Source organism: Paenibacillus mesophilus (assembly GCF_005938385.1).
Classification (GTDB): Bacteria; Bacillota; Bacilli; order Paenibacillales; family NBRC-103111; genus Paenibacillus_AB; species Paenibacillus_AB mesophilus.
In genome coordinates, this window is sequence record NZ_VCRA01000014.1 from 115343 (window position 1) to 173013 (window position 57671).

At 53.9% G+C, this 57671-nt stretch carries 48 protein-coding genes (2 of these 48 running past the window's edge); 35 read left to right on the top strand and 13 right to left on the bottom strand.

Going from position 1 to position 57671, the window contains the following annotated elements; genetic code table 11:
- The 24 genes from fliW to FE783_RS23435 form a co-directional block, all read left to right on the top strand.
- Nucleotides 1-430: the 3' portion of a flagellar assembly protein FliW gene (gene fliW / locus FE783_RS23315; RefSeq protein WP_158301989.1), read on the top strand. Its footprint begins 41 nt before the window's first position; only the last 430 of its 471 coding nucleotides appear in the window; its start codon lies beyond the left edge, outside the window; its stop codon occupies nucleotides 428-430.
- Between the two features lie 4 nt (nucleotides 431-434).
- Nucleotides 435-665, top strand: coding sequence for a carbon storage regulator CsrA (gene csrA, locus FE783_RS23320; protein ID WP_138881800.1), 231 nt, complete (start codon nucleotides 435-437; stop codon nucleotides 663-665).
- Between the two features lie 213 nt (nucleotides 666-878).
- The gene (locus tag FE783_RS39020) at nucleotides 879-3953 is read left to right on the top strand and encodes a flagellin N-terminal helical domain-containing protein (RefSeq protein ID WP_420799762.1); all 3075 of its coding nucleotides are present in this window, start codon (nucleotides 879-881) and stop codon (nucleotides 3951-3953) included.
- An 80-nt stretch (nucleotides 3954-4033) separates the two neighbouring features.
- Nucleotides 4034-4408, top strand: coding sequence for a DUF8042 domain-containing protein (locus FE783_RS23335; protein WP_138881801.1), 375 nt, complete (start codon nucleotides 4034-4036; stop codon nucleotides 4406-4408).
- A 12-nt stretch (nucleotides 4409-4420) separates the two neighbouring features.
- A complete protein-coding gene (fliB, locus tag FE783_RS23340; protein WP_138881802.1) occupies nucleotides 4421-5668 on the top strand; it encodes a flagellin lysine-N-methylase in 1248 nt (415 codons plus the stop codon).
- Nucleotides 5669-5739: 71 nt separating this feature from the next.
- Nucleotides 5740-6138, top strand: coding sequence for a flagellar protein FlaG (locus FE783_RS23345; protein WP_238403220.1), 399 nt, complete (start codon nucleotides 5740-5742; stop codon nucleotides 6136-6138).
- Nucleotides 6139-6197: 59 nt separating this feature from the next.
- The gene (fliD, locus tag FE783_RS23350; RefSeq protein WP_138881803.1) at nucleotides 6198-8096 is read left to right on the top strand and encodes a flagellar filament capping protein FliD; all 1899 of its coding nucleotides are present in this window, start codon (nucleotides 6198-6200) and stop codon (nucleotides 8094-8096) included.
- A gap of 14 nt (nucleotides 8097-8110) precedes the next feature.
- Entirely contained in the window at nucleotides 8111-8683 is a 573-nt protein-coding gene (fliS, locus tag FE783_RS23355; protein ID WP_238403221.1) for a flagellar export chaperone FliS, read from the top strand.
- Complete coding sequence (locus FE783_RS23360) at nucleotides 8676-9014, top strand: hypothetical protein (RefSeq protein WP_138881804.1); 339 nt, start codon at nucleotides 8676-8678, stop codon at nucleotides 9012-9014. The genes fliS and FE783_RS23360 overlap by 8 nt, the downstream gene beginning before the upstream one ends.
- A gap of 415 nt (nucleotides 9015-9429) precedes the next feature.
- The gene (locus FE783_RS23365; RefSeq protein ID WP_138881805.1) at nucleotides 9430-9627 is read left to right on the top strand and encodes a cold shock domain-containing protein; all 198 of its coding nucleotides are present in this window, start codon (nucleotides 9430-9432) and stop codon (nucleotides 9625-9627) included.
- A gap of 338 nt (nucleotides 9628-9965) precedes the next feature.
- Entirely contained in the window at nucleotides 9966-10520 is a 555-nt protein-coding gene (hpf, locus tag FE783_RS23370) for a ribosome hibernation-promoting factor, HPF/YfiA family (protein WP_138881806.1), read from the top strand.
- A gap of 127 nt (nucleotides 10521-10647) precedes the next feature.
- A complete protein-coding gene (locus tag FE783_RS23375) occupies nucleotides 10648-11736 on the top strand; it encodes a site-2 protease family protein (protein WP_138881807.1) in 1089 nt (362 codons plus the stop codon).
- A gap of 150 nt (nucleotides 11737-11886) precedes the next feature.
- Nucleotides 11887-14391, top strand: coding sequence for a preprotein translocase subunit SecA (gene secA / locus FE783_RS23380; RefSeq protein WP_138881808.1), 2505 nt, complete (start codon nucleotides 11887-11889; stop codon nucleotides 14389-14391).
- A gap of 118 nt (nucleotides 14392-14509) precedes the next feature.
- Nucleotides 14510-15617, top strand: a protein-coding gene (gene prfB, locus FE783_RS23385; RefSeq protein WP_138881809.1) for a peptide chain release factor 2 whose coding sequence is annotated in 2 segments (ribosomal slippage) — nucleotides 14510-14581 and nucleotides 14583-15617 — 1107 coding nt in all. Because the reading frame shifts where the segments join, the coding sequence is not laid out codon by codon here.
- Nucleotides 15618-15712: 95 nt separating this feature from the next.
- The gene (locus FE783_RS23390; protein ID WP_138881810.1) at nucleotides 15713-16582 is read left to right on the top strand and encodes a YitT family protein; all 870 of its coding nucleotides are present in this window, start codon (nucleotides 15713-15715) and stop codon (nucleotides 16580-16582) included.
- Between the two features lie 163 nt (nucleotides 16583-16745).
- Nucleotides 16746-17795 carry an N-acetyl-gamma-glutamyl-phosphate reductase gene (gene argC / locus FE783_RS23395; protein WP_138881811.1) on the top strand — a complete coding sequence of 350 codons (1050 nt, stop codon included), beginning with the start codon at nucleotides 16746-16748 and terminating at the stop codon, nucleotides 17793-17795.
- Between the two features lie 141 nt (nucleotides 17796-17936).
- On the top strand, nucleotides 17937-19169 hold the full coding sequence (argJ, locus tag FE783_RS23400; RefSeq protein WP_138881812.1) for a bifunctional glutamate N-acetyltransferase/amino-acid acetyltransferase ArgJ: 1233 nt from the start codon (nucleotides 17937-17939) through the stop codon (nucleotides 19167-19169).
- A gap of 72 nt (nucleotides 19170-19241) precedes the next feature.
- A complete protein-coding gene (argB, locus tag FE783_RS23405) occupies nucleotides 19242-20030 on the top strand; it encodes an acetylglutamate kinase (protein ID WP_138881813.1) in 789 nt (262 codons plus the stop codon).
- A 49-nt stretch (nucleotides 20031-20079) separates the two neighbouring features.
- Entirely contained in the window at nucleotides 20080-21270 is a 1191-nt protein-coding gene (locus tag FE783_RS23410; RefSeq protein ID WP_138881814.1) for an acetylornithine transaminase, read from the top strand.
- A gap of 90 nt (nucleotides 21271-21360) precedes the next feature.
- Nucleotides 21361-22320, top strand: coding sequence for an ornithine carbamoyltransferase (argF, locus tag FE783_RS23415; RefSeq protein WP_138881815.1), 960 nt, complete (start codon nucleotides 21361-21363; stop codon nucleotides 22318-22320).
- A gap of 89 nt (nucleotides 22321-22409) precedes the next feature.
- Complete coding sequence (locus FE783_RS23420) at nucleotides 22410-23648, top strand: argininosuccinate synthase (RefSeq protein WP_138881816.1); 1239 nt, start codon at nucleotides 22410-22412, stop codon at nucleotides 23646-23648.
- Between the two features lie 133 nt (nucleotides 23649-23781).
- The gene (argH, locus tag FE783_RS23425; protein WP_138881817.1) at nucleotides 23782-25197 is read left to right on the top strand and encodes an argininosuccinate lyase; all 1416 of its coding nucleotides are present in this window, start codon (nucleotides 23782-23784) and stop codon (nucleotides 25195-25197) included.
- A 112-nt stretch (nucleotides 25198-25309) separates the two neighbouring features.
- Entirely contained in the window at nucleotides 25310-26167 is an 858-nt protein-coding gene (locus FE783_RS23430; protein WP_138881818.1) for a phytanoyl-CoA dioxygenase family protein, read from the top strand.
- A 91-nt stretch (nucleotides 26168-26258) separates the two neighbouring features.
- On the top strand, nucleotides 26259-27107 hold the full coding sequence (locus FE783_RS23435; protein ID WP_158301990.1) for an AraC family transcriptional regulator: 849 nt from the start codon (nucleotides 26259-26261) through the stop codon (nucleotides 27105-27107).
- Here FE783_RS23435 and FE783_RS23440 read toward each other — a convergent pair whose 3' ends face one another.
- Nucleotides 27108-28577 (bottom strand): VanW family protein, encoded by a 1470-nt coding sequence (locus tag FE783_RS23440; protein ID WP_138881820.1) that lies wholly within the window; start codon nucleotides 28575-28577, stop codon nucleotides 27108-27110.
- Between the two features lie 353 nt (nucleotides 28578-28930).
- Between FE783_RS23440 and ftsE the strand changes: the two genes are divergently transcribed.
- The 5 genes from ftsE (at nucleotide 28931) to FE783_RS23465 (ending at nucleotide 34788) form a co-directional block, all read left to right on the top strand.
- Nucleotides 28931-29617: a cell division ATP-binding protein FtsE gene (gene ftsE / locus FE783_RS23445; RefSeq protein WP_138881821.1), complete on the top strand. Its 687-nt coding sequence runs from the start codon at nucleotides 28931-28933 to the stop codon at nucleotides 29615-29617.
- A complete protein-coding gene (gene ftsX, locus FE783_RS23450) occupies nucleotides 29607-30524 on the top strand; it encodes a permease-like cell division protein FtsX (RefSeq protein WP_138881822.1) in 918 nt (305 codons plus the stop codon). The genes ftsE and ftsX overlap by 11 nt, the downstream gene beginning before the upstream one ends.
- Nucleotides 30525-30597: 73 nt before the next feature.
- Entirely contained in the window at nucleotides 30598-31767 is a 1170-nt protein-coding gene (locus tag FE783_RS23455; RefSeq protein ID WP_238403228.1) for a murein hydrolase activator EnvC family protein, read from the top strand.
- A gap of 75 nt (nucleotides 31768-31842) precedes the next feature.
- On the top strand, nucleotides 31843-33297 hold the full coding sequence (locus FE783_RS23460) for a S41 family peptidase (RefSeq protein WP_138881824.1): 1455 nt from the start codon (nucleotides 31843-31845) through the stop codon (nucleotides 33295-33297).
- Between the two features lie 198 nt (nucleotides 33298-33495).
- Nucleotides 33496-34788 (top strand): PDZ domain-containing protein, encoded by a 1293-nt coding sequence (locus FE783_RS23465; protein ID WP_138881825.1) that lies wholly within the window; start codon nucleotides 33496-33498, stop codon nucleotides 34786-34788.
- Nucleotides 34789-34938: 150 nt separating this feature from the next.
- On the opposite strand, the gene trpB is transcribed toward FE783_RS23465, so the two are convergent.
- The 3 genes from trpB to FE783_RS23480 all read right to left on the bottom strand — a co-directional run bounded on the left by trpB (nucleotide 34939) and on the right by FE783_RS23480 (nucleotide 37758).
- Nucleotides 34939-36099 (bottom strand): tryptophan synthase subunit beta, encoded by a 1161-nt coding sequence (gene trpB / locus FE783_RS23470; protein ID WP_420799763.1) that lies wholly within the window; start codon nucleotides 36097-36099, stop codon nucleotides 34939-34941.
- A 110-nt stretch (nucleotides 36100-36209) separates the two neighbouring features.
- Complete coding sequence (locus FE783_RS23475; protein WP_138881827.1) at nucleotides 36210-36980, bottom strand: OmpA/MotB family protein; 771 nt, start codon at nucleotides 36978-36980, stop codon at nucleotides 36210-36212.
- On the bottom strand, nucleotides 36964-37758 hold the full coding sequence (locus FE783_RS23480; protein WP_138881828.1) for a flagellar motor protein: 795 nt from the start codon (nucleotides 37756-37758) through the stop codon (nucleotides 36964-36966). Before FE783_RS23480 ends, FE783_RS23475 begins: the two co-directional genes overlap by 17 nt.
- A gap of 156 nt (nucleotides 37759-37914) precedes the next feature.
- Here FE783_RS23480 and uvrB point away from each other — a divergent pair, with 156 nt between their 5' ends.
- Entirely contained in the window at nucleotides 37915-39909 is a 1995-nt protein-coding gene (uvrB, locus tag FE783_RS23485; RefSeq protein WP_138881829.1) for an excinuclease ABC subunit UvrB, read from the top strand.
- 111 nt (nucleotides 39910-40020) lie between these two features.
- Nucleotides 40021-42900, top strand: coding sequence for an excinuclease ABC subunit UvrA (gene uvrA / locus FE783_RS23490; RefSeq protein WP_138881830.1), 2880 nt, complete (start codon nucleotides 40021-40023; stop codon nucleotides 42898-42900).
- A 62-nt stretch (nucleotides 42901-42962) separates the two neighbouring features.
- Here the strand turns inward: uvrA and FE783_RS23495 are convergent, their stop codons facing one another.
- The 4 genes from FE783_RS23495 to FE783_RS23510 all read right to left on the bottom strand — a co-directional run bounded on the left by FE783_RS23495 (nucleotide 42963) and on the right by FE783_RS23510 (nucleotide 48109).
- Nucleotides 42963-44270 carry an ABC transporter substrate-binding protein gene (locus FE783_RS23495; protein ID WP_138881831.1) on the bottom strand — a complete coding sequence of 436 codons (1308 nt, stop codon included), beginning with the start codon at nucleotides 44268-44270 and terminating at the stop codon, nucleotides 42963-42965.
- A gap of 15 nt (nucleotides 44271-44285) precedes the next feature.
- On the bottom strand, nucleotides 44286-45203 hold the full coding sequence (locus FE783_RS23500; RefSeq protein WP_138881832.1) for an AraC family transcriptional regulator: 918 nt from the start codon (nucleotides 45201-45203) through the stop codon (nucleotides 44286-44288).
- A 111-nt stretch (nucleotides 45204-45314) separates the two neighbouring features.
- Nucleotides 45315-46196, bottom strand: a complete 882-nt coding sequence (locus tag FE783_RS23505; RefSeq protein ID WP_138881833.1) for a helix-turn-helix transcriptional regulator — start codon at nucleotides 46194-46196, stop codon at nucleotides 45315-45317.
- Between the two features lie 302 nt (nucleotides 46197-46498).
- Nucleotides 46499-48109 carry a nitrite/sulfite reductase gene (locus tag FE783_RS23510; protein WP_138881834.1) on the bottom strand — a complete coding sequence of 537 codons (1611 nt, stop codon included), beginning with the start codon at nucleotides 48107-48109 and terminating at the stop codon, nucleotides 46499-46501.
- A gap of 413 nt (nucleotides 48110-48522) precedes the next feature.
- Here FE783_RS23510 and FE783_RS23515 point away from each other — a divergent pair, with 413 nt between their 5' ends.
- A complete protein-coding gene (locus FE783_RS23515) occupies nucleotides 48523-48735 on the top strand; it encodes a hypothetical protein (protein WP_138881835.1) in 213 nt (70 codons plus the stop codon).
- Nucleotides 48736-48833: 98 nt separating this feature from the next.
- On the opposite strand, the gene FE783_RS23520 is transcribed toward FE783_RS23515, so the two are convergent.
- The 5 genes from FE783_RS23520 to FE783_RS23540 form a co-directional block, all read right to left on the bottom strand.
- Nucleotides 48834-49982, bottom strand: coding sequence for an MBOAT family O-acyltransferase (locus tag FE783_RS23520; RefSeq protein WP_138881836.1), 1149 nt, complete (start codon nucleotides 49980-49982; stop codon nucleotides 48834-48836).
- Between the two features lie 108 nt (nucleotides 49983-50090).
- The gene (locus FE783_RS23525) at nucleotides 50091-51017 is read right to left on the bottom strand and encodes a hypothetical protein (RefSeq protein ID WP_238403222.1); all 927 of its coding nucleotides are present in this window, start codon (nucleotides 51015-51017) and stop codon (nucleotides 50091-50093) included.
- Nucleotides 51018-51029: 12 nt separating this feature from the next.
- A complete protein-coding gene (locus tag FE783_RS23530) occupies nucleotides 51030-52241 on the bottom strand; it encodes a hypothetical protein (protein ID WP_238403223.1) in 1212 nt (403 codons plus the stop codon).
- Nucleotides 52242-52245: 4 nt separating this feature from the next.
- The gene (locus tag FE783_RS23535; protein WP_138881837.1) at nucleotides 52246-52497 is read right to left on the bottom strand and encodes an acyl carrier protein; all 252 of its coding nucleotides are present in this window, start codon (nucleotides 52495-52497) and stop codon (nucleotides 52246-52248) included.
- 32 nt (nucleotides 52498-52529) lie between these two features.
- A complete protein-coding gene (locus FE783_RS23540) occupies nucleotides 52530-55709 on the bottom strand; it encodes an FG-GAP repeat domain-containing protein (RefSeq protein ID WP_238403224.1) in 3180 nt (1059 codons plus the stop codon).
- A 212-nt stretch (nucleotides 55710-55921) separates the two neighbouring features.
- Here FE783_RS23540 and FE783_RS23545 point away from each other — a divergent pair, with 212 nt between their 5' ends.
- The 3 genes from FE783_RS23545 to FE783_RS23555 all read left to right on the top strand — a co-directional run.
- Nucleotides 55922-56905, top strand: coding sequence for a PfkB family carbohydrate kinase (locus tag FE783_RS23545; protein ID WP_202916245.1), 984 nt, complete (start codon nucleotides 55922-55924; stop codon nucleotides 56903-56905).
- Nucleotides 56906-56908: 3 nt separating this feature from the next.
- The gene (locus FE783_RS23550; protein ID WP_138881838.1) at nucleotides 56909-57418 is read left to right on the top strand and encodes a metallophosphoesterase; all 510 of its coding nucleotides are present in this window, start codon (nucleotides 56909-56911) and stop codon (nucleotides 57416-57418) included.
- Between the two features lie 120 nt (nucleotides 57419-57538).
- Nucleotides 57539-57671, top strand: the 5' portion of a protein-coding gene (locus tag FE783_RS23555; protein WP_138881839.1) for a U32 family peptidase. Its footprint extends 2402 nt past the window's final position; only the first 133 of its 2535 coding nucleotides appear in the window; its start codon is at nucleotides 57539-57541; its stop codon lies off the right edge, out of view.

Sequence of the window (57671 nt, forward strand, 5' to 3'; positions counted from 1 at the left end):
GGAACAAGATATTTATCGGTTTGCCGGGGGGATTCCCGGATTCGAGGATAGAACGGCCTTTATTTTGCTTCAAGCCGGGGAGGAGAGTTCCTTCTACTACTTGCAGTCCGTTGAGGAGGAGAAGCTGTCTTTTGTTTTGACCGACCCGTTCTTTTTCTTTCCGGACTATGAAGTGGAGTTGTCCGATACAGTCAAGGAAGAGTTGGAGATAGGAGACCGGGCGGAGGTGGTCGTGCTCGCCGTTGTTTCCGTTCGGGAGCGAATCTCGGATGCCACGGTCAACTTGCTTGCTCCCGTCGTGTTTAACAAAAGCAAGAGAAGCGGCAAACAGATCATCCTCGCCGGCTCCGGATATACGACGAAGCATAGGCTGATGCCGGACACGGGGAATGCGGCTCCGGCCGCTGCCGCCTTGAGCGAGGAGGAGTGAGCGTATGCTGGTGTTGACGAGGAAAAAGGGCGAATCGATTATGATCGGAGATTCCATAGAATTGGTCGTGATCGGAGTTGAGGGCGATTTGGTGAAATTGGGGATACGCGCCCCGAAATCTGTCGAAGTGTACCGGAAAGAATTGTACGATTCGATTCAATCATCGAATAAAGAAGCGACGGAGCGATCGGTTTTGGCACAGGATTTATCCGCATTTTTCAAGAAAGATAAGTAAATTGTGGCAATGTAGAGATATAAGCGGTTTTTGACGGGAAAATGGTCGAAAATCGCTTTATGCTATCCGCCTTGCTTAAAAATTGCTCTTATATTTTTGTCGTGAAAATTCGATATAAGTAGTAGGACTTTTCTATCGGGACCGGCCGGCCTGATAGAAATGCCTGACCCACAAGGATGTGGGAATTAGTTACTTCAGGGAGGAAGAAAAGGCATGAGAATTAATCACAATATCGCGGCATTGAACACGTACCGTCAGCTGACCACGAACTCTTCGGCAGGCGGCAAATCGATCGAGAAATTGTCTTCCGGTCTGCGCATTAACCGTGCAGGCGACGACGCAGCAGGTCTTGCAATCTCCGAGAAAATGCGGGCGCAAATCCGTGGTCTCGACCAAGCTCAACGCAACTCGCAAGACGGCATCTCGATGATCCAAACGACCGAGGGCGCTCTTAACGAGACTCACTCGATCCTGCAGCGTATGCGCGAGCTGGCTGCCCAAGCGGCGAACGACACGAACGTATCCGTCGACCGCGAAGAAATCCAAAAAGAAATCAACCAGCTGACTTCCGAGATCAACCGGATCGGCAATACGACCGAGTTCAATACGCAGTCGCTGTTGAAAGGTAAGAATGTTCCGGTTGTGGAGACGGCTGCTACAGTTGGTACGATTAAAGATGGTGTTGCTGGGGTAGCCGCAGGAGCGGTTTCGTCAATTACGACTAACCATAATAGCGTGAAGGCCTCTACATCTTCCTTGACGGTACAAGCCTCCTCTAGCCAATCGACAGCAACAACCGCAAACTTCACTGTAACAACAAGTAGTATTGAGGGGCAAAAAGCCACGGCCAACTTATCCAATGGTATGAATTTTACAGCTGCTGCTAGTGGAACAGCGTTAAATAATATTACCATTGAGATGAAGCAGGCTACAGCGGGAACGACTGCGACGTCGATGTCAAAGACAGGGAATATTTGGACGATTGAAGTCGGAACAAATGCTGACGGTACTTCTGTAGTAGCGAACAGAGGAGAACTGTATAACGCGATTATTAATTCTACCGATTATGCTGCTGGCAATAACTTCTCAGCGGACTTTACCTTGGCAGTACCGGACAATACTTCAGCCGCTTTAGCGCCATTTAGTACGGGCGTATCTAGCGGTGGTGTTGCTGAAGTGGTGGGTGAATATCAGTTTGATTTAGCAACTCAATTCAAGGAAGCTGGAGATACGATTACCTTTGGCGGAAAAACATTCACCGCAGTAATTGGTACAGCCGATGTAACCAAAGGTGAATTTTCCATTGGTGCGAGTGCTAGTGCTATTGATGTTCTAAACACACAAGCGGCAAGTTTAAAAGCTACAATTCTCCACGCAACACAGCTTGGAGGCAGATTCCAGGATGACACTTCAGTTGGGGCTACTATTAAGCTACAAGAAATAGCTGGACAGGCAACTGGTGTCGACGTTAGTTCACCTGTAGTCGCGGGCTCTGGTACTGACGATATACTACAGATATCAGATGCAAGCGGTAGAAACCTGAAAACGGTAACCATTGTACAAGCTGCTGCGGGTGGTGCGGCTGCGACAGCAAGTACAGCTGCTATCGCTGGTTTCGATCTAACAGCCGGTGCAAATGGTACAGATTTGAATGGTGTAAAAGTTAAATTTGACATCTCTGCCTCAACAATGGCGACGGATCTAACAACGAGCTGGGATTCCGAAAATGGCGTACTTACAGTTTCGGGGAATGTTAATAGTGCCGGCACGGTAAATGCTGCATTGCTATCTACAATTGAAACAGGAATAAAAGCAGCAGGTTTTGCCGCAGGAACAGGTTTGGCTGCCGCATCAGCTGGTCTTACCACTGACACGGGTGCCTCCGCAGCAACAAATCTGGCTGGTCAAACATTGACTTTCGCAGGTGGCGGTAAAGCGATTGTTGCCAACCAACTGCAAGTCGTAAATGAAAATGGCAATTTAACAATTCATCTTGCAGCTGATTCTGCGAGCAAGAACACAGCAGAAAAAATTCAAGAAGCGGTTAGAGCTTTGGGCGTTGAGGGCCAAGACTTCACTCAGTATACCGTTACATCTTCGGGCAATTGGGATACGCAAACGCTTGGTAACCGTTTAACAGATGACTCTTCTACATTTGTTGGCGGAACATTCGGCGTAGAAGGCGAGTACCAATTTGAAGTTACGACACCTTTCAAAGCTGGCGATATTGTCGATATCAAAGGACAAAAGTTTGTAGCTGTGGAAAGCGGTGCTCAAGCCACTAAGGGTCAGTTTAATGTTTCCGGCGGCGATGCAGCTGCACAAGCCCTAGCTCTAAGAGATGCCATTAGTTTGAATGATGCTCTTAAAGATTCATATCGTGTTTCTGGCACGGGAACAACTATTACTTTGAAAGAAACAACGGCTTCTGGTGTTGATCTTAAACAAACTGATCTCGCAGTACGTGGTACGGGTACTCAAGGCGAGTATGTTATTGAATCCGACGAACTGCTTGCAAGCGGATCGAGATTCAGCGTTGACGGGGAAGAAATTCTCGTAACGAATAAAAACCAACATGTTGGCTTCGACAACGGTACTGCTGTGAAAGTAGCTCAAACAGCTGCGGATCAATCCAAAGCTCTTGCTGACGCTATCAATACGAACGCCAAACTGAAAGACAAATACGAAGCTTCTGTCAACGACAAAGGCCAGCTCGTATTGAAACAAACGGATACTAACGCATCGGCTACAGCTCCTGCTGTTTCGACCAAAAACTCGTCCGAAGGCGACTTCCAAGCTACGTTCCAAATCGGCGCGAACAGCGGTCAAAGCATGACGATCACTGTAGGCGATATGCGTTCCGGAGCTTTGGGCATCAGCGGCGACGGCTCGGTTGGTACGGTGAAAGCGAACAACGGCTCCGTTGCTTCTTACACAAAAGTATCGAACGTAAACAGTGGCTCCGACAACAAAAACGTCGAGTTCGCCCTGGACGTAACGACGAGCGAAAAAGCTTCGGCTGCTCTGAGCGTAATCAACGACGCTATTGAGAAGGTCTCGTCCCAGCGTTCCCAATTGGGTGCGTTCCAAAACCGTTTGGAGCACACGATCAACAACTTGGGCACATCGTCCGAAAACCTGGTAGCTTCCGAGTCCCGTATCCGCGACGTAGATATGGCGAAAGAAATGATGGAGTTCACGAAGAACAACATCCTTTCCCAAGCCGCTCAAGCGATGCTGGCTCAAGCGAACCAACAACCGCAAGGCGTACTGCAATTGCTCCGTTAATCCGGTCCAATCTCCGGGGGACTCTAGTTGGACTAGAGTCCCTTTCTTTCTAATATGAACAACGAAGGCGAGGTTTCCACGTGTCCCCCGATTACGAAATCCGCGAACGGACCTTGGTCCTGGCCGATACTTGTCTGGAAGGCTTGACGCACATGCAATGGCAAATGCAGCAGGGCTATTATGAATCTTCCTTGACGTTGTATTGCGATGTGCTCGATGCTATCCATCATATTGAACGATCGGTTCATCTGTCTATCGAGGTCGATTACAGTGACCGAACCGACGGCTGGTTTGCGGTTCAGGAGCAGCTATGCGAGCGGTTGGACGAAATGGCCGAGGCTTTCCGGGCCCGTCGGTTTCACCTATTGCCTCCGCTTCTTGCCCGACTTGTTCCTGTCTATCGCTTATGGCATAACACCGTGCATCTTTACCTGAATCCAAATTACGTCGTGTGAGGGGAATCGCTGATGACCGTAAAAACAAAAACTAGACTTGCCCTAGTTCCGCAATATATGCGGAAATTCCAATGCATCGGCCCCAGCTGCGAGGACAGCTGTTGTGTCGGATGGCGCGTCAACATTGACGAATCTACCTATCGCAAATACCAGGATGTGGATCATGCCGATCTGCAGACTGATCTTGATAAATATGTGACCCGCAACCGCTCGAATCCGTCGGCAGCCAACTATGCCAAGATCAAAATGAAGGCCGGCGGAGCCTGTCCGTTTCTGGACGGAGAGAAGTTGTGCGGCATTCAGAAAAACTTGGGCGAATCGTATTTGTCCAACACATGCTCGCAATACCCTAGATCCAACAATATGACCAATGGACAATGGGAGCGGTCCGCGACCGTATCTTGTCCTGAAATTGCCCGGCTCGCTCTGCTGAACCCGGAGCCTATGGAGTTCGACCAAATTGAAGAAGATGCCGATGCACGGTTTGCCACGAACAAGGAGCTGCATACCGGCGACGTCAAATATTTGAATAAGCCTCAACGTTTCTTTTGGGAACTACGCATATTTACGATTCAAGTCTTGCAGCACCGCGCTTTCTCCTTGTCCAGCCGACTCATTTTACTTGGCTTGTTCTATCAGAAAGCACAGGAAAAGGCCCAGGCCGGAGAGGTTCAGAAGATTCCGGAGCTGATCGAAGAATTCATGGTCATGCTGTTCCAAGACTCCGTTAAGCGGCAGTTGGACGAAGTTCCGGTACAGACGGCGCTTCAGATGAAGCTGGCCAAAGAAATTATGGATCAACGGTTCGCCAGCGGGGTTAACAGCTCCCGCTATATGGAAGTCATTACTCATTTCCTGCACGGCATTCAGTTCACCAAGGAAACACCGGTCGAACAAATTGCCCAGCGTTACGCAGACGCCTACGAAAATGATTACTCGCCTTTTATGGCCGAGCATGAATATATACTTGAAAACTATTTGGTCAACTACGTATACAAGAACATGTTTCCTTTCACAGGCAGCAAGGAACTGTTCGATGCCTATGTCATGATGATCATCCACTATTCCATGATCAAGCTTCTTCTGATCGGAAACGCGGGTTTCCATAAAGGGCTCGATACGGATCGGGTTCTTCTCGTGATTCAGTCGTTCGCCAAAACGATCGAGCATAGCGACGTATATTTGAGGAAAATGGAAAAACTTCTGAAAGAAAACGGCTATACGACGATGGCTTATATGAGCATCCTGATCAAAAATTAACGTTTCACCCTAAACTATCGTCGGAATTGATCCGATGAATGTAGTAACGGAACTCGAAAGGGGAAGGAACCATGGACTCATCGCTTGGTTCAGTCAAAGGGGTTTCGGGTACGCCAATGTCGCCACCGCCGCATCAGTCTCAACCATCTGCAGGTGTTCCCGATTTACCGAAACAACCCGCTCCTCACACCATGACCCAAGAGGACGCCAAAAGAGCGGAAATGCAAGGCAAGCCGGTTTCCATGAGCGAGGAGCAATGGATTCGCGCGGTCGAGAAGGCGCTGAAGCTCGTGCAAGGCCCGATTACCTACTTGGATTTTTCTGTACACAAGTCGACGAAGGAAGTCATGGTTAAGGTAATGAACAGAGAAACCGGGGAAGTCATTCGCGAAATTCCCCCGGAAAAGCATCTCGATCTTGTAGCCGATCTGATGAAGATGGCCGGTGTACTGGTGGATAAGAGAGTTTAAGCAAAGCACGCTTCAAGACGGAATGGCAAGACCCGGTCTGAAAAGGAGTGAAAAGCAGGATGGTATTTCGAATTGGCGGGTTAGCTACCGGTATGGATACCGATTCCTTGGTCAAGCAGATGCTTCAGGCATACCAAACGCCGATAGACAAAGTCAAGCAGCAAAAGCAACTGATCGAATGGAAGCGGGACGATTATCGGGCGGTTAATACGAAGGTGCTCGCTTTTCGCGATGCGGCTTTCGATATGAAGCTGAAAGGCGCTTATACGACGAAAAAGGCCGAGTCCGAGAATGAGCAAGCCGTTAAGGTGTCGGCTACGAACCAAGCGATCGAAGGCGTATACACGATTAAAGTAAAAGAGCTTGCCACCTCCGCTACTCTGACATCGTCCGCAATCGGTAAAAAAAATAATCAGGCCAAAATGTCCGAGCTCGGCGTAACGGACCCGACATCCATTACGTTATCCGGCGATAAAGGCAGCGTAACCGTCATGATCAAGCCCACGGACACAATCTCCGACGTAATGGGCAATATCAATAACAAAACTCGTCTGACCGGAGTCAATGCGAGCTACGATGCGAGCCTGGACCGGTTTTATTTCACCAACCCGGCGACGGGGGAAGCGGCCAAGTTCGAGCTGAAAAGCACGAATGCGGATTTATTGGGCAACGTATTCAAGCTGTCCGGCTCCGCCGTATCGACGGTAAAGGGCGAGACGATTACGACAACGGTCAAGTTCGACAGCGTGCTGCTTCCCGTCATTTCCGCCGAGTTGACGAAAGACAAGTCGATCGACACACAATTTTTCCGCATAACCCGGGACGGCAAAGACTACGATTTCTCCATCAAGGCGGATACGTCGATAGGTAACCTTATTGACCAGATCAACGGTTCCGAGCTAGGTAAGACCGGCGTCTCGGCCTATTTGAACGGTGACGGGAAGCTGGCGTTTTTTAACGCCGACCAGTCCAAACAGCTGGAATTCGCCGAGGTTTCCGAAAGCACGACTCAGGACGAGATCAAAATTCTGGAACAGCTTGGCCTTCAAAACGCTTCGGGAACGAATGTTTTCACTAAAACGTCCGATCAAGACTATACAAAGTTGGAAACCAAAGGGAAAGATGCCGTCATCGAGTATAACGGCATTGAAGCCAAATATGCGACCAACAGCTTTGTCGTGAACGGCCTCAATGTAACCGCCAAGAAAGTAACGACCGATGCGGTCTCGGTTTCCATATCCGGGGATACGGATGCCATTTACGATAAAATCAAATCGTTCGTGGACAAATATAACACGCTGGTTGACGATATTACCGCGAAAACGAGCGAGGCCCGGGACCGGGATTATACACCGCTGACCGACGAGCAGAAGGAAGCGATGAGCGAGGAACAAATCAAGGCATGGGAAGCTAAAGCGAAGAGCGGGATGCTGCGGAGGGACGATGTGTTGAGAAACGCCCTGTCCTCGTTCCGAAACTCCTTAGCAAGCGTGGTTGGCGGGATGACCGGAAGCGAGCTGAAGCAGTTGACCCAGATCGGGATTACGACCGGGTCGTCGTATACGGAGAACGGAAAGCTAAGCATAAACGAAGAGACACTGCGAAAAGCGATCGCCGAGCGGCCGGAAGAAGTAGCCGCGATGTTCACCGTTGACGATGGCAATGCGAAAGCGGATGCCGGAGACGGATTCGCAGTCAGGCTTCACCAAAAAGCGACAGAGCTGATCGACAAGCTGAAATCCATCGCGGGAACGACCGACATGACGTACTCCCAGTATGACCAAGGCAAGCTCCTTAGTGATATTGACGAGCGAATCGAACGTTTGAAGGATCGCATGGAGGATGCCGAAGATCGGTACTATGCGCAGTTTACGGCAATGGAAAGGTACATCAATCAGCTGAACCAGCAAAGCAACTGGCTTTCCCAGCAGTTGGGCGGCTCCACTCAATCCAGTTAGGGAGGCATCTTTAGGTGAATAACACGTATTCCCAGGCCCGTTCAGCTTATGGAAAGCAGCCGCAAGCCGTAACGCAGGCCGCGGTGCAAGTACCGCCCCCAACGAACCAGGCCGTGCCTAGCCAGCTTAAGACTCCAGCGCCGCAGCAAAATCCATCGCAGCAAAGCAAATACTTAGAGAATACGATCATGACGGCTCCGAAGGAGCAATTGCTTCTGCTGCTATATAACGTTGCGATTAAAGCTTGCAAAGGAGCCAAAGAAGCGATTGTTCAAAAAAATTACGGCCAGGCGCACGAGCATTTGCTGAAAGCTCAAGAAATTTTGTTGGAATTGATGGTCACTCTGGATCAAAACATTCCGATCTCGGAACATTTGACCAAGCTGTACGATTACTTCATCGACCAATTAATCGAAGCGAACGTCAAAAAAGACCCGGCACCGGTCGATTTAGTTCTAAACTTTTTGGTCGAACTGCGCGATACGTGGGCGGAGGCCGCCAAAAGAGCGAGAGCCGGAGGTGCGGCGATACCTTCCGGTACGGTAGCCGCGCCGTCTGCCGAACCGGGCGCGCCCGTGCATGGTTAATCCGGTACGCGAACTGCTTGAACTGACCGAGCAAATGGCCGGACATGCTGATCATGCGACGGTAGAGCAGTTGGAGAAGTACATGAAGCGCCGGTATGAACTATTTACCTTATTGGAACTTATGGACGATAAGGAACGTCTCGATCTCATGCGAGCATTTCCCGGTCAATCACTCCAAGAGTGGGATTCTATCATAGAACGAGCGATGATTCGTTTCAAGAAAGAAGCGCAAGATAAGCTTGTACGTTTTCAGCAAGCCAAGCAGCAGCGGGTAGGATACGACGGTGCCGCGCTAGATACGAATAGCTTTTTCTTTGATCGGAAGAAATGATCGCGTTACAAGACATGCACAGGAGGCATGTCTTGTTTCATTTTCAGGGTTATTTTTGTATTTCACTTGCAACGATTCTCTAAATCTTGGCCGCTCCGAAGAATTGGGGGTTTTAGAGGTTCATGTCCCGATTTTCCGGTGTAACTGCGCAGAGATGGTTGAGCTAACATTGTGCACAACTGAACAACTTGCCTGTGGATAATGTGGATAACCCTGTTAATAACTAATGAAAACAAGCTTTCATAATGTGAGTTTTTTGTAAATAGCCAAATTTTCTCGCAATTCGCTCAAGCAAAAAAATGGCGGATACTGGGACTTTAGATATCGCTTTCACGTTGACACGAAGCGGTCCGGATGGTATAGTCAGGATGTGGGCACAGCCCGCAGCTATTTGAAGATGAAGGGAATGTTTTGCATGCAAGGTAAAGTTAAATGGTTTAACGCAGAGAAAGGCTATGGATTCATCGAGCGCGAAGACGGCGGAGACGTATTCGTACATTTCTCGGCAATCCAATCGGACGGCTTCAAAACCTTGGAAGAAGGCCAAGCCGTAGAATTCGACATCGTGGAAGGCGCACGCGGACCGCAAGCAGCTAACGTCGTAAAGATATAATCAACCGGCTAACGAGCCGCGATTGAATATATACGCTAGCAGCGAAGACTCCCCGGGAAACCGGGGTGTCTTTTTTGTTTGAAATTATGACGTGCCCGAACCTGCTGTTATATAGGTTTATCTTATATTTTCAGAATATACAAAACATTTTGAATTATTGTAAAGTTTTTTTGAAGTGGGCATTTAAATATGATATAATGATAGTAAGAAAAACAGCTGAGGACGACCCCCGGAAGGGGCGGATACCACGGAGGTTTTTCCCGATAAAGCCCTTCCTCTTTCGCTCCACCTGGCGAAAGGCGAACATGCTTTATCCACATGAAAGGAGCTGTTGGACAATGAACTTTACCATTCGCGGACAAAACTTGCTGCTCACCGACGCTCTAAAAGACTATGCGGCAAAAAAGATCGGAAGGCTGGAAAGGTACTTCGAAACTGCTCCCACCTCAGATGCGATCGTCACGTTGAACGTAATTAAAAATATGCAGGCCGTAGAGGTGACGATTCCGCTGCCGGGCGTACTGCTCCGCGCCGAGGTGCGAAGCGACGATATGTACGCTTCGATCGATTTGGTAACCGAGAAGCTTGAACGTCAAATCCGCAAGCATAAGACGAAGGCCAACCGCAAATTTCGAAGAGACGGCACCCGCTCATTGTTCAGGGAATCTTATGACGGCTCCACCGCAGTACGTCACCTCGACGAGGAAGACGACGATTTGGAACTGGTGCGCACGAAGCGCTTTAATCTAAAGCCGATGGATGTGGAAGAAGCGATCCTCCAAATGAACATGGTCGGCCATAACTTTTTCGTATTCGCCAACTCGGACTCCAAGGAAGTCAACGTAGTATATAAGAGAAACGACGGCAAATACGGCTTGATCGAACCGAATTAACACATATCTGAATCGAAGGCAACTCACATAGCATACCGAAAGCCCGATCCTGAAACGGATAGGGCTTTTTTACGTAGTAAGGAACTGATGCGCTTTTTTTGTAGAAAGCCGTAAGGAGGGTTCGCCAATGGAGAACAAATCGGCTAAACGAGGCGGCGGCTGGCTGTTGGGGGCGGCCGGGCTGTTTTTGCTCAGCAAAGCCAAGACGCTGCTAGCGCTGCTAAAATTCAGTAAGTTCGGCTCCGCTATTGTGAGCATGCTGGTTACGGTATGGGCCTACACGATCGTATTTCCGCTGCAGGTGGCGGTTGGCCTGGTTGCGATGATTTTCATTCATGAAATGGGGCACGTTGCGGCGGCCAAGCGTAAAGGGTTGCCGGTAAGCGCGCCTTTCTTCATTCCGTTCGTGGGGGCGCTCGTGATGATGAAGCGTCATCCTAGAGATGCGCTCACCGAAGCGTATATTGCTTATGGCGGACCCCTAATCGGGACTTTGGGCGCTACGGCTGCATTCGCTATTGGCTGGTATGGGCTTCAGACGGGTGGCGGACCGGGCTGGTATATATGGATCGTGATCGCCAAGATCGGATTTTTCTTGAATTTGTTCAATTTGCTGCCCATGCAGCCCTTGGACGGAGGCAGAATCGCTTCGGCGATCAGCCGGTGGCTGTGGATCGTCGGCTTGATCGGCGGGGCGCTGCTTATCGTGTTTATGCAGGCTTGGATTTTAATTATTTTCTGGATATTATTCGCCTATGATTTGTATAAAAAGTATATCCGCAAAGTCAAGGTGAACCCGGTCAAACATATTCTGAACTGGGAGACACCGCTGCAGCCTCTGCTTGACCAAGGGTATTTCATTCCCGGGGAAGAGCATAGACGCGAGCTGCCCTTCACGACATCCAGCACACTGGAAGGCGTACAGCAAATTACGGTAACGTGGGAATCGCTTGGACTTACGCATTCGGCCGATCTACCCGGCCAATCGGTCATCGATAAGGTCGAAGTGTTCCGGGTTGCGAGAAAGACCGATGAGGAGGAGCACAAGCTTGTCATAGTTGCGACGGTACTAGGCCATACTCATGAAAGCGAGACCTATTATGAGGTTCCGGCGAAAGCGCGGCTCGGGTACGGGTTCGCCTACTTCGGATTGATTGCATACATGCTGCTGATGTTGTGGGCGATCGGCACGATGGCTATCCCGGAATTGGCGTAGGGCAATTTTCACCACCAACCCGATTGTTGCGGCGACTGGCGCAAACTGTTACAATTTATGCAAACCGGTTTCGCGGACAAGCGGCCATATTCCATCTATCCATTGAGTTTGTTCCAAGGACGAACTACGTATAGTGAAAGGGGTTCTCGCATGCTAGGACTCGTAAAAAAAATATTTGGCGATACCAATGATCGTGAAATCAAACGCCTGCTTAAGACCGTCGAAGTGATCAACGGGCTGGAGCCGGAAATGAAGCCGTTAACGGACGAACAGCTCCGGAATAAAACGGTGGAATTCAGATCAAGGCTGGAGCAAGGCGAAGAGCTGGACGATCTGCTTCCGGAAGCGTTCGCCGTTGTGCGGGAAGCTTCTTTAAGAACACTGGGCAAAAGGCATTATGACGTACAGCTGATCGGCGGCATGGTGCTGCATGAAGGCAAAATCGCAGAGATGAGAACCGGGGAAGGCAAGACGCTCGTAGGTACGCTACCGGTCTATTTGAACGCGCTGACGGGCAAAGGCGTGCACGTCGTGACGGTCAACGAATATTTGGCCGGACGGGACAGCGCCGAGATGGGGAAAATATACGAGTTTCTCGGCATGACGGTCGGGGTTAATTTGAACAGCTTGTCCCATCATGACAAGCAAGCCGCCTATGCTTGCGATGTGACGTACGGCACGAACAATGAGTTCGGGTTCGATTATTTGCGCGATAACATGGTGCTGTACAAAGAACAAATGGTTCAGCGGCCGCTTTATTTCTCCGTCATCGACGAAGTGGATTCGATCCTTGTCGATGAAGCGCGGACGCCCCTTATCATTTCCGGACAAGCCGCCAAGTCGACCGACTTGTACTATTCCGCCGATCGCTTCGTGAAGCGTTTGACCGTGGAAGAAGACTATGTGGTCGATATTAAAGTGCGTTCGGTCAATTTGACCGAAGCCGGGGTAGCGAAAGCGGAGAAAACGTTCGGCATCGAAAACTTGTACGACCACGCGAACGTTACGCTTAACCATCATATTACTCAGGCTTTGAAGGCGCATGTCATTATGAAGCGAGACGTCGATTACGTCGTGCAAGAGGACGAAGTCATCATCGTCGACGAATTTACCGGACGTCTTATGGTCGGCCGCCGTTACAGCGACGGGCTGCATCAGGCGATCGAAGCGAAAGAGCAGTTGAAGGTACAGAACGAAAGCATGACGCTCGCTACGATCACGCTCCAAAACTACTTCCGGATGTACCGCAAGCTGTCCGGTATGACCGGTACGGCGAAGACGGAGGAAGAAGAGCTCAAGAAAATTTACGGGCTCGAGGTTGTCGTTGTCCCGACCAACAGGCCGATGATTCGTAACGATGCGCCGGATGTTGTATACAAGAGCGTAAACGGCAAATTCAAAGCGGTAGTGGATCAAATCGTGGAGCGCCACAAGAACGGACAGCCGGTGCTTGTCGGTACCGTATCGATCGAAAATTCCGAGCGATTGTCCGAGATGCTGAAGAAGAAGGGCATTCAGCATAAAGTATTGAATGCGAAGCACCATGCGGAGGAAGCCGAGATTGTTTCGAGAGCCGGTCAGCACGGCGCCGTGACGATCGCTACGAACATGGCCGGACGCGGAACGGACATTGTGCTCGGAGAAAGCGTTCCGAACCTCGGCGGGCTGCATATTATAGGTACGGAGCGGCATGAAAGCCGACGGATCGACAACCAGCTTCGCGGACGCGCCGGCCGTCAAGGCGACCCGGGCTCGTCGCAGTTTTACTTGTCGATGGAAGACGAGCTGATGCGCCGATTCGGTGCGGAGAACATCATGGGCATGATGGAGCGCATCGGGTTTGAAGAAGATCAGCCGATTGAGAGCAAGCTCATCACGAAGGCGATCGAGTCCGCACAGAGACGGGTCGAGGGCAACAACTTCGACACACGGAAAGTCGTCTTGCAATATGACGACGTCATGAACCAGCAGCGCGAAATCATTTACAAGCAGCGCCGTGAAGTTCTGGAGCATGAGAACATTAAAGAAATTACGCTTAACATGATTATGCCGGTAATCGAGCGTATCGTGAAGGCGCACACTCCTAGCGATCAAGTACCGGAGGAATGGGACTTGGCCGCGATTGCCGATTATGCAAACACGACCTTCCTGCAGGAAGGCCAATTGACGGCTGACGAGTTGTGGGCGAAGGAAAGCGATGAAATCGTCGAGCACATCCAAAACCTGGTGAGAGAGCTCTACGATCAGCGCGAGCAAGAGATGGGCGAAGAGACGATGCGCGAATTCGAGAAGGTGGTCGTGCTTCGTGCGGTGGACAGCAAATGGATGGACCATATCGACGCGATGGAGCAGCTTCGCCAAGGGATCCATCTCCGCGCTTACGGGGGCACCGATCCGCTTCGCGAGTATCAGTTCGAAGGCTTCGAGATGTTCCAGGAAATGATCGAGAGCATCCAGGAGGAAGTGGCCAAGTACATTATGAAGGCCCACGTCGAATCGAATCTCGAGCGCCAAGTCGTCATGGAAGGGCAAGCCGTCGATCCGAAGGGCGAGGCGGAGGGCAAGCAGCCGGCCAAAGCCGAGGATAAAGTCGGTCGCAACGATCCGTGTCCATGCGGAAGCGGCAAAAAATTCAAGCAGTGCCACGGTAAATAATCGTTTGTCGCGCGCTGCCTTCAATAAACAGCAGAGCGGTACGAGGAGAGCCCCCTAAGCAAGGGGGCTTCCCTATGCCGGAATAGGAAGAAAACAAACTTTAGAGGTGATCGTAATTATGTTGGAAGCGGATGTAAAGCAAGATTTACGAGAAGTGGCGAAACGAATCCAAGACCTTAGGGGGTCTCTTTGACTTAGATCTGAAGCTGGAACAAATCGGCAATTTTGAGGAGAAGATGGCTGCGCCCGATTTCTGGGACGACAACGAGAAAGCGCAGAAAGTGATCGGAGAGATGAACGCGGTCAAATCGGTCGTAGACGAGTTTCAGGGGCTTGCCTCCGCATACGATGATATCGAGGTCATGCTGGAGCTGGCCGAAGAAGAGGGCGACGAGAGCATGGCGGCGGACCTTACCGCCAGCATTCGCGAGCTGCATGCGAAGTTGCAAGGCTTCGAGCTGCAGCTGCTGCTTAACCAGCCTTACGACAAGTACGACTGCATTCTCGAGCTTCACCCCGGCGCGGGAGGCACGGAGTCCCAGGACTGGGCGGACTTGCTGCTGCGCATGTATCGCCGCTATGCGGAGAAGCAGGGCTTCAAGGTCGAGCTGCTCGACTACTTGCCGGGTGACGAAGCCGGTGTCAAAAGCGTAACGTTGTCCATTAAAGGACACAACGCCTATGGTTACTTGAAAGCGGAGAAAGGCGTGCACCGCCTGGTCCGCATCTCGCCGTTCGATGCTTCGGGCCGAAGGCATACGTCGTTCGTATCTTGCGACGTCGTGCCGGAGATCGAGGAAGACGTGGAGATCGAAATCCGCACGGAGGATTTGAGAGTCGATACGTACCGGGCCAGCGGCGCTGGAGGTCAGCACGTCAACCGGACCGAATCGGCCGTACGGATCACTCACATTCCGAGTGGCATCGTCGTTGCATGCCAGTTGGAACGGTCTCAGATCCAAAACCGCGAACGCGCGATGAAAATGCTCAGATCGAAGCTGTACGAGAAGAAGCTGGAAGAGCAGGCCAAGCATCTGGCCGAAATTCGCGGTGAACAATCGGATATCGCATGGGGCAGCCAAATCCGTTCTTACGTGTTTCACCCTTACAGTATGGTGAAAGACCACAGGACTCAGGCGGAGACGGGCAACGTGCAGGCCGTTATGGACGGAGATATCAATCCGTTTATCGATGCTTATCTGCGGCACCAAATTAAACCGGAATAAGCTTCATAATTATTCGGGGGAACGTTTATCCTACACAGTGTGTAGGATTTTTTTCCTTCATAAAGTCCGAGTAGACTGAAACGAGGAGGGCGTCGATGCGCCGCAAACATCCCGCCATACGGATCGGAAGTCCGCTGCATCAGGTGATCGAATACGGCTTGCTGCTGGCAGGCTGCCTGACTATAGCGCTCAGCTTCAATTTTTTTCTGAATCCGAATCAAATCGCCTCCGGTGGAGTGGCCGGCATATCCACTATTATACAGCAGTTGTTCGGCATCGAGCCCGCCGTCATGCAATGGGTGCTCAATATCCCGCTGTTTATTTTGGGCATGCTTTTTCTGGGCGGACAGTTCGGGTTGAAGACGGCGGTCGCCTCCGTCGTGCTGCCTTTATTCGTGCTGCTGACCCGCGACCTCGGACCGCTCACGACGAACGCGCTGCTCGCTACCATCTATGGAGGCATCGGGATCGGGGCCGGGCTAGGTATCGTGTTTCGCGGCAGGGGCTCGACCGGCGGGCTGGACTCGGCCGCCCAGCTTATTCATAAATGGACCGGGCTTGGTTACGGATTAGCCGTAGCCTTGCTCGATGGGGCGGTTATTTTGGCTGCGGGGGTTGTCTTCTCGCCGGAAAAAGCGCTTTACGCGCTGATCGGACTATTCGTGACGACGAAGACAATCGATATCGTGCAGATCGGATTCCGATACTCTAAGGTTGCGTTCATTATGACCAAGGAAATGGAGCCCATCCGCGACGCGATCTTGTTCGAGCTTGATCGGGGCTTGACTTTGCTGGACGGCCGGGGCGGTTATACGGGGGAAGACCGACCGACACTGATGGTGGTCGTCAGCCAAACGGAGGTGACCCGGCTGAAGACGATCGTCAGGTCGGTCGATCCGAATGCTTTTGTCATATTAACCGATGCAAACGAAGTGTTGGGGGAAGGGTTCAAGCTGCACGGCTGAGCTTGTAAAACCTATTGCAGTCGTGGACAATATTCCGTATGATCGATGAAGGGCTTTTAAAAAAAGAGATTGAATTATTATTCTCTTGAATGTATAATGATGCATATGTTTCAAGGGACGGCATCATAGGAAGAGCAAAGTTTCATCATGGGGAGGGTTTGCCATGGGAGGCAAATTACGTGCGGCTATCATAGGTTCGACCGGCTATGGAGGCGTGGAATTGATCCGGCTGCTGCTGCAGCATCCGGAGGTGGAGATTACGTCGGTCATTTCGTCTTCCAGCGCAGGCGCTTTATACGCCGAAGGATATCCGCATTTATCGGAAATTATTACGGAGCGATTGGAAGCTATTGATGTAGAGGCCATTAAAGGCAAGGCCGATGTCGTATTTCTGGCGACGCCGCACGGAGTCAGCACGGAGCTGTCTCCGAAGCTGGTAGATGCCGGCCTGAAAGTGATCGACGTGTCCGGCGATTTGCGGCTGAAGAGTGGGGATTTGTACGAGAAATGGTATAAGCATAAGCCAGCCGATCCGGCGTATTTGGAGCGCGCGATCTACGGCTTGTGCGAGGTGTTCGGCGACGAAGTGAAAGGTGCGGACCTGATCGCCAACCCGGGATGCTTCCCTACGGCGACTACGCTCGGCCTCGTGCCTCTTCTGGCCAAAGGTTGGATCGATTCCTCGACGATCATTTCCGACGCGAAGACGGGCGTTTCCGGAGGCGGGCGCGGGTTGTCCTTGACGTTCCATTATTCGGAAATCAATGAGAATACGCTCGCTTATAAAGTAAACCGGCACCAGCATACGCCGGAAATCGAGCAGACGCTCAGCCGTGTGGCGGGCCAGGAAGTGACGATGACGTTCACGACCCATTTGCTGCCGATGACCCGGGGTATTCTCGTGACGAGCTACGCAAAGCTGACTCAGCCGAGGACGGACGAGGAAGTGCTCGAGCTGTTCCGTCATTACTATGAAGGGCGCCGCTTCGTGCGAATTCGTCCGGCGGGCAAATGGCCTGCGACGAAAGAAGTGCTCGGCTCCAACTATTGCGATATCGGCGTTTCCGTAGACGGACGGACGAACAGAGTAACGGTCATTTCGGTTATCGACAATTTAGTAAAAGGCGCGGCCGGCCAAGCGGTTCAAAATTTGAACCTGATGATGGGCTGGGATGAAGGAACGGGCCTGGCGTTTACGCCTGTCTACCCGTAATTACCCTTAAAGTGAAGTAAAGCTTCTCAGCGTAGTCCGAGTACTTTACGGGGGACCCGGAGTTCACCCCAAAAGGTGAAGCTTCAAAAAAGTAAGTTTAATAGCCTCTGCATGTAGAAGAAAGATGGTGATGGTTGCGGTATGGCGCAGCATAACGAGTTTGTAGTAGTGGATAACGGTTCGGTTACGACTCCTCTCGGGTTTCGGGCCGGCGGGCTGCATTGCGGCCTCAAGAAGACGCAGCGCAACGATTTGGGCGTCATCGTATGCGACGTTCCGGCGGCTGCGGCGGGCGTGTATACGCTCAACGCGTTCCAAGCGGCTCCGCTCAAGGTGACGAAAGAAAGCATCGCCGTGGAAGGCAAGCTGCAGGTTATGTTAGTCAACAGCGGCAATGCGAACGCGTGCACTGGCAAGCAAGGAGAGGACGATGCACGGACGATGCGTTCGGAGGCGGCACGGATGTTCGGCGTACCGGATCATTACGTAGGCGTCACTTCGACCGGCGTTATCGGCGAGCTTCTGAAGATGGACAAAGTGACGGCGGGCATCGCCGGTTTGCCTTCGCGGGTTTCGGCCACGGATGAAGGCGGGGACCAATTCAGCCAAGCGATATTGACGACCGACCTGGTGAAGAAAACGATATGCGTCAAGCTGACGGTTGACGGCCGCACGGTACATATTGCAGGCGCGGCCAAAGGCTCGGGGATGATTCATCCGAACATGGCGACGATGCTCGGCTTCATTACGACCGATGCGGCGATTTCTTCCGCAGCGCTTCAGAAGCTGCTGAACGAGTCGACGGATACGACGTTCAACATGATTACGGTCGACGGCGACACGAGCACGAACGATATGGTCGTCACCATGGCGAGCGGCTTGGCCGGCAATAGCGAGCTGAACGAAGAGCACGCCGACTGGGAAGCTTTCGCGGCCGGTTTCCGCTACGTCGGCGAGGTGCTGGCGAAGGCGATCGCCCGCGACGGCGAAGGCGCGACCAAGCTGATCGAGGTAAGCGTGGTAGGGGCGGAGTCGGTTGAAGCGGCTCGTGCGTTTGCGAAGACGGTTATCGGTTCGAGCCTGGTGAAATCGGCTTGCTTCGGAGCCGATGCCAACTGGGGGCGCATCATCGCCGCGGTAGGCCGAGCCGGATATCCCGTGAATACGGAGACGGTAGATATCCGTTTGGGCGATATCGTGACGCTCGATCAATCGCGACCGGTGAAATTTGACGAAGAGAAGGCAGCGGAATATTTAAAAGGCGATTTTGTCCTCATTCATGTCGATTTGCATATGGGCGGCTGCTCGGCTACGGCTTGGGGCTGCGACTTGACCTACGATTACGTCCGCATTAACGCGGCATACCGGACTTAACCATCGATCATACGTAAGGGGCTGCGTATGGATTCATCGCGGCTCCTTAGCAGGTAAAGGAGCAAGTTTTGCATGAGCAACGGCTGTTTTGTAATGAAATGCGGCGGGAGCACGCTCGCGGCGCTGCCCGATGCTTTTTTCCTGGATTTGAAGAAGCTGCAGGAAGAAGGAACGATCCCAGTCATCGTCCACGGCGGGGGGCCCGCCATTTCCGACACGCTCGGCAAGCTCGGCATCGAGACGGAGTTCGTGAACGGCTTGCGCAAGACGAACGAAGCGGTGCTGGACGTAGTCGAGATGGTGCTGTCCGGCCAAATCAACAAAGAAATCGTCCGCAAAATCCAGCAGTCTGGGGCGAAAGCGATCGGCCTGTCCGGCGTGGACGGCCATTTGATCCAAGCCAAGCCGGTAGCCAACGCCCATGAAGTCGGACTGGTAGGCGACGTGACGAACGTAAATGCGGCCATTATTCAAGGAATCGTTGAAATGGGCTATATGCCGGTCATCGCACCGGTCGGGCTCGGCGATAACGCGCAGCGCTACAACATTAACGCCGATACGGCGGCAGGCGCCGTTGCTTCTCATTTGGGCGTAGAGCGGATGATCGTCGTTACCGACGTTCCCGGTATTATGAAGAGCGTGGACGGCGAGAAGCGCGTGTTGCCGGTAGTGACGGTAGCGGAGATCGAGCGAATGATCGCCGACGGCGATATTTACGGCGGGATGATCCCGAAAGTACGCGCCGCGATCCAATGCATACAAGGACAAGTACAAGAGGTCGTCATCGTTAACGGAACGGAGCCGGAAGTGCTGAGCAAGGTGCTGCGGGGCGACAAGATCGGTACGCGTATCCAACGGTAGACAGGCCTTTTCATCAGAACCAATACGAATCGAAATGGAGTGAGGACTTGTGAGCGAGCAACAGAGTGCGCTGTTCCCGACGTACGCCAGATTCCCGATCACGCTCGTCAAAGGGGAAGGCAGCCGTCTATGGGACGATAAAGGGAAACAATATCTCGATTTCGCCAGCGGACTGGCGGTCACGAACTTGGGCCACGTGCCGGAGCGGGTCAAGGAAAAGCTTGTCGAGCAGCTCGGCGAGCTGTGGCACGTGAGCAACCTGTTCCATATCCCGAACCAGGAGAAGCTGGCCCGGCTATTGGTCGATAACAGCTGCGCGGACGCCGTCTTCTTCTGCAACAGCGGGGCGGAAGCGAACGAAGCCGCGATCAAGCTGGCGCGCCGTTACAATGCCAAGGTGCTCGGCAAACCGCGCTATGAAATCATCACCTTCCACACGTCGTTCCACGGCCGGACGCTGGCTACGTTGACGGCGACCGGGCAAGAAAAGGTGAAGGAAGGCTTCCATCCGCTGCCGGAAGGATTCGTATACGCTCCTTACAACGATGCGAATGCATTGAAGAGCTATATAACGGACAAAACGTGCGCGATTATGCTCGAACTCGTACAAGGCGAAGGCGGCGTAAACCCGGCCGACGCGGAGTTTGTGCAGGAAGCCGTACGACTGTGCAAAGAGCACGATTTGCTGCTCATCATCGACGAGATCCAGACCGGCATGGGCCGGACGGGCAAGCTGTTCGCCTACGAGCATTACGGCATCGAGCCGGACATTTTTACACTGGCGAAAGGTCTGGCCAGCGGATTCCCGATCGGGGCGATGCTCGGCAAGGCGAAGCTGCGGGAAGCATTCTCCGCGGGCAGCCACGGCTCCACTTTCGGCGGAACGCCGATCGCTACGGCAGCGGGGATCGCTACGGTCGAGACGCTGGTCGAGGACAAATTGCCGCAGCGGGCTGCGGAGATGGGCGAATACTTCATCGCTCAGCTTAACGCCAAGCTGGGCGGCAATCCTCTCGTGAAGCAAATTCGCGGCAAAGGACTTCTGATCGGCATCGAGTGCACGCTGCCGGCGTCCGATTTCATACCCGCGATCCATGAAGCGGGGTTATTGGTTACGGGGGCGGGGCCGAACGTGATCCGGCTGCTTCCGAACCTGCTCGTTACCCGCGACGATGCGGACAAAGGGATCGATATTATCGCTTCCGTATTGGCGCAAAAGGCGGCCGCATCGGTCAATTGATCGAAGCCGCGAAATGTCGAATATTAAGCAATATGGCACATAATTGGGCGGTTCCGCGCGGAATCCGCCCTGCTTAGAGGGGGAAACACGATGTCGGAAACATTGCTGCAAGATATGGCGGCCAGTCTGAAGGGCCGCGATTTTCTCGGGCTGGTTGATTATAAGCCGGAAGAAATCCGCTATTTGATCGATCTGGCGATCGACTTGAAGAAGAAGCAAAAAGCGGGTGACAGCCACCAGCCGTTGAAAGGCAAAACGCTCGGCATGATATTCGAGAAGTCTTCCACCCGTACGCGCGTTTCGTTCGAGGTAGGCATGTACCAGTTGGGCGGCCATGCGCTATTTCTCAGCAAAAACGATTTGCAGCTCGGGCGCGGCGAAACGATCTGGGATACGGCGCAAACGATGTCTCGCTACTTGGACGGCATCATGATCCGTACTTACGCCCACCGTACGGTGATCGATCTCGCCCGCGGAGCGACCGTTCCGGTCATTAACGGACTGACGGACCGCTCGCACCCTTGCCAGGCGCTTGCCGACTACCAGACGGTACTGGAGAAGAAGGGCAAGCTGGAAGGGCTGAAAATCGCGTATATCGGCGACGGGAATAATATGGTACACTCCTTAATGATGGGAGCGGCCAAGCTCGGCCTCCACATGGCGGTGGCGTCCCCGGAAGGTTACGACCCCGATCAGGAGGTTGTGAAAAATTCGCGCGAGAACGCGGCGCTTACGGGCGGCTCTCTGCTTCTGACGCGCGATCCCAAGGAAGCGATCGCCGACGCGGACGTCGTCTACACGGACGTATGGGCGAGCATGGGCTTCGAAGCCGAGCAGAAGGAGCGGGAGATCGCGTTCGCCTCTTATCAGGTCAACGAGGAGCTGGCCCGTTATGCGAAGAAAGACTATTTGTTCATGCACTGCCTGCCGGCTCATCGCGGAGAAGAAGTGAGCGAAGGCGTCCTCGAAGGGCCGAATTCGATTATTTTCGATCAGGCGGAAAACCGACTGCACGCGCAAAAAGCGGTTATGGCCGCACTTATGGGCTGACGTTCAATCCAAGCCGGCTTGCGCCTTGCAGCGTAAGCCGGGACTGGCATATATCGATGAAGTTCGTTTAGAAAGGGAGACAAGAAACGATGGCAAAACAAAAAATCGTATTGGCCTACTCCGGCGGGCTGGATACATCCGTTATTTTGACATGGCTGAAAGAATCGTTCGACGCGGAGATCATTACGTTCACCGCCGATATCGGACAAAAGGACGAGCTGGACGGGCTGGAAGAAAAAGCGCTGCGCACCGGCGCTTCGAAAGCCTACATCGACGACCTGCGCGATGAATTCGCCCGCGATTTCATCTATCCGATGTTCCAGGCAGGCGCGCTGTATGAAGGCCAATATTTGCTCGGCACAAGTATCGCCCGACCTTTGATCGCGAAGCGCATGGTCGAGATCGCCCGCGCGGAAGGCGCAACGGCTATTGCGCATGGCGCAACCGGCAAAGGCAACGACCAGGTCCGCTTCGAGCTGACCGCTGCCGCTCTTGCACCGGAGCTTGACGTAATCGCCCCTTGGCGCATCGAAGAATTCCGCGAGCAGTTCCCGGGCCGCGCCGAGATGATCGCTTACGCCGAGAAGCACGGCATTCCGGTCACCGCTACGGCGTCCAAGCCTTATTCGACGGACCGCAATCTGCTGCATATCAGCTTCGAGAGCGGTATGCTGGAGGATCCGTGGTTCGATCCGAGCGCCGATTCGAACCGCGACATGTACGTGCTGAGCCGCGCGCCGGAAGAAGCGCCGGACGAAGCCGAATATATCGAGCTCGAATTCGAGCAAGGCAACTGCGTAGCCGTCAACGGCAAGCGGCTGAATCCGCTTGAAGCGATGGAAACGTTGAACGAGCTGGGCGGCAAGCACGGCATTGGCCGCGTCGACATGGTCGAGAACCGCTTCGTCGGCATGAAGAGCCGCGGCGTGTACGAGACTCCGGGCGGTACGATCCTGTTCACGGCCCACCGGAAGATGGAGTCGCTTACGATGGACCGCGAGGTCATGCATTTGCGCGATTCGCTTATTTCGAAATATGCATCCCTTGTATACAACGGCTTCTGGTTTGCACCGGAGCGCCATGCGATTCAAGCGCTGGTGACGGAAAGCCAGAAAAACGTGACCGGAACGGTCCGTTTGAAGCTGTACAAAGGCAACATTATGGGCGCCGGCGTGAAGAGCCCGGTCAGCCTGTACAACCCGGACATCGCGACGATGGAAGCCGATCCTTCCAAAGCGTACAACCAAGGCGACGCTACCGGATTTATCCGTCTGAACGCGCTCCGTCTGCGCGTGGCATCCGGCGTAGCCCAAAATGCAAACAAATAAACGGCTTATGTAACAAGGAGCGAGCGAAGGGCAAGGAGGCGCGCCGGGCACGTCTGCTTCATGCGGACGGGGAACGGAGCGATCCTTGCCTTTCGAGCGCAATCGCGACAATGCCAAGGAGGGAATGGATCACGTGTCGAAGCTTTGGGGTGGACGCTTTACGAAAAAAACGGATCAGCTCGTCGAGGAATATACGGCCTCGATCCTGTTCGATAAAGAGCTTGCGGAGGAAGACATTCAAGGAAGTCTGGCACATGTAACGATGCTCGGCAAATGCGGGATTTTGCCGGCGGAAGACGTGAAGAAAATTCAGGACGGGCTGCACGAAGTGCTGCAGAGGATCCGCCGGGGAGAAGTCGAGTTCTCGGTATCCGACGAGGACATCCATATGAATGTCGAGAAGACGCTGATCGACATCATCGGCCCGGTCGGAGGCAAGCTTCATACCGGACGGAGCCGCAACGACCAAGTGGCGACCGATATGCATCTGTATTTGCGGAAGCGGGTCGTCGAATTCGTCGGCATGCTCGTGAAGCTTCAGGAAGCGCTGATCGGGCAAGCGAAAGCGAATCTCGATACGATCGTGCCGGGTTATACGCATCTGCAGCGGGCACAGCCGATTTTGTTCGCTCACCATATGATGGCGTACGTGTCGATGTTCGGTCGGGACATCGAGCGGTTTCGCGACAGCTACAAGCGCGTGGACATGCTTCCTCTCGGTGCGGGTGCATTGGCGGGAACGACATTCCCGATCGATCGGCACTTCGTGGCGGAGCAGCTTGGCTTCGAACGCGTATACGAGAATAGCCTGGACGCGGTAAGCGATCGCGATTTTATCGTCGAGTTTCTGGCTAACGCGTCGCTCGTTATGACACATCTGTCGCGGCTGTGCGAAGAAATCGTGCTCTGGTCGAGCACCGAATTCCAGTTCGTCGAGCTCGACGATGCTTTCACGACCGGCAGCAGCATCATGCCGCAGAAGAAAAACCCGGACGTCGCCGAGCTCGTCCGCGGCAAAACGGGACGCGTGTACGGCAATCTGATCGGTATGCTGACTGTGCTGAAGGCGCTGCCGCTCGCGTACAACAAAGATATGCAGGAAGACAAGGAAGGCATGTTCGATACGGTACGGACGCTGCAGGGCGCACTACAGCTGTTCGCACCGATGATCGCCACGATGAAAGTAAACCGCGACCGGATGCGCCAAGCGGTCAACCAGGATTTCTCCAACGCGACCGACATCGCCGATTATTTGGCGGGCAAAGGAATGCCGTTCCGGCAAGCGCACGAAGTGATCGGCAAAACGGTGCTGTACTGCATTCAAAACCAAAAATATTTGCTGGACTTGACTCTTCAAGAGTTTCTGCAATTTTCCGAGCTGTTCGACGATCGCATCTACGAGGTGCTTCAGCCGGAGAACGTCGTTAACGCACGCAACGTTTACGGCGGGACGGCTACGACTCAAGTATCCGAGGCTATCGGACGCGCGGAGGAAGCCGTCGGCTTGAATAACCGCTGGTTCGAAGAGTACATGGAGAAAAGCAAATAAATAAACTTGGATCCGGTATACGCTTCAGGACATCTATGTACGTCATCCCCCATTCCTTCCAGGACCTTGATTTAGTACGATGAAATCAATCCGATAGGAGGGGGAAGGACCATTGTTGAAGCCTGCCGATAATCCGCTTGATATCCGGAACAGCATGTACCGGTTCGACCAGTTGGCGAAGCATCGTATTCCGTCACCTGAGCATGTTACCGAGGAAACGATAAAAACGTACCGCGAATTGGGATATGTGGCCATTGAACAGGTGCTGACCGAAGCAGAAGTGAAAGCGGCGATCGATTCGATCGACGACGTCATTCACGGGCGCATCGTCGGACCGAAAATCCAATATGTTCGCGGGAGGGGCGAAGTAAAGGACAAGATCGAGTTCGACACCGAGCAGGAACGCGAATTTTCCGTCCGCAAGCTGCACAAGTTTGTCGATCATTGTCCGGCGCTTCATCATATTTGCTTCCATCCGAGCATACTCAGTGTGCTGGAGAAAATGTTCGGCGAAGCTCCGCGTTTTTGCGAGGATCAGGCGCTGCTCAAGCCGCCGTCCGCCGACGCGGGAATCGAGAAGCCGTGGCATCAGGATATGGCGTACGGCAACTTTTCTTATACGAAGATGGTCGCGGGCGTATGGATCGCTTTGGATGAAGCTACGTTGGACAACGGCTGCATGCATGTCATTCCCCGGTCTCATAGGAACGGTCCCGTACCGCATTACGCGGTAAGGGATTGGCAGCTGTGCGACACCGTAGTCGATGTGCCCAAGGACGAAGCGGTGCCGTTGAAGCCGGGCGGCCTGATGATTTTTTCCGGACTGCTTCATCATGGGACGCCACCTAATTTGTCGGATCAACGGCGAAGAGCGCTGCAGTTCCATTATGCGCCGGAGTCAGCGAAAAAAATGTCGGCCGAGGAGTACAAAATCGTTTTCACGAACGAAATGACGAAAGCGGAATGTTGAATATCGATCGGCCAAAGGGAAGATGCGATCCGGGCGGGAGGATGCCCGGGCGCATCTTTCGTCCTATTATGCCAGGTCCGGAGGCGGCATCATGAACCATCCTTTGGAAACGGTTACGTTCAGCAACGGGGGCTCTTACGGGAAGCGGGAATGCTCCCCGGGCTGGTATTGGGATCACCAGAAGCCTTTTCACGACTACGATATTTTCTATGTCATTTCCGGCCGAGGCGTCATGACTCTCGGGGAAGAGACGTTCGAGCTGCAAAAGCAAAGCTGTCTCGTTATGCGTCCGGGCGATTTGCCGAAAGCGACGCAGGACCCGAAAAACCGGCTGACCGTCCTGTATTTGCATTTCAGGCTGTCGGGTGCCGAAGAGCTGACGTCCCGATTTCCATTTCCTCGCTTCACGCTGGTGGGGGAATCGTTTCAAGCGGAGAGTATGCTTTACCAGGCGATGGACGTGCTGGAGTTCCCGGTCCCTTTGCAGGAGCTTGAGTTCGACTGCCTGATGAAGCGATTCTTCGCCAATTTGTTCCGGCTGCATCTGTCCCCGCAGGAACCGTCCGGCTTCTCCGTCCGGCAAATGCAGAGGGTGCGTCAAATCATGGCCTATATTCGCGAAAGAAGCGGGATCGGTCTGGACCAGGAGCTGCTGGCCAGGGAGATGAACATGTCCGCGCAATATATGAGCCGTCTGTTCAAAGCCTGCACCGGGGAAACGCTAAAGGCTTTTATCGCCAGAACGAAGATGCAAAGGGCCGGGGAGCTACTCGTGCAGTCCCGGATGAGCGTATCCGAATTGGCCGAACGGATGGAGTACAGCGATGTGTATGCTTTCAGCAAAAGCTTCAAAAAAGTGTTCAACGTCTCTCCGACGCAGTATTTGGCCGGCACCCGGCTCTCGCAGCAAGTTCCGTCGCCGAGACGCCGGGATCGGTAGTTACCGTCCTTTCGGAAATACGGGAGCGAAGACGCCGTCCTCGATAATGGAACGGCCGCCGGGAGGCGCGTCTTTGCCGTCCGGCGCCGCATCGCTGCCGTGAACGGCGATTAAGGAGGGCTGAGGCTGGTATTTGTCTTGAGACAACCGCTCTTTGCCGACGACGACGCCGTTTTCTTTCCGGATTCGGAACGTTTCCACGACGTAGCCCGGTTTGCCTTGCTGCAATATCGATTGCTCCCCGATCTGGAGCGTCGGATTGCGCACATACTTGACCGGAGGCTCCAACGTCTGCAAAATATTCGACTCCACTTCGTACGTCACCGACTCCGGTGTCGTGCCGAACAGCTTGACGGTAACCCGGTTCGCGTCTGATTCCGTGCGGATCCATAGGTAGTGCTCCGTGCTGTTCGTAAACATGAAGTTGATATACCCGTCCGCGTAGGTGGCATCTTGTCCCAGCGGTACGTAGCTGACCGGAAGTGAATGGTTCCGCCGTTCGTTTACTTTGAGCCCGGCCAGAAGGACGGCGTTGTAAAGCGTGGTCGACACTTGGCATATCCCGCCGCCGATGCCCGGAACGAGCTTCCCGTTCAAGATGACGGGAGCTTCGCGATAGCCGACCTTCTGCTCGGTGGCGCGAATGATCGTGCCGTAGTCGAAACGTTCCCCGGGGGCGAGCAGTTTGTCATGAACCGTAGCGGCAGTCGCTTGAATGTTATGGACACGGCCTGGCACGCTTCCGGGGAAATAGGTTGTAAACTCGGATATTTTCCGGTTGATTCCTTGTGCCTTCAACATCTCGAGCGTCACTTCGGGAAGCTGCTCTCGCATCGGTACTTGAACGATCGTCGCGGGTGCGGGAGCTTTCGCGGCATCGGAATGGCCGGCTGCATAAAAAAGCTCATAGCCGACGGCGATCAGCCGCTCGGCCAATCGTGAGATATCGACGGTATGGGCCCGCTGTTCGGGCGTATACATGATTCGGTCGTCGGCCGTAACGGTCCGTTCCGCATTTTTGACAGGCGGATTCATTCGAGCGGGCCATGCAGCCGTTAATGTTTTGCGGAGCATGTCGTCCGACAAACTGAGCTCGAACGGCAGGACGGTGTTGCGCAGGTGCCATCTGCGCTTTGCTTTCGTGAGCCGGTCTCCTTCGAACAAGTAGTCCGCAAGCTTCGACAGGCGCCGTTCCTCCGCCGACAGGCCGAGCTGACCCAATGTGAATGTTTCTTTCTCCTGATCCCCCCCGATCATTTCGAACCGGACCGGTTCACCGTACAGCTGCGTTAATCGGGCCTTCAGCTCAAGTCGAAACTGCTCCTCCGGCATTCCTCCGACGCTCCATTCGCCTAACCGTACGCCCTGGGGAACCGTTCGTTGTCCGGAGTACCACCAAAACCATATCCACAGTGCGACAATTCCCGCAACGGCAATCAGCATCAGCCGGTTTGCAAGTTGACGATTCATAGGACCGCTCCTCCGGGAGGGTGCAGCCTACAGTGCAAGCATAAGCTTGGGCGACCTCTCCCCTTTTACTATATGCGGAGGGTTGTCTCGATTTGACACCTATATTAGACGCCGTAAACCGCGCGGCGCCCGTTGAAGCAATAACAAAGATGCTGAAAGAATATGTTGAATCGAAAAGTTTCATAGAGGATTTTCGTGGCAAGTGTCGAACTTCTATATGCTAACCTATTTCCAAGTTGCGCAAAGATTACGTCAATCGACGTATATCGAGGAAGAGCGGTTTTTTCGTCACCGATGGAACGGCGGCACTTCAACAAGTTGATCCATCGCAGATTGTAACAGGATGTGATCGCGTGATCGAAATGCAAGACGTATGGAAAACTTACCCGGACGGAACGCATGCTTTGAAAGGAATTAACGTAAAAATCGACGCCCACGAATTCGTCTACGTGGTAGGCCCGTCCGGTGCGGGCAAATCTACGTTCATGAAGTTAATATATCGCGAGGAGAGGCAGAGCAAAGGCCATATTTTCGTAAACGGTTTTAATTTGGAGAAGCTGAAGCAGCGCAAAATCCCGTACGTTCGCCGCAACATCGGCGTTATTTTCCAGGATTTCAGGCTGCTGCCGAAGCTGACGGTGTACGAGAATGTGGCCTACGCCATGGAAGTGATAGAAGCGCCCAAGAAGCTGATCAAGAAGCGGACGATGGAGGTGCTCGAATTGGTCCGGCTAAAGGACAAGGCGGCTTCGCTGCCGAGTCAGATGTCGGGCGGAGAGCAGCAGCGCGTGGCGATTGCCCGGGCAATAGTAAACAACCCTGCCGTTATTATCGCGGATGAGCCTACGGGCAATCTGGACCCGGAAACATCATGGGGCATCATGAAGCTGCTGGAGGAGATCAATTTCCGGGGCGCCACGATCGTAATGGCTACGCATAACAAAGAAATTGTCAACACGATCCGAAAACGGGTTATCGCCATCGAGAAGGGAAATATCGCCCGCGACCAGCTGAGAGGAGAATACGGCTATGAGGATTAGCACCTTCGCTCGGCACATTCGGGAAGGTGGCAAAAACGTCGTCCGCAACGGCTGGATGACGTTCGCCTCGATCAGCGCGATCTCCATATCGCTGTTTGTCCTGGGCATTTTTCTTCTGCTTGCGCTAAATGTCAACCGGCTGGCCGATCAGATTGAGAGCCAGGTCGAAATACGCGTTTACTTGGAAGTGAATACAAGCGAGCAGCAAAGAAATGCGATTCAGCGGGACATTGCCGCCATAGCCGAAGTGAGCAAAGTGACTTTCGTGTCCAAAGCGGACGGCCTTATCATATTGCGGGAGAAGATGGGGGCGGAGGGCAAAGAGCTGCTTGAAGGATTCGACGGGGACAATAATCCGCTGAACGATTCCTTTACGGTCGAAGTGACCGACCCGCGGATCGTCGGTCAAGTAGCGGAGCAGATCAAAGCGATCGATACGCGAAACAATCCGCCGCTTATTTATAAAATCAATTACGGCAAAGGTACGGTTGAGACTTTGTTCAGAATTACCGACATCGTTCGCAACGTCGGACTAGTGTTCGTTCTGCTGCTGGCTCTTACTGCGATGTTCCTTATCTCGAATACGATTAAAATTACGATTGTGGCCCGCAGGCGCGAGATCGGCATCATGAAACTCGTCGGAGCGACGAACGGATTCATCCGCTGGCCGTTTTTTATAGAAGGGGCATTGCTTGGCTTAATCGGCTCGGCCATTCCCGTAGTCGTGTTGCTGTGGGGATATGCGGAGTTTCTGAAATATATGCAGGTTCCTCTCGGCCTGATGCTGATCAAGCTGATCCCGCTTCACGAGCTTTTTCTGATCGTCCCCGCACTGCTGCTCGGAATTGGCGTCATGATCGGGATATGGGGAAGTTTGTTGTCCGTCCGCAAATTTATGAAGGTATAGCATTCGAATCGGAAAATGTCCAAGCCGGTTTCGGTTGGTCCGAACGCCAAGGAGGAGTATCACGTTGAAAAAGGTGAAAAAATCGCTGATTTTGGTTTGCGGATTGTCGCTGCTGCTTATGTCGGAGGTAAAACAAGGGTATGCTATGACTGACGCCGAAATCGATAAACGGCTAGGACAAATTCAAGCATTGGAAGCGAAAGCGGCCAAAGAGCAGCAGGACAGCGAAAAAATGAAAAAAGAGGTCGCGAACCGCAAAGCCCAAGAAGCGAACAACCTCCAAGAGCTGCGGACCCAGATCGAAGCACAGGGCGCCAAGCTGAACGAAATCTTGAAGAACATACAAGCGACCGAAGACAATGTGAAGAAAACGAACAACGAGCTGCAGGAAGCGGAGCACCGGGTGGAGACCCGCGACCAGCTCCTGAAATCGCGAGTGCGCCTCATGTACACGAACGGGTTCGTCTCGTATATGGAGGTGCTGTTCGAGTCGACCAGCTTCAGCGATTTCTTAGATCGTTACCAGGCGCTGAGGTCGATCGTCAGCCAAGATAAAGAAATATTGCAGTCGAACAAAAGGGACCGGGAAGCGGTGGCCCAGAAGAAGATCCAGGTGGAAGCGCAGCTGGCACAAATCCAAGTGCAATACGCCGAGAGCGAGCAAATCAAAAACGCGCTGGTGACGAAGGAAAAAGATAAAGAAGTGCTGATCGCAAGTCTCGCCAAGCAGGAGGAGCAGTTCGAGGAGCTGAGCGAGGAGCAGGAAGCGGCGTTGAAAAAACTCGCTGCCGAGAAGTCGAAGCTGTGGGCGGAGAAGAACAAAAACAAGCAGGCGGCCATGTATACCGGCGGGAAATTCAATTGGCCTTTGCCGGGACGGACGACGATCTCTTCCGGGTTTATTCACCGGATTAATCCGGTTACGAAGCGGAGCGAGAACCATAAAGGGATCGACATTCCCGCCCCTGCCGGTACGGAAATTCATGCCGCGGCCCCCGGTACGGTTATTATCGCGCAATGGGTAAGCGGATACGGAAATACGATCGTCATCGACCACGGTGGCGGTTTGCAAACCTGGTACGGCCATGCCAGAGGCTTGGCGGCCAAAGAAGGAGACCAAGTAAAGGCCGGGGATGTCGTCTCTTATGTAGGTTCCACCGGGCAATCGACCGGAAACCATCTGCACTTCGAGGTGCGCAAAAACGGCGATCCCGTCGATCCGATACCTTATGTAACAAAATAATTACTATTTAACCGGACTTCTTCATACAATAGGACGGTACGTTTAGACAAGCCAGTGAAGGCGGTGAAATAGATCATGTTCTGGAAAGGACGCAATCTGTACATTTTCGTGGCGTTCCTGCTGCTTGCGATGTTCGCGAGCAGCGTGCTGACGCTTACGATCGTCGGGCCTTTATCGCTGGCCCAGCAGGGACAAAGCGTATCCGGGAGCAGGCCTGGCGCAAACGGCTTTACTGCCCAGGAGATGAAAAAGCTGTCGACGACTTACGAATTGATTCAGGGCCAATATTTGCATGAGGTGGACCGGACGAAAGTGATCGACGGAGCCATCAGCGGCATGCTCCGTTCTTTGGACGATCCTTATACGACGTATATGGATAAGAAGGAGGCCGAGCAATTCAACGACATGTTGAATTCGACTTTCCAAGGAATCGGCGCGGAGGTGTCGCTCGAGGAAGGGCGGGTCAAAGTCGTCTCTCCCATTAAAGGGTCTCCGGCGGAAAAAGCGGGCATTCGGACGAACGATATTATCCTGTCCGTGAACGGGGAGAAGTTGGACGGGCTTTCGCTCTCCGAGGCGGTCATGAAAATCCGCGGCACGAAAGGATCGCAAGCGAAGCTACAAATTATGCGTACCGGCTCCGAACCAATCGACATTGTCGTCGTTCGAGACGATATTCCGGTCGAGACGGTTCACTCCGAAATGTTTGAAGGACAAGTGGGCAAGATCGAAATTCGCGAATTCGTGCAAAATACGGCGAAGGCGTTCAAGGAGCAGCTGAAGGCGCTTGAGGATCAAGGCATGAAGGCGCTAGTCATCGACGTCCGCAACGATCCGGGCGGCATGCTGCAGGCGGTCGTGGAAATGCTCGAGCCGTTCGTGCCGAGCGGCAAGCCGATCGTCCAGGTCGAGGATCGCAACGGCCAGCGCGAGCAGACGTTGTCCAAAGGCTCGAGCAAGCCTTATCCGATTGCCGTATTGATCAACAACGGCAGCGCCAGCGCATCGGAAATTATGGCGGGTGCTCTTCAGGAGGCGGCCGGGGCCAAGCTCGTCGGCGAGAAGACTTACGGCAAAGGGACGGTTCAAGTCACGTACCAGCAGGAGCTGGGCGACGGCAGCAATATCAAAATGACCGTTATGAAATGGCTGACGCCGAACGGCAATTGGGTACACCAGAAAGGGATCGCACCGGACATAGCCGTCGATCAGCCCGCTTATTTCAAAGCATCGCCGATGTCCAAAAAATCGACGCTTAAAGCCGATATGCTCGGCGACGACGTCAAAAACCTGCAGATCATGCTGGAAGGTCTCGGTTTCACTCCAGGACGCACAGACGGATACTATAACGATAAGACGGTTCAAGCGGTCAAATCGTTTCAAAGCGGGCACGACTTGCCGGCGAACGGCGAGGTCGACGTGAAGACGGCGCAATCGATCGAGGACGCGATTACGAAGCAAATCCGCGACCCAAAAAACGATGTGCAGTTGAAAACCGCTGTCGAGACAATGAGAAAGGCAATTAAATAATCGGTAGAGCAGCTCGTGCCGCTTAGCGGGATTTGCTGGAAAAGGTTGCGAAACGGCAGGAGATCGTCCCCGCCGCGTCGAACTAATGAGGGAAGGTTCGTTCATTCGGCCTTCCCTTTTCGTTTTCTTCGAACAGGCTAACGCCGGAGCGATCCGTTCCGGAATCGATAGACGCTACTATGAGAAGGAGCGGGTTCGATGGACGTCGCGGCACAATTGGCACGTCAAGTGCTATCGGCTTTGCTGCAATTGGCAGCGCAACCGTTTTACTATATCGGCATTGTCTTCGTCCTCCTGCAGTATCGCAGGCAAATTATGCTGGAGAGACAATTGTTCTCGACAAGACTCCATTCGATGCTGGATACGGCATGGAAGACGGTGCTGTTGGGAATCGTGGCGGGCATGGCCGCATCGTTCGTCATGGCTTTCGTAGGGGCCACCGTACCGTTTGGGGCCGTCGTATGGCTGTGGGTATTATCGGCATTGCTGGCGGTCGTTCAAGTCAGGTTCATTTGCTTGGCCTATTCCGTAGGGCTGCTCGGCATTTTCCATATGATTGTTCAGGCCTTCCCGGCTCTGTCCGATGTCACTTACATAGGCAAGGCGATCGATCCGCTGCGGGAGCTGCCGGTATCGTCCATGCTCGCTCTGGTCGGACTGCTTCATTTGCTGGAGGCGTTTTTCGTAGGCAGACAAGGAGCGGACATGGCCATGCCCGTATTCGTGGAAGGCAAGCGCGGGAAAGTGATCGGCGGTTATCAGCTCCAGCAATTTTGGCCGGTTCCATTGCTGCTGCTAGTCCCGCTTCAAGCCGGATCTTCTTCGGCCGCTTTGCCGTGGACGCCTTTGTTCGGGGGCGATATATGGTCGGCCGGCTGGACGTTCGCGGCGATGCCGGTCATGCTCGGTTTCGCCGAGATGACGACGACTCGACTGCCGCGGGCCAAGGCAAAGCGGAGCGCCAGGCTGCTGCTCGTCTATTCGCTCGCGATACTGGGACTTGCCGCTTGCGCCGAATGGGTGCCCGGGTTCGCCTTGGTCGGCTCGATCGCCGTCATCGCGCTTCATGAGGCGCTGTTCTGGTGGAGCAGACGGGAGGAGACAGCGAATCCTCCATTCTATGTGCATGACGGACAAGGGTTGAAAATATTGGGCGTCCTGCCCGGCAGTCCGGCACATGAGATGGGACTCGTACCGGGGGAAATTATTCACAAGGCAAATGGAATCAAGGTACGCACGAAAGAAGAACTGCATGAGGCGCTGCGGACGAACGGAGCATTCTGCAAGCTGGAGGTCATCAACACCGAAGGACACAGCAAATTCGTGCAGCGTGCTTTGTATGCGGGGGAACATCATTTGCTGGGGGTTATCTTGTCGCCGGACGATAAGGCGATGTACGTACTGGAGGAGCGCAACATCAACTGGTTTACGGCGGCGGAGCGCCGCAAGACGAGAATCGCCGCCGGCGGAGAGACGAACCGGACGCTGTAGTCGGATAGAAGCTTCGGAATATGCCGATGGATCGGGATTTTCCGAAGTTTTCTTTTTTCCGGGTAACGATTCGTTGACGGTGTCATAGACTTATAACTATATGAAAAACGAGGCCACCCCCGGAGGGATGGCCGTTGCTCGGTAAAATGATTAATGTTTCAACATGCGGAATACTTGCTCCACGTCTTTGTCTCCGCGCCCGGACAAATTGATAATAATGATTTGGTCCTTGCTCATAGTCGGCGCGAGCTTCTTCGCATGGGCAACGGCATGAGCGCTTTCCAAGGCAGGGATAATACCTTCGGTACGCGACAATTCCTTGAACGCTTCCAGCACTTCCTCGTTCGATACGGTTACGTATTCGGCACGACCCGACGTTTTCAGGTAGCTGTGCTCCGGGCCGATGCCCGGGTAATCCAAGCCCGCCGCGATGGAATAAGTCGGTTTCGGGTTCCCTTCCTCGTCCAGCAGCACCAAACATTTGAACCCGTGAAGGACGCTCGGTACGCCTTGAGTCAACGACGGGGCTTGGTCCGGCTCTACTCCGATCAGGCGAACGGAAGGCTCGTCCATGTAATGGGCGAAGGCACCGATCGCATTGCTTCCTCCTCCTACGCAGGCGAGCACCGCATCGGGCAAGCGGCCTTCCTTCTCCATAATTTGCCGCTTCGATTCTTCGCTTACGACGGATTGGAAATGCTTGACCATAGTCGGGAACGGATGCGGCCCTACCGCGGAGCCGAGCAAATAAAACGTATGCTTATAATTTTGCACCAAGTCGTTCAGCGCCTCGTCCACGGCATCCTTCAACCGTCCTTGCCCTTTGGATACCGGCACAACCTTCGCGCCGAGCAGCTCCATCCGGAATACATTCAGCGCCTGGCGCCGCGTATCCTCTTCTCCCATATAGATGACGCAGTCCATCTCGAACATGGCGCAGGCGGTCGCCGTTGCTACGCCGTGCTGTCCGGCTCCGGTCTCGGCAATGATCCGCTTCGCTCCCATCCGTTTCGCGAGCAAAATTTGGCCGATGACATTATTGATTTTGTGGGCGCCGGTATGGTTCAAATCTTCGCGCTTCAAATAAATTTTGGCGCCGCCCCAGTGGGAGGTTAGACGCTGTGCGAAGGTGAGCGGATTTTCCCGTCCGACATATTCGCGGAGATAATACCGGAATTCTTCGTTGAATTCGGGATCATCCTTGTATTTGTAAAATTGCTCGGTCAAGTAGTCCATGACTTCCTGCAGGTTGGGAGGAATGAAGCTTCCTCCGAATTCGCCGAAATAGCCTTGCTGCAATGATTGACTCAATTCGATCTACCTCCGTCGTCGGTTGGATTGGTTGTGTCTGCTTGTCCTGCTGCAGCCGCTACTAATCATGATACAATGCTTTGGCGATTCGGCGCTATAGCGAAATCATTTCAGCTCGATTCGCCCCGCAGCACGACGATTTCGACTCGCCGGTTTTTTTGCCGGTTCGTCTCGGAATCGTTGGGCGATACCGGTTTCGTGTCGGCATAGGCGGAAGAAATAAAGGTGCCAGGCGCAAGCTTGGCGGTGTTGACGAAGTAGCGGATCACCGAGACGGATCTGGCCTGCGACAATCCCCAGTTATCCTGGAACAGCGAGCCTGTGGCAAGAGGCAGATCGTCGGTATGGCCTTCGATGCTCACTTTGGCGTTCAGCTTCGGGAAGAGGCTGGCCAGCTTCTCCAAAACGGGATAGGCGCCTTGCTTCAGGTCCGCTTTGCCGAGATCGAACAGGAACAAGTCGTTGAGCGTAATCGCGATGCCCCTCGAAGTATCGCTGGCGGAAACTTGCCCCTGCAGGTGTTGTTCTTCGATGTATTGCCGGACGACCTTGAGCAGGTTTTGCAAGTTTTCTTCTTTCTGTTCCAGCTCCGTATCGACCGTTTGATCCGGACTTTGTTTCCGTGCGGAATCTTCCGCTTTCGGAACGCCCGGAATCGCGTCGCCCATGATGCCGGTTCCTTTCGGAATGAACGACGGGCCGTCGTTGAACTGAAGATGGAGCGCCTTGGACAACGATTCGTACTTTGCGATGTCCACTTTGCTCATGGCGTACATGATGACGAAGAAGATCATGAGCAGCGTAATCAGGTCGGCGTAGGTGATCAGCCAACGTTCGCTGCTGGAATGAGATGCGGCTTGCGGTTTACGTCTCCTCGCCATCGCGGTTCGCATCCTTTCCGGCTGCTCCGGCCGTTTCCAGTTGAAGGAACGAGGTCAGCTTTTTCTGGATCAGCTGCGGATTTTCCCCCGCCTGCAGGGCGAGCATGCCTTCCAGCATCATGTCCATCTCCGCGATATGCTCCTCGCCGCGGATTTTGATCTTGTTCGCAATCGGCAAATAGATGACGTTGGCGCTCGCAACACCATACAGGGTTGCGGAGAAAGCGACGGCGATCGCTCCGGCCAGCGTCTCCGGCTCGGACAAATTGCTCAGCACGTGAATTAGTCCCATTACGGTACCGATAATGCCCATCGTCGGGGCATAGCCGCCCGCCGCTTCGAATAGTTTGGCGTAGCTGCCGTAAAGCTTCTCTTTTGCCTCGATTTCCACCTCGAGAATTTGCCGGAGTAAATCGGGGTCGGTGCCGTCCACCACCATCTGCAGCCCGTCCCGCAAAAACGCGTTAGGATGCGCCTGGGCGCGGTCTTCCAGCGCCAGCACGCCTTCGCGGCGAGCTACTAATGCCATATCTACCAACTCCGCGATCAGCTCCTGCGGATCGGTTCTTTTTTCCCGGAACGCAAGGCTGATCGCCTTCGGGATTTGCTTGAGGTGCGATTTCGGAAAGCTGACGATGACCGCCCCGATCGTACCCCCGAATACGATGATGGCCGCACTGAATACGAGCAGTCCGCTTATATGGCCCCCATCCAGCAAAAAACCGCCGACAAGCGCTAGCAGCCCCAGCGCAATGCCGACTATTGTAGTTAAATCCATACGTTCCGACCCACACCCTTTGTTTGAAAATTTGCAACAATTCGGGAAAAGAGGTATAATGATGAGAACAAACATTCGGCAATCTTCATGTCATACCATATATCGGCCAGAGCCGAAAGGACCAATAGAGTCGAAAGACCCAGTGAGGGAGAAACGATGAGCGATATCGTACTTTCAAACAAACCGTTCCAATTGATGTCGGAATTCAAGCCGCAGGGCGATCAGCCACGGGCGATCGGCGAGCTTGTGCAGGGAGTGAACGAAGGGAAGAGGTACCAGACGCTGCTCGGGGCTACCGGGACAGGGAAGACGTTTACGGCGGCCCAAGTGATCGCGCAGCTGAACAGGCCGACGCTTGTCATCGCACACAACAAAACATTGGCGGCTCAGCTTTGCAGCGAGTTCCAGGAGTTTTTCCCTAATAATGCCGTGTCGTATTTTGTCAGCTATTACGATTACTACCAGCCCGAAGCGTATATTCCTTCCAGCGACACCTACATCGAGAAGGACTCCAGCATCAACGAAGAAATCGACAAGCTCCGCCACTCCGCCACCAGCTCGCTGTTCGAACGAAGAGACGTCATCATCGTGGCCAGCGTATCGTGCATCTACGGTCTCGGCTCCCCGATCGAATACAAGAACCTGGTGCTGTCGCTGCGTACCGGGATGGAGCGCCCGCGCAACGAAATTCTTCACAAGCTCGTAGACATCCAGTACCAGCGCAACGATTTGAACTTCGTGCGCGGCACGTTCCGCGTGCGCGGCGACGTCATCGAAATATTCCCTGCCTCCCGCGGGGAGCAAGCCGTACGCGTCGAGCTGTTCGGAGACGAAATCGAGCGCATTACCGAAATCGACGTACTGACCGGCGAAATTATCGGGGAACGCGACCATATCGCGATATTCCCGGCTTCTCACTTCGTAACCCACGAGGATACGATGAAGGTTGCGCTGGTCGATATCGAGCGCGAGCTGGAGGAGCGGCTGGCCGAGCTGCGCTCTCAGGGGAAGCTGCTGGAGGCGCAAAGGCTGGAGCAGCGTACCCGTTACGACCTGGAAATGATGCATGAGATGGGATTTTGCTCGGGAATCGAGAACTACTCGGGCCCGCTTACGTTCCGCGAGCGCGGAGCCACTCCGTATACGCTGTTCGATTATTTCCCCGACGACATGCTCGTTATCGTCGACGAATCGCATGTGACGCTGCCGCAAATACGCGGCATGTACAACGGAGACAGGGCACGGAAGGAAGTGCTCGTGGACCACGGCTTCCGTCTGCCGTCTGCGCTGGATAATCGGCCGTTGCGGTTCGAGGAGTTCGAGAAGAAAGTAAGCCAGGCGATATTCGTGTCCGCAACGCCCGGCCCCTACGAGATTGAGCAGTGCCCTACGATGGTGCAACAGATTATACGTCCGACGGGCCTCCTTGACCCGATCATCGAGGTGCGCCCGACCAAAGGGCAAATCGACGATCTGATCGGCGAGATCAACGAACGGATCGCGAAGGACGAGAGAGTGCTCGTCACGACGCTGACGAAGAAGATGTCGGAGGATTTGACCGACTATTTGAAGGAACTCGGCATTAAGGTGCGTTATTTGCACTCGGATATTAAGACGCTGGAGCGGATGCAGCTGCTGCGCGATTTGCGTCTCGGCACGTATCACGTGCTGGTAGGCATCAATTTGCTGCGCGAAGGCTTGGACTTGCCGGAGGTGTCGCTCGTCGCGATACTCGATGCGGACAAGGAAGGCTTCTTGCGCGCGGAACGGTCGCTTATCCAGACGATCGGCCGGGCCGCCCGGAATGCGAACGGCCGGGTCATCATGTACGGGGACAAGCGGACCGACTCGATGGAGAAGGCGATACGCGAGACCGAGCGGCGGCGCGGAGTCCAGATCGCCTTCAACGAGCAGCACGGCATTACGCCGCAGACAGTCCAGAAGCGGGTGCGCGACGTGATTGAGGCGACGAAGGTGGCCGAGCAGAAGGCCGATTATTTGGCCGATATCAAGTCGGAGAAAATGTCCAAGAAAGACCGCGCGTCGGTAATCGAACGTCTCGAGGCGGAAATGAAAGAAGCGGCCAAAAACTTGCAGTTCGAGCGGGCAGCGGAGCTGCGCGATGCGATATTGGAGCTGAAGGCGCAGTAAGTCTGGCGCATGTCGGAGAAAGGTTTTCCAGCAGGGTGAACGTTTCTCGCAGCCGACATGCGTGCTATGATGAAGGAAGGTACGGTTTCACCCCGGAAAGGATGATCCAAAATGGCACAAGACCGCATCGTTATCAAAGGAGCGCGAGCTCATAATCTTAAAAATGTCGACGTGACGATCCCTCGCGACAAATTCGTCGTACTGACCGGATTAAGCGGATCGGGCAAATCGTCGCTTGCCTTCGATACGATCTATGCGGAAGGGCAGCGGCGATACGTCGAGTCGCTGTCCGCTTACGCCCGGCAATTTCTCGGACAAATGGATAAGCCCGACGTCGATTCGATCGAGGGGCTGTCGCCCGCTATTTCGATCGACCAGAAGACGACGAGCCGCAATCCCCGTTCGACGGTCGGAACGGTAACGGAAATATACGACTACCTTCGTCTCATGTTCGCGAGAATCGGGCGTCCGCATTGTCCGGATCATGGAATCGAAATAACGGCCCAGTCGGTCGAGCAGATGGTAGACCGGATCATGGAATACCCGGAGCGGACGAAGCTGCAAATATTGGCGCCGATCGTATCGGGGCGCAAAGGCGAGCATACGAAGCTGCTCGCGGACATTCAGAAGCAGGGCTTCGTCCGTGTCCGCGTCAACGGCGAAATTCGCGATTTGTCCGAGAAAATCGAGCTGGAGAAAAACAAAAAGCATTCGATCGAAGTGGTCGTCGACCGGATCGTCGTGAAGAACGACATTCACGCCCGTCTGGCGGATTCGCTGGAGACGGCGTTGAAGCTGTCCGACGGTCGCGTTATCGTCGACGTTATGGAGCAAGAGGAGCTGCTGTTCAGCCAGAAGCTCGCTTGTCCGGAATGCGGCTTCAGCATCGAGGAGCTGGCGCCGCGCATGTTCTCGTTCAACAGTCCGTTCGGAGCATGTCCGGATTGTGACGGGTTGGGCGCAAAAATGATTGTGGACCCGGACCTTCTTGTGCCGAATCCGGCGCTCACGATAGAAGGAGGCGCTTTCGAAGCGTGGGCCGGCAGCACTTCGAACTACTACCCGCAATTTTTGGCTGCCGTGTGCGAGCATTACGATATTCCGAAGGATGTGTCCGTTTCCGAGCTCAGCACGGACCATATGAAGAAAATTTTGTATGGAACCGGCGGGGAGAAGATCAAGTTCCGTTACGAGAACGACTTCGGATTTACGAAGGAAGCGCTCGTTCCTTTCGAGGGCATCGTCCGCAATCTGGAGCGGCGGTACCGAGAGACCGGATCCGACGGCATCCGGGAGCATATCGAGCAATATATGAGTGCGAAGCCGTGCCAAAGCTGTAAAGGCCATCGGTTGAAGCGGGAAAGCTTGGCCGTTACGATCTCCGGCAAAAACATGGCGTACGTCACCCACCTGTCCATCGGGGAGGCGGCCACCTTCTTTCAATCGTTGGAGCTGACCGATAAGGAACGGACGATCGCCAATTTGGTGCTGAAAGAAATTGAAGCTCGTCTCGGATTTCTCGTCAACGTCGGGCTCGATTACTTGTCGCTCAACCGTTCGGCGGGAACGTTGTCCGGCGGAGAAGCGCAGCGGATACGGCTGGCGACCCAGATTGGCTCCAGCTTGATGGGCGTGTTATATATTTTGGACGAGCCGAGCATCGGGTTGCATCAGCGGGATAACGATCGGCTGATCCAGACCTTGGAGCATATGCGCAATCTGGGCAATACTCTAATCGTCGTCGAGCATGACGAAGATACGATGCTGGCGGCGGACTATATTATCGATATCGGACCGGGTGCGGGCATTCATGGCGGACAAGTAGTGGCGCAAGGGACGCCGGAAGAAATTATGAAAGACCCGAACTCGTTGACCGGACAATACTTGAGCGGCAAAAAGTTTATTCCCGTGCCGAGTCCGAGACGCAAGCCGAACGGCAAATGGCTTGAAGTCAAAGGAGCGAAGGAAAACAATTTGCGCGGCGTAAACGTCAAAATTCCGCTCGGCGTGTTCAGCTGCGTTACCGGCGTATCCGGCTCCGGCAAAAGCACGCTGATCAACGATATTTTGTACAAGGCGCTTGCCCGCGATCTGAACAAGGCGAAGCTGCGCCCCGGCGAGCATAAAGAAATAGCGGGGCTCGAGCATATCGAGAAAGTGATCGACATCGACCAGTCGCCGATCGGCAGAACGCCCCGTTCGAATCCGGCCACTTATACCGGCTTGTTCGACGATATCCGGGACGTTTTCTCGAACACGACGGAAGCGAAGGTGAGGGGCTACAAGAAGGGCCGCTTCAGCTTCAACGTCAAAGGCGGAAGGTGCGAAGCGTGCAGCGGGGACGGCATCATCAAGATTGAGATGCACTTCTTGCCGGACGTATACGTGCCTTGCGAGGTATGCAAAGGGAAACGATACAATCGCGAGACGCTGGACATTAAGTACAAAGGGAAAAACATCGCCGAAGTGCTGGAGCTTACGATTGAGGACGGCTGCGAGTTTTTCCAGAACATCCCGCGCATTCACCGGAAGCTGCAGACGCTGCTTGATGTAGGTCTCGGTTATATGAAGCTCGGACAACCGGCTACGACGCTGTCGGGCGGGGAAGCGCAGCGGGTGAAGCTCGCCGCCGAGCTTTACCGGCGAAGCACGGGCAAGACGATTTACATTTTGGACGAACCGACGACGGGGCTGCATATCGACGATATCGACCGTTTGTTGACGGTGCTGCACCGTCTGGTCGACAGCGGAGAGACGGTACTGGTCATCGAGCACAATCTGGATGTAATCAAGACGGCGGACTATTTGATCGACCTGGGACCGGAAGGCGGCAGCCGCGGCGGTACGATCGTGGCCGCCGGTTCGCCGGAGGAAGTCGTCCAAGTAGCCGCATCTTACACAGGCAAGTACTTGAAGCCGATACTGGAGCGGGATCGGGCGAGAACCGAACAGCAGAAGGAAAGTCAGCTGCAGGAGAATGCGGTAGTGTAAAGCCAATAGCCCGGGATGGAACGTCTTATGTCCATTCCCGGGCTATTTTTAAATGCACGCGGTTACTTTCCCGACAAGCTGCCTACCTCTTTATCGTTCCGTTCTGACGCTTCACGCAATGCCGTTACATAATCCGCGCCTTTGGATACGGCTTCGAGTGCGGCAAGCAATTCCTTATTGGCGATCCCATTATGTTTCGTTTTGAGGGTCGGTACGGCATATTTGGCAGGAAGCACCGCCTTCATATTTTTACCCTTCACGTACGGGAGATCGACGGCGAACTGCTTCATGACCGATGTATCCTTCAAGATCGTAATATTGCCGGAGCGAGCGGAGTAGTTCTGGAATTCGTCCGAAGTCATGTAGTTTAGCACCTGGAAGGCGGCTTCACGGTTTTTGCTAGTTTTGCTCAAGAAGAAGTAAGTCGGATACGATTGGGAACCGATCCCTTCCTTTCCCGGGAATACGGGGAACGAGGCAATGTCCCAATTCACGCTATCCTTATAAATTTTTTCGGCGCCGGTCAGAGTCAAGAACATCGCGGCCGTCTTGTCTTTATAGAACGGATTTTGTTGATTATCCAAATAGAACCGGTTGCCGGGCAGTCCGTTGCCGGCTATTTGGTAAAAACGGGCCTGATTCTCGAATGCCTTCTTGAAGCCGTCCTGCAGGAACAACGCTTTGCCCGAAGCGGCATCCTGGCTCGGTGCCTCGAGCTGGTTCAGCATAAGCCCGAATTCGAACGCCATCGTCAAGCCCTTGTATTGGCGGCCTCCTTCGGAGCGGGTCATCTTGCGGGTCAATTCGTACAGCTCATCCCAAGTCATCCCGTCCTTCGGATACGATACGCCGAACATATCGAACAAGTCCTTGTTGTAGTAGAGCGCCATCGAACGCGTCCAAGTCGGAAGCCCGTAGAGGCCCCCGCCCGCCAGCTTGCGTTGGATTTCCACCGTAGTCGGCTCCAGGCGATTCAAATCGAACTTATACTTGGCGATCAGATCGCTAATATCGTCCTGAAGGCCGTACTCAAGCACGGAAACGCCCGTTGATTCGACCACTATATCGATGGGCGTTCCGCCCGTAATCAGATTGGGCAAAGTTTTGCTGTCGACTTTCTGAACGATCTCGAAATTGAACTTCGGGAATTTCTCCTTCAGCTTCGTTCCGTACTTATCCATGAGCAGTTCAACCTTCTCGCCTGTCGTGTCGAAGATGACGAGATTGGCTGGTTGGGTAGTCGGATCGGCGAGCGGTTGAGGTTCTTTGCCGCTCGAACCGGATTTGCCGTTCTCCGTATTCGTTCCGCATGCGGCCAGTAATCCGATACTTAATAAGGAAAGAGCAGCTGCCCATTTCCGTGATCCCATAGTGAAAGACCTCCCTTATTTCCTTTTTTGGGGGGGAACGGTCTCGGGGAAGACGGGGAGACGAAGCTCCAAAGGGTTTAGCAGAAAAGGCTGCACCTTCCTGCGAAACTGCTCGGGGGAAAGCCCGACGAACTTTTTGAACAACCGGCTGAAATGGGCCATGCTTTGGAACCCGACTTCCCGGTACACCTCGTTAACGGCGCTGTTCCTGTTACATATAAACCTGATTTTGGCCTGATTGATTCTGTATTTATACAAATAGTCGATAATGCTCATACCGGTCAGCTCGCGGAATATGCGCGACAAATGGTGCTTGCTCATAAATACGCTTTTCTCAAGCATATCCAGTGTAATCCGTTCCGAATACCGCTCTTCGATCAGCGAAATGATCGTTTGTACATTTCGCTCCTTCTCGGATTCGTACGCCCCGCTGCCCTCGGTCGATCGTTCCATGTCGGATCGGCATTCGTCGTAAAAAATCCACAGCAAATCGAAGAATGCAACAAGAAACCGGTTGAATTCGATCGCCTGTTGGCAATAGTAGTACTTGTTGATCCGACGTAAAATATCCTCAACTTCTTCTTTCTGTTCTCCGCGCAGCCGGATTCTCCAGTTTTTCAATGTTTCGAACGGCCGAAGCGGATTGAGCGGCCCGAGCATCGGATGAAAGACGCGGACCATTTCCGGATAGAAAGAATACATCGAGCGCACATATTCCGCATCGCGCTGGACAATCGGACCGTGTCTCGTCATACCGTTCATAATAATAGCGTCGCCCGGCTCAAGCGTATACACCTGATCGCCGATCAAGTAATCGCACTTTCCTTGATGAAAGTAATAAATTTCGTATTGCGGATGTGTATGAAACGTTTTAACAAAAGGAGATTGCCATTGATAATAATATTCGTTGAAAAGCGGGTAATTTCGCGACAAAATCAGCTTCGTCTCCCTCCCTTCCCCCGGACGTTCTCGAATATTCCCGACTTCTCAACTGTATCATAGCGACATAAGCCGCGCTTTTCTTACGTTCATCTGAATGCGGTCTTAGTTGACCATGTTTGATATGTGGTCCGCCTGATCAGGCAGCTCGGGTTTGACCAGCCTGCGGTAGTTTTCCGGTGTCATGCCTACGCGTTCTTTGAACAGACGGCTGAAATGGGAAACGTTTTTGAAACCGGCCTGGAAGCATATGTCCGTAATCGAGCACTCCTTCTGCATATGAAGAAGCCGCTTCGCATGGTCGACGCGTCTACGGTACAAATAATCGAATATGGTCATGCCGGTATTTTCGCGGAAAATTTTGGACATGTATTGTTTGCTCAAATGGAGCTCCTTCTCCATGGCATCCAGCGACAAGTCTTCATTGAATGCGGTTTCAAGGAAAGCGATCATTTTCCGTACATTCCGTTCTTTGTCGGACAACGTATAGTTCAATGCTTTCATGGCCGGCTCGCATTGGGCGTACAAAACAATGAGCAGATCGGAAAAAGCCATGACCAGCCGATTGAAGCAAACCCAATCGGCACCGGGGTGAAATCGGGCGATTCTAAGCAAGATGGACTCGCATTCCGACATCGCCGAGCCCGTCAATCTCGTATGAAAGTGGCCGAGTACCTCGAAGGGCAGCAGTAAATCGATTCCGTTTACTTGTGCTCCGATCGTCCTTAGTACGGACGGATGAAACAAGATGCTCGTATGAAGGGTGCCGAAGTGCCCCTCATCCCGCTGTCCGTGCTGCTTCGTCCCGTCCGCAATCAGCAAGTCGCCGGCCGCAAGCGATAGCGTACTCTCGCCAAGCCGATATTCGCCATTGCCATCGTGAAAGTAGCGAATCTCGTAATGGTGCGGACCATGCAGCCTGACAGGTATGGGAGTGCCGCTGCGGTATCGAAAGTCGTGAAGCAGGACGGGACGCTGGGCAATCATGCTATCCACTCCTAACGGTAAGTTTTCACCATTTTACCACAACGGTTTGGGGTGGTATACCGTTTCGTAGGGACGCCCGCGAGTATGGACGATTAGTCGATTGCCCTATACTCCTGCTTCGTTATCCAATACGTTCATCTCCTTTTGGGATATACCAGAGTTAAAAGCCAGTGTACCAGACAACAGTCGGCGGTTCTTTCCTCCCATTCATGTATGTACCGGCTCATTTGACTGACATCGGCAGAATAGGCGAAGCAAAAGAAAGAAGAGGCGGCCTCAGATAAGGGAACCGCCTCTTGGAATCAAGAAGCCAATATTTGCGTCAATTTTTCCTGGAACGCCGGAATGCCTACGCGCCCAACGAACTGGTGGAACGTTTCTTCGGCGCTGCGATTTTCTTTGTAGAACAAAATGAGCTGGGCCAATACGGAGCCGACGTCGTCGCCTTTCACGCGGCCTTTGAGCGGCTCGTTGAACTTGGCGCCCGGACCGAGAATACCGCCGACGGCGATATCGAATGCGTCGACCATGCCGTCCGGCGTTTTAACGAGTGCGCCTTGCAGGCCGATATCGGCGATATGCTTCTGGCCGCAAGCGTTCGGGCATCCGATAAAGTGGATCCGAATGTCTTCGTCGAGCTCGACACGGCTATCCAAATACTCCGCCACGGTACGTGCGCGCTCTTTCGTTTCCACGACGGCCAGATTACAAAATTCGTTGCCGGTGCAAGAAACTGTCCGGCTCATGAAGGGTTTCGGTGTCGGTGTCAGACGCTCGAGCACCGTTTCCTTCAGCAAAGCTTCCACTTTGCCATCCGGCACCCCGGACAACAAAATGTTTTGCGAGACGGTCGTACGCAGCGTACGGTCGCCGTATTCGTCCGCCAGGCGAGCGAGCTCGATGAACTCATCGGCACTCAATCTTCCTACCGGTACGTTCAGACCGACATAGTTCAGCCCCGCCTGCTTCTGGGGATGTACGCCGTCGAAATAAGCGGCCTGCCAGCCTACGGTTTTGTCCTCGCCGCGGGAAGGCATGTCCCCGATCAGCTCGACCAGCTTGTCGCGGAACTTCTCGGCTCCCCAGTCGGCGACCAAAAATTTGAGGCGCGCATGGTGGCGCTTCTCGCGGTAACCGTAGTCGCGATAAATCGTCGTAACGCCGATTGCAACCTTCAGCACCTCATCCGGACGAACGAACATGTCAAGCTGCTTCGCCAGATGCGGCTTCGCGGACAAGCCTCCTCCAACCCATGCATGGAAGCCGAGCACTTCCTCGCCGTCGATCGTCTTCGTCGCCGGGGTAAAAGCAAGGCACTGGATTTCGGCGTGAGCGTTGTTATAAATATTAGAAGAGATGGACATCTTATACTTGCGGGGCAGGTTGGAAAAATCTCGGTTCAACAAGAAGAAGTCGTTGACTTCGTTGACGAGCGCCGTCGTATCCATCAGCTCGTCCTTATCGATGCCGGCAAGAGGATTGCCTACTATCGTTCTCGGGCAATCTCCGCAAGCTTCGTAAGAGTACAGCCCTACGGCTTCGAGTCTCTTGAAAATATCCGGCATATCTTCGATGCGCAGCCAGTGGTATTGAATCGCCTGGCGCGTCGTAATATCCATCAGATCACGTCCGTAGTCTTTGGCGATAAGCGCCAGCGCACGGGCTTGATCGGTGCTCAGTATTCCCGAGTTGATGCGTACGCGCATCATGAAATATCCGTCTTTCGGCTTTTGTTCGTATACGCCGGCCCATTTGAACCGGTTCTTCTCGTCTTCCGGAATAGAGTCGTAACCTTCCTTTGCATATTTCTCGATGATTGTCCGGATGACATCGAGCCCGTCCTTTTCCAGCTTGACCAGTTCCATTTTATTCAGCTTGGACGGGTCCGAAGTCCATATCGGTTCATAAGCCACTTGAAGTACCTCCCATAATGTGCATAAATCCGACAAAAAGAGTATGATAAGCTATGCTGATACTATCACATTTTGTAGAATGCGTAAATGCGGAGAGGTGCGTTTTGGTTCCGGTCGATTATCAATTGTTCTTATGAGTGATATAGGAATTCGTGATAAGAAAAGAATGCCGAATCGTTGTCGTCAAAATGGTGACAAACTTGTTAACAATGCAGAATTTGCTTGCAACGATTGACTTTGCACGATAACATAGATGAAGATGAGTATAAGTGTGAATATGCGAATAATTGTGCAATTTTCACACTAAGTGTGAATATGCGGTATAAGTGCAATTTTCACACCAAGTGTGAATATGCGAAAGTTGACGCAATTATCACACAACGTGACGTTTAACCTTAAGGAGGTCCCAAGCTATGTATTTGGCAGATGAAGCTGCTGCGGCAAGTGCATCCAACTTCCACACATTCGACTTTTTCATGATTGTATTCACGATCCTTTTGATCGTCGCCGTGGTGAGATTGGTCGGCGCAAAGGTAAAAAATAAATTCGCGATCGGATTTGCCGCATTCAGTCTGTTCGTGTTTATCGTATTGGACATTTTCATGGTACAAAGCTGGATGGGCTAAACGACATATAGCTCTGGAATGGAATAAGGAACGACATGAAAACACCCTTGCGATTGCAAGGGTGTTTTCATTCGTTAGCGTATCATTGCTCATTCGCTCTACCAGTTCAATAGCCCTCTATAAATACGCAGGACGACATCCGAATTCCCGCTGTACACAATGACCGCAGCCGTCACGAGCAGCTGCGTGCACACGCAGCGGAAAAAGAAGTAGCCGGACGATACCTTCTTTCGGTTGACGAGCGACAGCTTCAGAAGGCTTTCCAGAGCCATCAGCACGCCATGATACACACCCCAGAGCAAGTACAGCCAGGAAAAGCCGTGCCATAAGCCGATGCACACCATAATTACGATGGACAGGCCGGCCGCCGCGCCGCGGGACGAATATTTACGCGAGAAGATCATGAAGATATGATCGCGGAACCAATCGCCGAGCGTAGCGTGCCAATTGCGCCAATATTGGGTGAGCGTAGGCGACAGGAACGGCTGCTTGAAGTTTTCCGGAATCGTATAGCCCATCAGCCGGCCGAAGCCGATCGCGATATCGGAGTAACCGGAGAAGTCGAAATAGATGAGCGCATAAAACCATACCATTAGAAACAAGCTGTGGTACACTTGCAGATCGTGCTCCAGCACGTCTTTGAACACGACGGTCATGCCGGCCACGAGCACGACTTTCTTGAACAAGCCGAGTATGATGCGCTTGATCCCGGCTTCGAAATCAGCCGCCGTAACGGCGTAAGGCTTCTTCGCGTCGGCTATGAAGTCGCGGAACTTCAGGATCGGTCCCGAGGTGAACGTCGGGATAAACAGCAGGTAGTTGACGAAGTCGAGAAACGGCGCTTTGCTGTCCTTGCCGACGTAATAGGCGAAGTAATAAGCGTCGATCACTTTGAGTACGGTGTAGATAAGTCCGAATAAATAGATCGTATCAAACAACGGGTGCTCGAACAGCTTCATCCCGAACAGCCTGAGCGAAGAGACGGCCGCGACATTCGCGATGATCGCCGTGCCGAACAACAGTCTCCTTCCTCTAGGTGCGTAGCACATCCACACGTATCCCGCGTAGTTGACAAGTACATACACCGCCGAGAAGAGGAACAGCTTGCGGCTGAACAAGTATAGGAAGCACAGGTTGAACAAGAGCACGAGTATTCGTTTGTTGTGCGGCCATCGCCGTGTGAGCATCAGCACGAAGACCATACCGAGCAAGGCGGCCAAAGCGTGCAGGTTCAACAAATAAGACATGGGCGGGCTCCTTTAGCGAATGGGCGGTCGGTCAAAAGCCTTCGTAAATAAACAGCCCTTTGCCCGTAAAGCAAATGGCTACCAGAGCGAGCATGATCGCATACACGATCACTTCGCCGATTTTCCGAAAGATCGCAGCCATCGGTCCACCTCCGCAGTAAATTTCGGCGCGCCGGTCTCGCGGTTCAAATGGACGAGATCGTGAAATTCGTCCGGCTTGAAGGCGTCGGACAAGTCGAGGACGGGAATCGCGTTAATATTCAGCGCTCCATTGACCCGTTCCTTCAGCTGCTTCCAATAAGCAGGCTGCGGATAGGCGGCATCCGGATTGAGCGGCATCCATACGACCTTAAGGGGCAAGGCATGCTCCTTGGCATAGCCGATTACCCAATCGAGCGCATCCAGATTGTCGGCCATATCTCCAAGCTGCATCCAGCTGTAGTTGGCTTCGTAACGTTCCCAGTCTTTCTTCAGCTGCTCGGCTGTCTCGCGCCCGAAGTACAGCTCTTTGTCGATCCAACGGGGCTCGTACGTACGGAAGTCGATCTCTCCCTTGCGTATCCCCGCCCAGAAATTGCGGATCCATTCTCCGCCCGCATCCTGGAAGTAGTCGCGGTAATAGAACATGTAAGGGCTGTACGAAGGCTTGGACCACGGGAAACGGGGGTCTGTCTGCATCTTGTCCAGCATCGTGTGGACGTCGATACCGACGACGAGCTGTTCCTCGGGCTCATAGAGGCCGCGCCGTAAAATTTCGCGCAGATCGGTTATTTTGCCGTAAGACATCCCCATCTCCACGAGCGGGATTTGCGCCTTGTCTTCCATGTAAGCCCCGGTGACGGCCGAGTTGCCAAAAAAAACGGGACCGGAACGATCCCACTGGTGGTGAAACAACGTTTTCGTAAAATCGTCCTTCTCGAACCTCCGGGAGTTCGTCATCGGGTCCCGCCATGCGGCGAATGCGTCGATCAGCAGGAACACGATGACGAGCATCAGCACGAATCCGTTCTTTCTCACATGAGTCCATAATTTCACGCGAATCACTCGTTATCTTTTTTTGGTTTGCCAAGCGTGATACTGCTCGCGGAACGCCGCCGGCCAGCCTTCCTCGTTCAGGCCGAACTGGGCAAGGAAAGCGAACACCCACCGCTCGAGTCCGAAGCCGACACAGCCTGTAGTGGCGGGCCGTTTGCCGGTTTTGATATCAAAGGCGGTACCGAAGGCGGTGCTGTGAAAGTTGACGGAGCTGCAGGCGATCGATTTGTTGATATACGGAATCGTCAGCCGCATCTCGTACTTCATCTCCTGATTGCGCTGGAACGAAGCTTTCACCTGGAAATCGTTCGTGAAAAACGGGTCGTTCGCGTTCTCGATCAGGCAGTCGATTTCCCATTCCATGGCGAGCTGCTTCAGGTGCTCTACCGCCTTCATACGGTTGTCGCGGACGAACTCCGGTTTGCCGACGAAAATGATTTCCCGCATGCTGAAATCGAGCAGTCGGCCGAAGTCGGCATGGTTTTTCGATTCGTACCGGTGACATTTCGCAACTGCGGTCGCGACGATGCCATCCCCCTCCAGTGTCTCGCCTTGAAGCCCTTCGTAGCAATGATAGCACGTCGAAGGGTTCATCGCGAAGCGGGGCTTCGGCATATTCCGGTTCAAATCGAGCGGAGCTTCGGCTTTCCAGCCGCCTGATTGCCGGATCGATTCGGAGAACGATTCGATGACGTCCAGATCGTCCCGCAGATGGCTCAGGAAATGAAGATGCTCCGGGAACGAAGTGAAATGGTTCGTTTTATCAAGCGTAGACAGATGGATAACAGCCGGATACGACTCTTCCTTCGCTCCGAAGGCGTTCGCGATCCGCTGCACGAACGTGTCGTCGAAGAAGCGAAGCAGGCTCGAGAACGGTTCGCGGAAAATGAACAGTCCCGGCTCGAGCACCTTGATCGTCTTCGCTTCGACCAGATCGGCGATAATATCGCCTCGGTATGGCATCGCGCCGCGATGCTCGAACAGGATATGCTCCTTGAAGCCGAAGTCGCCCTTGGAGAACCGTTCGATCAGCCGCTCAACGCCGGCTATGATTCGTTCCCCGCCGTCCGGAGCGTGGTGGGTGACCGTCAGCGTCCCGTTCTCCAGGCGAATGTCGTCGATATGCTCGCTAACGAAGGCGGAGGCGTATTTGAGCTGTCCGTGCTGGTTCGGGTCGAGCCGATCCAAGGAAATGACGCAAGAGATCGCGTTATCAGTGTGCATGGCGTTACCTCCCCTTCTTGGCGGCGATAAAGGTAGAGATCTCCCTTATCGTGTTAAGCGGATACAGCATCAAATCCTGATTCGTCACTTGGATCCCGTATGTTTTCTCGATATGAGCGATCAGGGCGGTAGCTCCGATCGAGTCGATGAACCCATAGTCGAACAAATGGACATCGGTCGTGAAGTCGTCGTCACCGTCTTCGATTTCGTAGCGCTCCCGAATATGGCGCTCCAGTTCCAGCATAATGTCTTCCATCGCTCAAGTCTCCTTTAGAACAATCTGGTGGATTAATCGTTCGGCATCGTAACGGTAATGCTGGTCTTGGCCCCGAAATGGGTGACGGTATACAAGTTGTCCCCGGGATCCTTCTCGATCTTCAAGTCCTCTCCAGCAATATGCAGCGGCCGCGGCCCGTACAGCTTGATCTGCTGCATGCCGTCGGAGTCGAGCCGGATCGTCCAGGCGGTGCCGTTGTCCTCGATCCGGACGGGAACGTTGGAGCGGACGATATGGAACGGTTCGGCCCCCCAGTTGACGGAGACGCTCGTCAGACGGCGCAGGCCGAGTCCGACGTACAGCTTGTCCCCTTTTTTCGTAAAGGCGGGAGAGTCCGTTGCGAACGGATAGTCCGCATAGCGTTCACCCGGCTCGAATACGACGCCGGCCGTATCGCGGTATTCCCCGGCCATGCCCGGTACTTGATCGGTGTTGGCCGAGATGGACAGCGTCAAGTGCAGGCCTTTGCCGAATTTCGTTTTCAGCTTATCGATCGCATAGACGAGCCAAGGGCGCTCCACCCGGATATCGCTTTTCATCGTGGCAAGGAACGAGCGGGCCATTTGCGGCTCGGCCATAAAGTTGTAGTCGTAAGACGTCCGCAGCTCGTCGAAAAACCTTACGAACGTGTTCATCATATTCTGTTTATCCGGATCGTTGTACTGATATTCGATATGCTCGAAATAATCGATCGGCATGTCCAGCATCGCGAACGATCTATAAATGTCCGTCGTTCCGCCCTTGTCGTCCAGCTTGAACATGAAGCCGGGCGCATGAAGCAGCATTGGCGTCTTCAGACGGTCATCGTCCAGCAGGAAAGGGAAGCTCCAGATGAAGTCCTGGCCCCACTGCGGCTCTGTCGGGCTGTCGGACGGCTTGAAGCCGAAGTTGTACCAGATGTCGGCTTCATTCTCGTTGCGCAGCGTCTGCAGCCGGTCGGCCTGATTGATGCGCCAAGTATGCTGGTTCGTTCCCGTCTGGGTCCATGGCAGGCCGAGCGCGGCGAACGACTTTCGTTGCAGCTGCAGCTCCAGCTTCTCCTGCTCGGAGCTGAGGAAGCTGTGCACGTATACGTGCGGGACGATTTCCAGCTTGTTCTTGCCGGCGTAATCGAGAAACTCCTGCAGCTCTTTCTTGAAAGGAAAGGCGGGATCGTCGACCGGAACCGGCTTGCTGTACTGCAGCTGTCCTACGATCAAATCTTCCTTGCCGTCATGATTCAGGTCGGCCCAGAGCGGCACCGAGTACTGCCCGCCGACGAGCGCTTTCGTGCCCATCTGGTTGTTCGTCCGGCCTTGAATCGGTCCTTGCAGCAGCCAATTGCCCGCACTCCGGGTGTATACGAGAAGATCGCCTTCGCTATTGCCTATAACGAGATCGGGGATCTTGTCTCCATCCATATCGCGGACAGCCGGTGCCGCATAGGCGGCTTTAATTTGGAACAAAGGCCGGGCCTGGCCAAATTGCAGCGGCTTGCCGGGAATGCCGGAGTAAGCCGTGAGCTGCCCGTCCGCATCGCCGACGACGAGATCGATCGTTCCGTCCCCGTCGATATCGCCGATTCCCGGAGCCGAGTGGGAACCCGCCCGAATCGGCTGACCGTCGGACAGCAGAGGGACGGCGGAGGCGAAAGCCCCTTTCCTTTGCTGGAGCAGGGCGACGACGCTGCCATCCTTGCTTCCGACGACCAGATCGGTCAAGCCGTCGCCGTTCAAGTCCGCCGCCGTTACCGTCGAGTAGCCTGCAGTGCGGAACGTCTGCCCGTTCGCAAGCTTCAGCTGCTGCGGCGCTCCGAAGCCGTCGGGATAAGCGGTCCCCTCGGGTACCATTTGGGTGGACACTTGTTTCCCCGCGTTTTGGTAACGATATATATAGCCGTCGAAGCTGCCGACGATCAGATCAGCCAACCCGTCGCCGTTTAAATCGGCAAGGGAAGGATAGGCCCGGTACGGAAGCTCCAGCTTCATCCCCAGCTGGTTTTTGCCGGGGTACAGGCCGACCGTGAGCGGAATGTTCTCACTCGTGACGAGCGTGCCGCTCGAATAGAAGGAGTTCGGAAACTCTCCGACGAATTGCGGCTTCGCCGTCGTTCCCGTATTCAGATGGACCGTAATGCCTTCGTACCAATGATGCCAGTCGAACGACGAGCGAACGAGCGAGAACGAAGGGATTTGATTGTACGTTTTGAGCTGCTCCGCCCATGCGATCCCTTCTTTATGCTCGATCGCGGGAAGGGCTTCGAAATGGTTCTGATAGGCCATGGCCGGCCGGCCGTAAGGGCCGAATACTTTTTTCAGGCTGTATCCGAGCGTTTCCTTCGAGACGTACGACAAATATTCGTTGCGGAGCAGATGATTCGCCGCGGCGAAAGCGAAATGGAAATACGGCTCCTGCGGCAGCCCCGTCTTGAATTCGAAGTATAGCGAACGTCCTGGCTGCTTGAGCGACACATCGTGCTTGGCCGCTTTCGTCGGAAAGCCTTTGGTTGCGTCCATCCCGCTTTGCAGATCGAAGCCGGTAATAAAATACCGGTTCGGCAGGAAGGTGCTCGCCGCCAGCACGGTGCCCAGCCCGTACCGGTTGACCGTGTACAGCGCTTGCCCGTTCATCGATACGAGCGGCTCCGCCGTCGAAGGAACGATCGCGAGCCCCCAATCGAATCCCGGCATCATCGTATCCATATCGGTTATGTAGCCATGTGCGGTAAAGTTGTCCGCAAATTGCTTGAATACGTCTTGCATGCCTTGCAAATTTCCCCGTACTTGCGGGTAGTCGAACTTCGGCTTAACGGCCCCCTTGACGGGTGTGAGGTCGGCTGCGCCGAGAAGGGACTTGGGCAAATCGTTCAGCAGCTCGTTCTCTACGAACAAATGGCCGCCTTGCTTCACATAGGCTTCCAGATCGGGTATGGCTTCCCGCAGTGCGGGCGTTTGCTTCAAGGAAACGTCCAAATAAACGGCATCGTAAGACTGAAGCCGCTTCGCATCGAACGTATCGAGAGAAAGTCGGCTCACATCGGCATTTGCTACAATCGCTTGTTGGAAATTCAGATAAGCCGCCCGGTCGTAAGCATCCCCCCCGCTTGCGTACAGCAGCCGAACCCGCTCCTGCTTGTGGCCGAATACGAGCGCGAACACTGCGACTAGCAGCAGGAGCCCGACGAACCAGGCCGCTTTTTTGCGCAATGACAAGGCAATCCCTCAAAACTTGTAGAATAGTCGTTCCATGAATGTTTGAAAACATCGTCAACCTGTGTAAGGACTAGTGCCATTATAGCATTTCAGGCGTTGCTTGTTAAACATTTGACGACGGCGGCGGCAGAAAGTTGCCGATTCGTCTCCACTTTTGTCGATACATTCGATATAATTCGAGGCAAGAGTTCCGTTTGGAGGAGGATGCACCCATGGAGAAAAAAATGGTAGTTTGCTTGGGCGAGCTGTTGATCGATTTCGTGCCTCAGTCGAATGGGTTGCCTTTATCGCAAGTCGATACGTTTCATCGAGCGGCCGGCGGCGCTCCCGCCAATGTCGCCGCGGCGGTAGCCAAGCTTGGAGGCCGTTCGCGGTTTATCGGGAAGGTCGGCCGCGATCCGTTCGGGGATTATTTGCATACCGCCTTAGGGGAGGCCGGCGTAGAGCCGGCGCTTGTCGCAACGGACGAGGCCCGGACCGGACTCGCGTTCGTGTCGCTGCGGGAAGACGGCGAGCGCGACTTCGTGTTTTTCCGCAATCCGGCGGCGGATATGCTGCTGCGCAAGGATGAGGTGGAAGACGCCTGGCTGCAGGACGCGGCGATTTTCCACTTCGGATCGGTATCGCTTATAGCGGAGCCGTGCCGGACGGCGACGCTGGATGCGGCGAGACGGGCTAGAGCGTTCGGCGCGCTCGTTTCTTACGACCCGAACGTCAGGCTGCCGCTGTGGGCGAATGCGGATTTTGCCCGGCGAACGATACTCGATCAGCTGCCGTCGGCCGATCTTGTCAAAGTGAGCGAGGATGAAATCGGCTTCCTGTACGGTGGCGTCAGCATCGAAGAAGGCGCGCGGCTTATGCTCGGACTAGGCCCGAGCTGTGTCGTCGTGACGCTCGGCGCGGCTGGCTGCCGCGTATTTACGCAGACGGGGGACGTAACCGTTCCAGGCGTACGAGTGGAGCCGGTCGATACGACCGGAGCGGGCGACGGCTTCGTCGGCGGACTGCTGTGGGGGCTTGCGGATGCCGGAGTCCAGGCGGCCTCACTCGGCGAGGCGCTGGCCGACCCGACGTTTGCGGTCGACGCGCTCCGTTTCGCCAATGCGGTTGGAGCGCTCGCGACGACGAAGCGGGGCGCCATACCGGCGCTGCCTACGCGGAGCGAGGTCGTAGAGAAGCTGGGCGGGGAGGCGTAACGGGTGGCCGACGTCTTCTTTATATCCGACCATCATTTCGGGCACAAGCACATTATCGATTTCGAATCGAGACCGTTCGGCGATGTGGAGGAAATGACCGAGAAGATGATTGCGAAATGGAACGCCGTCGTAGGCGCGGACGACCGTGTCTTTCATTTGGGCGACTTCTCTTTTCTGAACAAGGAGAAAACAAGCGCTATCGTCGACCGGTTGAATGGGACGAAGACATTGATCATGGGCAATCACGATCGCGGAAGGTCCCGGTCGTGGTGGTTGGATGTCGGATTCCACGAGGTAAGCGAATACCCGATCGTATACGGGGGGTTCTTCTTTCTGTCGCACGAGCCGATGTATATGAATAAACATATACCTTACGTGAATATCCATGGGCACATCCATGGACAGAAATACGAGAGCAGCCAATATGTCAACGTAAGCGTGGAGCATTGGGACTACACACCCGTTACGTTTGAGGCAATCAAGCGCATGGTCGTGCCGAGCGAGGAGCAGTAGCGCCCGCCCGAATCGATCCAATTTGCTCCGATGGCATTACCAGCCCCTTTTCTGGTAAACTAATAGGATAAGGGGGGGCGGAATCGAGCCGCTCCATGCAAGCATTGGAGGAACGAAACTATGCGCGAAGACATTCGCATCGAACATATCGAGCTGCTGGCGCCGGCCGGCGATTGGGACTGCCTGAGGGCGGCTGTGGCGAACGGAGCCGACGCCGTCTTCTTCGGCGTGGACAAATTCAATGCCCGCGTAC

Excerpts from the sequence above, each read along its gene's own strand:
- uvrA (WP_138881830.1), top strand. The coding sequence starts at position 40,021 with ATGGCACAAGACCGCATCGTTATCAAAGGAGCGCGAGCTCATAATCTT.
- FE783_RS23440 (WP_138881820.1), bottom strand. The coding sequence starts at position 28,577 with ATGAATCGTCAACTTGCAAACCGGCTGATGCTGATTGCCGTTGCGGGA.
- argF (WP_138881815.1), top strand. The coding sequence starts at position 21,361 with ATGTCGGAAACATTGCTGCAAGATATGGCGGCCAGTCTGAAGGGCCGC.
- FE783_RS23505 (WP_138881833.1), bottom strand. The coding sequence starts at position 46,196 with ATGATTGCCCAGCGTCCCGTCCTGCTTCACGACTTTCGATACCGCAGC.
- ftsX (WP_138881822.1), top strand. The coding sequence starts at position 29,607 with ATGAGGATTAGCACCTTCGCTCGGCACATTCGGGAAGGTGGCAAAAAC.
- FE783_RS23545 (WP_202916245.1), top strand. The coding sequence starts at position 55,922 with ATGGAGAAAAAAATGGTAGTTTGCTTGGGCGAGCTGTTGATCGATTTC.
- FE783_RS23460 (WP_138881824.1), top strand. The coding sequence starts at position 31,843 with ATGTTCTGGAAAGGACGCAATCTGTACATTTTCGTGGCGTTCCTGCTG.
- FE783_RS23365 (WP_138881805.1), top strand. The coding sequence starts at position 9,430 with ATGCAAGGTAAAGTTAAATGGTTTAACGCAGAGAAAGGCTATGGATTC.
- FE783_RS23345 (WP_238403220.1), top strand. The coding sequence starts at position 5,740 with ATGGACTCATCGCTTGGTTCAGTCAAAGGGGTTTCGGGTACGCCAATG.
- argB (WP_138881813.1), top strand. The coding sequence starts at position 19,242 with ATGAGCAACGGCTGTTTTGTAATGAAATGCGGCGGGAGCACGCTCGCG.
- FE783_RS23480 (WP_138881828.1), bottom strand. The coding sequence starts at position 37,758 with ATGGATTTAACTACAATAGTCGGCATTGCGCTGGGGCTGCTAGCGCTT.
- FE783_RS23390 (WP_138881810.1), top strand. The coding sequence starts at position 15,713 with ATGCGCCGCAAACATCCCGCCATACGGATCGGAAGTCCGCTGCATCAG.
- FE783_RS23515 (WP_138881835.1), top strand. The coding sequence starts at position 48,523 with ATGTATTTGGCAGATGAAGCTGCTGCGGCAAGTGCATCCAACTTCCAC.
- csrA (WP_138881800.1), top strand. The coding sequence starts at position 435 with ATGCTGGTGTTGACGAGGAAAAAGGGCGAATCGATTATGATCGGAGAT.
- FE783_RS23465 (WP_138881825.1), top strand. The coding sequence starts at position 33,496 with ATGGACGTCGCGGCACAATTGGCACGTCAAGTGCTATCGGCTTTGCTG.
- FE783_RS23495 (WP_138881831.1), bottom strand. The coding sequence starts at position 44,270 with ATGGGATCACGGAAATGGGCAGCTGCTCTTTCCTTATTAAGTATCGGA.
- FE783_RS23420 (WP_138881816.1), top strand. The coding sequence starts at position 22,410 with ATGGCAAAACAAAAAATCGTATTGGCCTACTCCGGCGGGCTGGATACA.
- FE783_RS23375 (WP_138881807.1), top strand. The coding sequence starts at position 10,648 with ATGGAGAACAAATCGGCTAAACGAGGCGGCGGCTGGCTGTTGGGGGCG.
- hpf (WP_138881806.1), top strand. The coding sequence starts at position 9,966 with ATGAACTTTACCATTCGCGGACAAAACTTGCTGCTCACCGACGCTCTA.
- fliD (WP_138881803.1), top strand. The coding sequence starts at position 6,198 with ATGGTATTTCGAATTGGCGGGTTAGCTACCGGTATGGATACCGATTCC.
- FE783_RS23475 (WP_138881827.1), bottom strand. The coding sequence starts at position 36,980 with ATGGCGAGGAGACGTAAACCGCAAGCCGCATCTCATTCCAGCAGCGAA.
- FE783_RS23360 (WP_138881804.1), top strand. The coding sequence starts at position 8,676 with ATGGTTAATCCGGTACGCGAACTGCTTGAACTGACCGAGCAAATGGCC.
- fliB (WP_138881802.1), top strand. The coding sequence starts at position 4,421 with ATGACCGTAAAAACAAAAACTAGACTTGCCCTAGTTCCGCAATATATG.
- FE783_RS23530 (WP_238403223.1), bottom strand. The coding sequence starts at position 52,241 with ATGCACACTGATAACGCGATCTCTTGCGTCATTTCCTTGGATCGGCTC.
- secA (WP_138881808.1), top strand. The coding sequence starts at position 11,887 with ATGCTAGGACTCGTAAAAAAAATATTTGGCGATACCAATGATCGTGAA.
- FE783_RS23535 (WP_138881837.1), bottom strand. The coding sequence starts at position 52,497 with ATGGAAGACATTATGCTGGAACTGGAGCGCCATATTCGGGAGCGCTAC.
- FE783_RS23520 (WP_138881836.1), bottom strand. The coding sequence starts at position 49,982 with ATGTCTTATTTGTTGAACCTGCACGCTTTGGCCGCCTTGCTCGGTATG.
- FE783_RS39020 (WP_420799762.1), top strand. The coding sequence starts at position 879 with ATGAGAATTAATCACAATATCGCGGCATTGAACACGTACCGTCAGCTG.
- uvrB (WP_138881829.1), top strand. The coding sequence starts at position 37,915 with ATGAGCGATATCGTACTTTCAAACAAACCGTTCCAATTGATGTCGGAA.
- argJ (WP_138881812.1), top strand. The coding sequence starts at position 17,937 with ATGGCGCAGCATAACGAGTTTGTAGTAGTGGATAACGGTTCGGTTACG.
- argC (WP_138881811.1), top strand. The coding sequence starts at position 16,746 with ATGGGAGGCAAATTACGTGCGGCTATCATAGGTTCGACCGGCTATGGA.
- FE783_RS23435 (WP_158301990.1), top strand. The coding sequence starts at position 26,259 with ATGAACCATCCTTTGGAAACGGTTACGTTCAGCAACGGGGGCTCTTAC.